Annotated in this window: 54 protein-coding genes (1 of these 54 cut by a window edge); all 54 read right to left on the minus strand. The window is 30.5% G+C overall.

The features are described 5' to 3' along the window. Window positions 1–7, minus strand: the 5' end (the start) of a protein-coding gene (locus ACXGSQ_RS12280) for an RDD family protein (protein ID WP_458626458.1). Its footprint begins 461 nt before the window's first position; the window shows 7 of its 468 coding nt (coding positions 1–7); the start codon lies at window positions 5–7; its stop codon lies off the left edge, out of view. A 713-nt stretch (window positions 8–720) separates the two neighbouring features. Further along, window positions 721–1338 (minus strand): hypothetical protein, encoded by a 618-nt coding sequence (locus ACXGSQ_RS12285; RefSeq protein ID WP_458626459.1) that lies wholly within the window; start codon window positions 1336–1338, stop codon window positions 721–723. A gap of 161 nt (window positions 1339–1499) precedes the next feature. Next, on the minus strand, window positions 1500–2753 hold the full coding sequence (locus ACXGSQ_RS12290; protein WP_458626460.1) for an SIR2 family protein: 1254 nt from the start codon (window positions 2751–2753) through the stop codon (window positions 1500–1502). Between the two features lie 157 nt (window positions 2754–2910). After that, entirely contained in the window at window positions 2911–3525 is a 615-nt protein-coding gene (locus tag ACXGSQ_RS12295; protein ID WP_458626461.1) for a hypothetical protein, read from the minus strand. A gap of 114 nt (window positions 3526–3639) precedes the next feature. Then, a complete protein-coding gene (locus ACXGSQ_RS12300; RefSeq protein ID WP_458626395.1) occupies window positions 3640–4512 on the minus strand; it encodes an IS3 family transposase in 873 nt (290 codons plus the stop codon). Beyond that, window positions 4434–4892 carry a helix-turn-helix domain-containing protein gene (locus ACXGSQ_RS12305; RefSeq protein WP_458626396.1) on the minus strand — a complete coding sequence of 153 codons (459 nt, stop codon included), beginning with the start codon at window positions 4890–4892 and terminating at the stop codon, window positions 4434–4436. The genes ACXGSQ_RS12300 and ACXGSQ_RS12305 overlap by 79 nt, the downstream gene beginning before the upstream one ends. A gap of 206 nt (window positions 4893–5098) precedes the next feature. Further along, window positions 5099–5848: a DUF6794 domain-containing protein gene (locus ACXGSQ_RS12310; protein WP_458626462.1), complete on the minus strand. Its 750-nt coding sequence runs from the start codon at window positions 5846–5848 to the stop codon at window positions 5099–5101. 239 nt (window positions 5849–6087) lie between these two features. Further along, window positions 6088–6702: a hypothetical protein gene (locus ACXGSQ_RS12315; RefSeq protein WP_458626463.1), complete on the minus strand. Its 615-nt coding sequence runs from the start codon at window positions 6700–6702 to the stop codon at window positions 6088–6090. Between the two features lie 147 nt (window positions 6703–6849). Continuing rightward, window positions 6850–7956, minus strand: a complete 1107-nt coding sequence (locus ACXGSQ_RS12320) for a PIN domain-containing protein (RefSeq protein ID WP_458626464.1) — start codon at window positions 7954–7956, stop codon at window positions 6850–6852. Window positions 7957–8119: 163 nt separating this feature from the next. Continuing rightward, on the minus strand, window positions 8120–8725 hold the full coding sequence (locus ACXGSQ_RS12325) for a hypothetical protein (RefSeq protein ID WP_458626465.1): 606 nt from the start codon (window positions 8723–8725) through the stop codon (window positions 8120–8122). A gap of 236 nt (window positions 8726–8961) precedes the next feature. Then, window positions 8962–9465 (minus strand): hypothetical protein, encoded by a 504-nt coding sequence (locus ACXGSQ_RS12330; RefSeq protein WP_458626466.1) that lies wholly within the window; start codon window positions 9463–9465, stop codon window positions 8962–8964. Beyond that, window positions 9449–11341, minus strand: coding sequence for a hypothetical protein (locus ACXGSQ_RS12335; protein WP_458626467.1), 1893 nt, complete (start codon window positions 11339–11341; stop codon window positions 9449–9451). The genes ACXGSQ_RS12330 and ACXGSQ_RS12335 overlap by 17 nt, the downstream gene beginning before the upstream one ends. A 188-nt stretch (window positions 11342–11529) precedes the next feature. Next, window positions 11530–12906: a hypothetical protein gene (locus ACXGSQ_RS12340; protein WP_458626468.1), complete on the minus strand. Its 1377-nt coding sequence runs from the start codon at window positions 12904–12906 to the stop codon at window positions 11530–11532. Between the two features lie 164 nt (window positions 12907–13070). After that, entirely contained in the window at window positions 13071–13619 is a 549-nt protein-coding gene (locus ACXGSQ_RS12345; RefSeq protein WP_458626469.1) for a hypothetical protein, read from the minus strand. 129 nt (window positions 13620–13748) lie between these two features. Continuing rightward, window positions 13749–14744, minus strand: coding sequence for an IS30 family transposase (locus tag ACXGSQ_RS12350; protein ID WP_458626389.1), 996 nt, complete (start codon window positions 14742–14744; stop codon window positions 13749–13751). 193 nt (window positions 14745–14937) lie between these two features. Beyond that, on the minus strand, window positions 14938–15828 hold the full coding sequence (locus tag ACXGSQ_RS12355; protein ID WP_458626470.1) for a hypothetical protein: 891 nt from the start codon (window positions 15826–15828) through the stop codon (window positions 14938–14940). A 166-nt stretch (window positions 15829–15994) separates the two neighbouring features. Further along, window positions 15995–16510 (minus strand): TPM domain-containing protein, encoded by a 516-nt coding sequence (locus tag ACXGSQ_RS12360; RefSeq protein WP_458626471.1) that lies wholly within the window; start codon window positions 16508–16510, stop codon window positions 15995–15997. 154 nt (window positions 16511–16664) lie between these two features. Further along, window positions 16665–17810, minus strand: coding sequence for a hypothetical protein (locus ACXGSQ_RS12365; RefSeq protein WP_458626472.1), 1146 nt, complete (start codon window positions 17808–17810; stop codon window positions 16665–16667). 449 nt (window positions 17811–18259) lie between these two features. After that, window positions 18260–20212, minus strand: coding sequence for a heavy metal translocating P-type ATPase (locus tag ACXGSQ_RS12370; protein WP_458626473.1), 1953 nt, complete (start codon window positions 20210–20212; stop codon window positions 18260–18262). Between the two features lie 55 nt (window positions 20213–20267). Then, a complete protein-coding gene (locus ACXGSQ_RS12375) occupies window positions 20268–20684 on the minus strand; it encodes a Fur family transcriptional regulator (RefSeq protein WP_117881269.1) in 417 nt (138 codons plus the stop codon). Between the two features lie 2 nt (window positions 20685–20686). After that, entirely contained in the window at window positions 20687–21892 is a 1206-nt protein-coding gene (locus ACXGSQ_RS12380; RefSeq protein ID WP_136583792.1) for an efflux RND transporter periplasmic adaptor subunit, read from the minus strand. A 4-nt stretch (window positions 21893–21896) separates the two neighbouring features. Further along, a complete protein-coding gene (locus tag ACXGSQ_RS12385) occupies window positions 21897–26231 on the minus strand; it encodes a CusA/CzcA family heavy metal efflux RND transporter (protein WP_136583793.1) in 4335 nt (1444 codons plus the stop codon). Window positions 26232–26350: 119 nt separating this feature from the next. Further along, on the minus strand, window positions 26351–26662 hold the full coding sequence (locus ACXGSQ_RS12390; protein ID WP_136583794.1) for a DUF6660 family protein: 312 nt from the start codon (window positions 26660–26662) through the stop codon (window positions 26351–26353). Window positions 26663–27000: 338 nt separating this feature from the next. Beyond that, window positions 27001–27501 carry a DUF7738 domain-containing protein gene (locus tag ACXGSQ_RS12395; protein WP_458626474.1) on the minus strand — a complete coding sequence of 167 codons (501 nt, stop codon included), beginning with the start codon at window positions 27499–27501 and terminating at the stop codon, window positions 27001–27003. After that, window positions 27498–27848, minus strand: a complete 351-nt coding sequence (locus tag ACXGSQ_RS12400; RefSeq protein WP_458626475.1) for a hypothetical protein — start codon at window positions 27846–27848, stop codon at window positions 27498–27500. Before ACXGSQ_RS12400 ends, ACXGSQ_RS12395 begins: the two co-directional genes overlap by 4 nt. Window positions 27849–27986: 138 nt before the next feature. Continuing rightward, window positions 27987–28700: a hypothetical protein gene (locus ACXGSQ_RS12405; RefSeq protein WP_458626476.1), complete on the minus strand. Its 714-nt coding sequence runs from the start codon at window positions 28698–28700 to the stop codon at window positions 27987–27989. 174 nt (window positions 28701–28874) lie between these two features. Next, complete coding sequence (locus ACXGSQ_RS12410; protein WP_458626477.1) at window positions 28875–29483, minus strand: hypothetical protein; 609 nt, start codon at window positions 29481–29483, stop codon at window positions 28875–28877. A gap of 196 nt (window positions 29484–29679) precedes the next feature. Beyond that, window positions 29680–30099 carry a hypothetical protein gene (locus ACXGSQ_RS12415; protein ID WP_458626478.1) on the minus strand — a complete coding sequence of 140 codons (420 nt, stop codon included), beginning with the start codon at window positions 30097–30099 and terminating at the stop codon, window positions 29680–29682. Between the two features lie 160 nt (window positions 30100–30259). Next, a complete protein-coding gene (locus tag ACXGSQ_RS12420; protein WP_458626479.1) occupies window positions 30260–30502 on the minus strand; it encodes a hypothetical protein in 243 nt (80 codons plus the stop codon). A gap of 5 nt (window positions 30503–30507) precedes the next feature. After that, window positions 30508–30753 carry a hypothetical protein gene (locus ACXGSQ_RS12425; protein ID WP_458626480.1) on the minus strand — a complete coding sequence of 82 codons (246 nt, stop codon included), beginning with the start codon at window positions 30751–30753 and terminating at the stop codon, window positions 30508–30510. 163 nt (window positions 30754–30916) lie between these two features. Beyond that, the gene (locus tag ACXGSQ_RS12430; RefSeq protein ID WP_458626481.1) at window positions 30917–33013 is read right to left on the minus strand and encodes a hypothetical protein; all 2097 of its coding nucleotides are present in this window, start codon (window positions 33011–33013) and stop codon (window positions 30917–30919) included. A gap of 173 nt (window positions 33014–33186) precedes the next feature. Continuing rightward, complete coding sequence (locus ACXGSQ_RS12435) at window positions 33187–33846, minus strand: hypothetical protein (RefSeq protein ID WP_458626482.1); 660 nt, start codon at window positions 33844–33846, stop codon at window positions 33187–33189. A gap of 341 nt (window positions 33847–34187) precedes the next feature. Then, on the minus strand, window positions 34188–37400 hold the full coding sequence (locus ACXGSQ_RS12440) for an Eco57I restriction-modification methylase domain-containing protein (protein ID WP_458626483.1): 3213 nt from the start codon (window positions 37398–37400) through the stop codon (window positions 34188–34190). An 897-nt stretch (window positions 37401–38297) separates the two neighbouring features. Then, window positions 38298–39584 (minus strand): ApeA N-terminal domain 1-containing protein, encoded by a 1287-nt coding sequence (locus ACXGSQ_RS12445; protein WP_458626484.1) that lies wholly within the window; start codon window positions 39582–39584, stop codon window positions 38298–38300. Between the two features lie 162 nt (window positions 39585–39746). Further along, on the minus strand, window positions 39747–39908 hold the full coding sequence (locus tag ACXGSQ_RS12450) for a hypothetical protein (protein ID WP_458626485.1): 162 nt from the start codon (window positions 39906–39908) through the stop codon (window positions 39747–39749). Between the two features lies 1 nt (window position 39909). Beyond that, the gene (locus tag ACXGSQ_RS12455) at window positions 39910–40422 is read right to left on the minus strand and encodes a hypothetical protein (protein WP_458626486.1); all 513 of its coding nucleotides are present in this window, start codon (window positions 40420–40422) and stop codon (window positions 39910–39912) included. A 162-nt stretch (window positions 40423–40584) separates the two neighbouring features. Next, a complete protein-coding gene (locus ACXGSQ_RS12460) occupies window positions 40585–41346 on the minus strand; it encodes a hypothetical protein (RefSeq protein WP_458626487.1) in 762 nt (253 codons plus the stop codon). A 156-nt stretch (window positions 41347–41502) separates the two neighbouring features. Then, entirely contained in the window at window positions 41503–42216 is a 714-nt protein-coding gene (locus tag ACXGSQ_RS12465) for a hypothetical protein (RefSeq protein ID WP_458626488.1), read from the minus strand. Between the two features lie 218 nt (window positions 42217–42434). After that, window positions 42435–43061: a DUF6624 domain-containing protein gene (locus tag ACXGSQ_RS12470; protein WP_203460981.1), complete on the minus strand. Its 627-nt coding sequence runs from the start codon at window positions 43059–43061 to the stop codon at window positions 42435–42437. 157 nt (window positions 43062–43218) lie between these two features. Further along, window positions 43219–44313 carry a tetratricopeptide repeat protein gene (locus tag ACXGSQ_RS12475; protein WP_458626489.1) on the minus strand — a complete coding sequence of 365 codons (1095 nt, stop codon included), beginning with the start codon at window positions 44311–44313 and terminating at the stop codon, window positions 43219–43221. Then, window positions 44303–44818 carry a hypothetical protein gene (locus ACXGSQ_RS12480; protein WP_458626490.1) on the minus strand — a complete coding sequence of 172 codons (516 nt, stop codon included), beginning with the start codon at window positions 44816–44818 and terminating at the stop codon, window positions 44303–44305. The genes ACXGSQ_RS12475 and ACXGSQ_RS12480 overlap by 11 nt, the downstream gene beginning before the upstream one ends. Then, on the minus strand, window positions 44819–45316 hold the full coding sequence (locus ACXGSQ_RS12485; protein WP_458626491.1) for a hypothetical protein: 498 nt from the start codon (window positions 45314–45316) through the stop codon (window positions 44819–44821). A gap of 132 nt (window positions 45317–45448) precedes the next feature. After that, on the minus strand, window positions 45449–45775 hold the full coding sequence (locus tag ACXGSQ_RS12490) for a hypothetical protein (RefSeq protein WP_458626492.1): 327 nt from the start codon (window positions 45773–45775) through the stop codon (window positions 45449–45451). Between the two features lie 165 nt (window positions 45776–45940). Beyond that, the gene (locus tag ACXGSQ_RS12495; RefSeq protein WP_458626493.1) at window positions 45941–46777 is read right to left on the minus strand and encodes a hypothetical protein; all 837 of its coding nucleotides are present in this window, start codon (window positions 46775–46777) and stop codon (window positions 45941–45943) included. Between the two features lie 150 nt (window positions 46778–46927). Further along, window positions 46928–47515, minus strand: a complete 588-nt coding sequence (locus tag ACXGSQ_RS12500) for a hypothetical protein (protein WP_452227749.1) — start codon at window positions 47513–47515, stop codon at window positions 46928–46930. Between the two features lie 1536 nt (window positions 47516–49051). Continuing rightward, a complete protein-coding gene (locus ACXGSQ_RS12505) occupies window positions 49052–49672 on the minus strand; it encodes a hypothetical protein (protein ID WP_458626405.1) in 621 nt (206 codons plus the stop codon). A gap of 739 nt (window positions 49673–50411) precedes the next feature. Then, on the minus strand, window positions 50412–50798 hold the full coding sequence (locus tag ACXGSQ_RS12510; RefSeq protein ID WP_458626452.1) for a hypothetical protein: 387 nt from the start codon (window positions 50796–50798) through the stop codon (window positions 50412–50414). A 160-nt stretch (window positions 50799–50958) separates the two neighbouring features. Further along, window positions 50959–51795, minus strand: a complete 837-nt coding sequence (locus ACXGSQ_RS12515; RefSeq protein ID WP_458626494.1) for an alpha/beta hydrolase — start codon at window positions 51793–51795, stop codon at window positions 50959–50961. Window positions 51796–51909: 114 nt separating this feature from the next. Then, the gene (gene xerA, locus ACXGSQ_RS12520) at window positions 51910–53115 is read right to left on the minus strand and encodes a site-specific tyrosine recombinase/integron integrase (protein WP_458626495.1); all 1206 of its coding nucleotides are present in this window, start codon (window positions 53113–53115) and stop codon (window positions 51910–51912) included. A 138-nt stretch (window positions 53116–53253) separates the two neighbouring features. Next, on the minus strand, window positions 53254–54000 hold the full coding sequence (locus tag ACXGSQ_RS12525; protein ID WP_334468884.1) for a YebC/PmpR family DNA-binding transcriptional regulator: 747 nt from the start codon (window positions 53998–54000) through the stop codon (window positions 53254–53256). Between the two features lie 321 nt (window positions 54001–54321). Then, window positions 54322–54609, minus strand: a complete 288-nt coding sequence (locus tag ACXGSQ_RS12530; protein WP_458626496.1) for a 4a-hydroxytetrahydrobiopterin dehydratase — start codon at window positions 54607–54609, stop codon at window positions 54322–54324. A gap of 49 nt (window positions 54610–54658) precedes the next feature. Continuing rightward, window positions 54659–55498 (minus strand): sugar nucleotide-binding protein, encoded by an 840-nt coding sequence (locus ACXGSQ_RS12535; RefSeq protein ID WP_458626497.1) that lies wholly within the window; start codon window positions 55496–55498, stop codon window positions 54659–54661. Then, the gene (gene gcvT, locus ACXGSQ_RS12540; RefSeq protein WP_458626498.1) at window positions 55443–56603 is read right to left on the minus strand and encodes a glycine cleavage system aminomethyltransferase GcvT; all 1161 of its coding nucleotides are present in this window, start codon (window positions 56601–56603) and stop codon (window positions 55443–55445) included. The genes ACXGSQ_RS12535 and gcvT overlap by 56 nt, the downstream gene beginning before the upstream one ends. 522 nt (window positions 56604–57125) lie before the next feature. Further along, window positions 57126–57614 carry a hypothetical protein gene (locus ACXGSQ_RS12545; protein WP_458626499.1) on the minus strand — a complete coding sequence of 163 codons (489 nt, stop codon included), beginning with the start codon at window positions 57612–57614 and terminating at the stop codon, window positions 57126–57128. Between the last annotated feature and the right edge of the window lie 57 nt (window positions 57615–57671).

Raw genomic sequence — 57671 nt, forward strand, 5'->3', positions numbered from 1 at the left:
CGTTCATCGGTTTTTCTCAAATGTATGGTAACGGTCTCGTATATGATTTGTAGCGTTATTTGAGCAAGTAAGTTAGTAAATAATAACGAAAATAGAAAAACCGCGAGGTTTTTCGACAGTAGGCAAGCAGTAGCTATGAATTATATACATTGTTAGCTAAGGTTTTTTCTTTTTTTCGAACTATTCCTTTGTGCATTTTCGCATTTTAGGTTATTCGGACGTAATTTTCAATTTTGACTTAATATCATAAATATCTCCGAAATTTTATTGATTTTTTTTCGCAAAGAGAATCAATTCTGGTTTTAATGGATGTTTAGGACATCAAAAACGTATGATTTTAGCAACTAATTTCTGATGAGTTAAATAGCGTACAGATCAGCCGTACGTTTTGCCATTCCGCTTATCAGCCAAAAGTAGAGGATTGCTATAATTTTGAATTAAAGAACAGAAGTTGGGCAAGCCGAAATTCGTGCGTAACGTTCCGTATGAGTATAAATTCCAGCATAATATTTTTTAACGTTCAGCTTTAAATTCCAGCGTAGTTTTTGAAAGCAAATAAGTACAGAATTTAGTGAAAGCCTTGAAATTGCAGGTTATCACCAAAATCTTTGCTAACGTGATTGTGTATGGTTAGTTGCGTGGTTAAGCACGTAATTTAGCAAATAAAACACAGATAGAATATTCCGCAGGAATGTTCGTAAGTCGGCAGTGACCCAGCAATTAATTATACACGGTGTTGCCAGTAGTTTTTTCTTCCGCTATATATTTTTCAAATTCTGATTTTTCTATTTTCTCAATTATAGTTGGCTTTTCAATTTTCAGATTACCAGCTTTTGTTACTGAAACAGTTTTGTCATTCGGTTTCTCAATAAAATATTCGGTAGTGTTATTTCCAAAATCATATTTCGACCACGCAAATGTTCCTTTTCTATTATCGCTTTTATAATAATCAGTTTCAGATTCAGCATTTATAAGTCCGTACTCAATTACTTTTTTAAAGTGTCCATCCGTAGATTCAGTTTTCCACCATCTAGTAGTGAATTGGTCAGACGAATATTTTGGACTTTCCCAATTATCTCCAATTTTTGGGATTCCGAGTTTTTCGCGTTCTGAATTATATTCAATTCCGTGATTTTTATTTATTGGAATAACTAAATGATATAGTGAAACTGAACCCCAAAAAAAACCACCATATATAAGTCCTTTTAATGTCCCTTTTCCAAGACTTTTAATTGAAGTTAAGTACGTGAATTTTTTTTCATTTTTCTTACACTCATTATAATAAGTAACTGAAATTACAGTAATTATTATCGTTAGTAATATGACGTGAATTAGCATTTTTTATGAGTTTTTCAAATTACTGGCAACGTATTTGTATATGGTTTGTTGCGTGTTTTAAGCAACTAATTTAGTAAATAATTACCGACCAAGAAAGTCCGCGAGGACTTTCGTAAGTAGGCAATAAGCCAGCAATAAATTATATACGGTGTTGGGCGTAGTTATTTTAATTCTTTCTTAAACTTTTCACTATTTTCACAAGCCTCTAAAAAACCATTATACCAAACACTTACTGGATACTTTTCATTTCTTGAAGACTCGAATGTACTATTCTTTTTATAGTACAAAATAGTTTCGTCTTTAGGTAAGTATTTACTGATTCCGAAATCATAGAAGTTATATGGTATTGTTTCGAAAAGTCTATGTGACCAATCTCTATTGCTGTGCATTTGTATTGAGTTAGTATCTTCTGTTGCATAATCAATAACAACTGCATTTCTTTTTTTATTAGGTGAAAAACGATGCGAAGGAAATATTTTATTAAGGTGCATATCGTTGAACCCATAGCCAATAAATAAAATTGCATCTGATTCATTGACAAGGCTATCAATTTTCATATAGTATTGTCTAAAAGGTGCTCTTAATAATTGGTTCGCTTTATCTAATCCAGAGATGATTGTTGAATTCAAATGATAATTACCTTCACTTGTATAATTTACATTTCTGTTTGTAGACCTAGTTTGAAAGTTTTTATTTAAATCTTTTTCCCAAGTGATGTTATGTGTTAAAGGTCCATCATTTGTCATATTGAAGTGAATTGAGCCGTGCAAATGATAGCAAAAATTCCATTTATGACTATAAAACTCTGTTTTGTCAAATTTCCCGTCTTCGAGATTAAAACCGGTAGATAAATCTGGTAAAACATTTAGAATTACATTATCATAATTTAGATTAATAAAACCTAAATCATAATCTTCTTTTAAAGCATTGAAGAATTTTTTTGCATTATTTAACTCCTCTCTTTTATCTTCATTTAGAGTTAAACATTTTCTTCTAATGTAAATTAACAATTGGTCAGTTAAGGATGCTTGCATATCCTTAAAATCATTTCCATCTGCTCTTTTTTCTTTTCTGTAACGAGTAATTATCTCTGGGAATTCATTTAATTTTATAAATGCTTTTAAACTTTTATTATAGTCGATATTTTCTTCATTACTAATAGAAGAAATGTTTTGCATTGTAAATAATAAAGTTTCAAAATTCAAATCATACTTTATTCCAGTTTTTCCATTTTCCTTTCTGTGTATTTGTATTTTTTCTTTGAGCCAAGTATATAAATTTTTACTCTCTTCTTTGTTTTTTAAACTGTAATTATTACTTGCCCATCTTTCGAATAATTTATCAATTTCATTTACGCTTGGCATACCAAATTCGATAGAAGCTCCAGCTCCTAGAATTATCAATAATTTTTTCATTTAAATTCAGGATTTTGCTTAATTACGCCCAACGTGTTTGTATATGGTTTGTTGCGTAGTTTAGCACGTAATTTAGCAAATAAAAACCGAATAGAAAATCCGCGAGGGTTTTCGTAAGCAGGCAAGAACTAGCAATAAATTATATACGGTGTTGGCATTAGTTTTTTTTCAATTCGGTTAATAATTTCTTTGTTATTTCCAGCGGATAATAAGTGTTAATTAGTTGAAGATAAACATTTAATTTCCCATCGTTTGTTAAGTCGTAATAATCAGCAATATTTTCCTTGTTATCAATTAGAAATTTCATTGTGAATTTAGTGGATACCATTGCGATATGATTTAAAATATTGGTTTCTAGTCTTCTCACATTTTTATATTCTGTAAATCTCGAATCTATATCTGTATAATCAGAGCGATACCATTCATTAAAATTATTCCAGTTTTGGTGTTTAATTATTATACTTTGAAGTTGTTTTGATACGGGTTCTTTATTAATTAAAAAATCACTTTTTTGTCCGATTAATTTAGACGCATATTTTCCTCTTGTCGGTGGAATTCTGTTAAGTCTAATTGGACCCAACGAAATACCTGATTTCGTTATTTCTATTAAATTATATTCAGGACAAATTTCTTTATCTAACCGATTATAAACATAACAAACTACTCCGTCAAAATCGTGATTATCCGTAAAATCGTAAATTTCAGCAAATCCGTAACCTAAATTATGGTCAAGTTGAAATCTATAAATTTTTCCAGAATTTTCTTTTATCATCGATTTTTGTATTATACTGAAATAGGTTGACTCTTTTTGGTTACTATTTAGACGTTCAAAAGATTTTTTTCAGCCGTTTAGAAGGCAAAAAAATAGTTTGAACTATGTCTGTTCTTAAATCGTTAGTTCAGGTAAATTTACTTTATTTTTTCTATATGACTTGTATTTGATATTAGGATTTAAATGTACTTCTGCAGGTTTTCTTAAATCCAAGCTAAAATGCGTTCTTAAATTGTTATAAATGTAGACTGCTTGCTCAGTCATTTTTTGAGCTAGTTCTGTGTTTTTAATAGTTTGTTTTAATCCATATTCGTATTTCAACGTTCTATTAATTCGTTCTGCCACAGCGTTTTCATATGGGTCGTATTGTTCTGTCATACTCATTATGATATTGTTGTCTTCAGCAAAAGCTGTATACTTAGGATTACAGTATTGAAAACCTCTGTCAGAATGATGAATAAGCTTTTGATCAGGGTATTTTCTGTTTTTAATGGCCATAGCGAGTGCATCGGTGCAAAGTGATGTTCTCATATGGTTATCGAGTTTATAGCCCATAATCTGCTTGGAATAGGCATCTGTAACAATGGCTAAGTAATTATGTCCATATTGTGTTTTAATGTAAGTGATATCACTTACCCAAAGTTGTTCTGGTCGAGTAGGAACGTGGTCTTTAACCAGGTTCTTATATTTTTTGTACATATGGTTTGAGTTTGTTGTAGTGATGTAATTTTTAGTTTTAGGAATCAAAAGGTTATTTAGTCTTAGGAAGCGATAGAACTTGTCTCTACCAATCTTAATATCAGCGTTTACAAAGTCTTGCTTTAGTTCTTTGTGTAGTTTAATTCCACCCGTTTTCGAGCCTACTTTTTTACGGTAGTCTTTGACCATTTCAATCATTTTTTGATGATCTATTTGTTGTTTTTGTTGTGTTTTGAGTCTTTTGTAGAAGGCTTGTTTAGATATCCCAAAACATCCATAGAACCACATTCTTTTAAACGGTTTTTCTTTTTTAGTTCTATCTCTTTTGCTAATGTTTTGGGCAACGACTTTTTTGACATATCGACGCCTGTAATAAGTTCCATATCAGCTATAATATCCTGTTGGAAGTCTTTTTGAAACTCTAGTTCTTCAATCTTTTCCTTAAGTTTTTTAATTTCCTTGTCTTTACTCATACCATTGTTTTGTTGTACTAAGGTACTGTATTTTCTCAACCAATAGGTAATTGTGGTTCTAGGAATATCATACTTTTTAGAGGCAAAGTTTGTAGATATCTGACCGTTTAAGATTTGGTCAACGACAAGAAGTTTTGTTTCTAAGGTTACTTTTTGATAGCTTTTTTTTCGCCAGTGTTCATTTTGTGTTTTCATAAGTGACTATAATTAAATGATTAATTTTTAGTCAACCTATTTCAGGAAAGTTCATTTTTTTAAATTAATGCCAACGTGTTTGTGTATGATTAGTGGCGTGTTTAGGCACCTAATTTAGCAAATAAAAACTGAATAGAAAATCCGCGAGGATTTTCGTAAGTAGGCGAGAACCAGCCATTAATTATACACGGTGTTGCCCACAGTTATTATTCCGCTGTTTCCCACAAATTATATGAAGTCCATCGAGTTTCTCCTTTTTTCATAATCTCAATTTTATCTTCCTCAATCTTTATATGTTCTCCATCTACTTTGTCCCAAACATCATATTCAAGAACAATAATTCCTTTTCTGTCACAACTCTTTATAAGCTTAATTTTTAGTTCAAATTTTTCTTTATTTAACTCAATTACTTTTCCTGTTGCGAAACACTTATCGTTCATATATTTTCTTTCCTGACGCTTTGATATGAAATCATAGTCATATAGAAATTCAACAATGTCGCCAATTTTAAATTCGCTAAACTCTTCTTTTTTTCTTTCGGTTTCTTTGCGTTTAGATTCTGTCCAATAATCCTTGTAATATTTAATTTGCTTATCTAAATCTATTTCAATTCCGTTAAGTTTTCTATGAAGCGAGGTCAAAAGAATTCCTGACATATCATCAGGATGATTAATTCCTAAATCTCTAAAGAATTTTGATAAATCAGATGTTCCAGCCCAAAGTTTCCAGTTATTCCTTAACGACATTCCAGTTCCAAAATGTAGTTCAGAAGTAGCACTTTGTTCCTCTTTATTTTTAAATCCGTTTAGACTGTCTTCTGTCCATTTACATTCGAAAAAAGAAATTGCATCGTTTAAATCAGTCGGAATATATTTATCAACGTATTTTTCGCAGTCATTTTGACTTAATAAAATAGTTGGCAAAATCAGAAATATGACAATAATTATTCTGTTCATAATTTGGTAGTTTATTCAAAACTACTTTCCTTTTTTAGTAGTAAAAAGTCATAATGAGTGAACTGTTCATTTCATTTAGCGAACTGTTCCCTAATTGTGGGCAACGTTTATGTATAAGAATAGTTGCGGGTTTGTATGCGAGGATTTTCCGAAGGAAAATCAGACGTTACAAACACGCAACGACCTTTGATTAAGCACTAAACCGCAATTATTTTTATACGGTGTTGCCCACAGTATTTTTATTCCGCTATCCATTTTTCATTTCTTTTTTCTTGGTCGTTTAGCGATAAATAATGTATTGCTAAAATCAGTTGGATATTTGGGTTATTTAAGTCAAAATGTTTTTTGTCATTTAGCACATTCCAATATTGAATGTCTAACCCGTTAAAATCACCAGAAGCATTAATTCTTTCCGCATATTTGGCAATTCTTGGGTTTTGATTTCCTAAATCAGAAAGGTATTTATAATATTTTCCAGTTGAATTAGCACACAAACTTTTTGTTTCTTTTCCAGTTTTATATTCTGTTGATTTGCAAAACATCCAAATTTCGTTAAATGTTGATTTAGATATTTGTCCATAAAGTTCTTTTTGTTTTTCAAAGTCAATATTTGTCCAAAATCCGCTTCCAGTCGCTTCCAAATATTCGTGAGGAATTCGCTCATAACAATTTTTAAAATCAGAGTCCATATTTAGGCACATTTGATTCTTAAAAAAGGCAGAGATTTTATTCAGGTCAGAAATTTGTTCAGTCGTAAAATTGTCATTTAATTCAGTCGCATAATATTGAGTTTTACAAGAGAAATTCAATTGTAAAATTATAGTTCCAAATATTAATATTATCGCTTTTCTCATATTGTGGGCAACGTTGTTGTATATGATTTGTTGCGTGTTTCAAGCAACTAATTTAGTAAATAATTACTGACCAAGAAAGTCCGCGAGGACTTTCGTAAGTAGGCGAGAAGCCAGCAATAAGTTATATACGGTGTTGGGCGTTCGTTTTTATCCCCAATCCCATTCTTTAAAATCATAATCAACAACTTTCTCTTCTTTTATTGTTATAACGAATTTGGCTTGAAATACTGGATAAATTATTTTATAATCATTTTCTACTTCAAAATCAACTCTAGGTACGAAAACAGGCATATTATGCATCTCGCCTGTTTCTGGGTCAATATGATATTGATATTCATAATCAGAACGGTCTTTTTCAACCTCTCTTTCTATTTCCATTTCATATTCTTTCTCAAATTCAAAGTCAATATTCAATAGAACTCTTCCGTCTGACATTTCGTAGACAAAAAAGTCAAGTACCTTTGATTCAATGTGAGTACTGCTACTTAAATGTCCTGTAGATGTTTCACTGGGTTCTAATTCACTTTCAGATGATTCTCTTACATATTCATCTTCTAATGAAATTATTTGGTTAAAAATATCCTCTATTTGCGTAAAGTCTAAGTTTTTTTCAATCCATTCCATTGTAACGAAACTTAATTTGATTGCGTGCTCCTTTACAAAATCAGAAATTGTTCGGTAATAATTTATTTCAACCCCTTTGTTTTCTGCTTCATTTTTTAGTTCTAAAGCAAGTTTGTTTGCCCCTTTATCTGCAAAATCTGTTGGATTATCTGAAATGAATATAATTCGTTTTTCATCAGTTAAATCAGCTATGTCCAATATAGTTAGCCATAATAATCCATCTCTAAATTGTTGTCCTTTTCCATCAAGAGGTTTGATTCTATTTATTGCACGATTAACTAATTCTTCTAAATATTCATTCTTGTAAGGAATAATAGAATCATTTGTTAGTTTTAATTTCGTTTTTAATAATTCTTTGTAAGCGTCTTTTTCTATCTGGATATCAATTGAATTAGTTTCTGTAATACGAGTACTAACCAAAGTTCCGTTAAGTTTGATTAAGTTTTTCTTATAATCTTCAATCCTTTCCTTTATGAGTCTCTCGTATAAACCGATTGTTTCTTCAAAAACAATTTGAGGAAGAATAACGTTAGAATTTGTTTTTTCTAAATAGTCAAGAAGTATATCGAAATTTTTGTCTTTCAACTTTAAATCTCGTCTTAAAATATTTGTGTCTATTATTATATCCATTATGTTTTTTCAAATGACGCCCAACGGTCTCGTATATGATTTGTAGCGTTATTTCAGCAAGTAAGTTAGTAAATAATAACGAAAACAGAAAAACCGCGAGGTTTTTCGACAGTAGGCAAGCAGTAGCTATGAATTATATACGGTGTTACCTACAGTTTTTATGTCAGAATTTACTTGAAGCTTCTTTTCCTTTTTCTGTTTTAATTCGGTCAATTTGTTCTTCGGAAAGAACTGTCGAGAAATTGCATAAACCAACTCCACCAGAATTCGTACACATCAATCGTGTTTTTTTTCCAGTCCACTTTTCAATTCCGTTTTCTTTTGATGTCGGTTCTCCAAAAGCTTCTCCAAAAAGTTTTCTGTAAAAATCAAATTCAGGACCTTTTTGAGTTAATCTTTCAGCTTCTTTAAGTGCTTTTTGACGCTTTTCCATATTCGCACCTCTGTCACGAGCAATTCTGACTAATTCGTCTATTTTATCCACAAACATTAGTGTGAAATGTTCAATAGTTTCTTTTCCGTCATTGGAAACTAAGATTATTATTTTATTAATTTTGTGATTCTCTATTTCGTATTCCGACACATTTTGTATCAAATACATATTCTGTTCCTTTTCGTCTTTTTTTACTTTTTCGGATAGACTTGAAATCGGATTTCCAATTTTTATATCCATAAACCCAGCTTTTTTATCCAATTCAGCTGTATTTTGGGAAATCGCATTGTTCATTATTGAAACTGTAATAAATAAAGTCAGAAGTAGTTTTTTCATTTGTGTTCGTCTGTTTTTTTAAATTGTAGGTAACGGTCTTGTATATGAAAAGTAGCGCTGAAAATAAGCGATAATTTTCGGATAAAACACAAGCCGAATTTTTAAATTTTACTATTTATTTTATTTTTGGGAATTTGTCAAATTTAAAAATTTGGCGACTTCCTAAAAATGCCCGAACCTTTGTGTTAGCAAAGACTCGCGCTATTTTTTATATACGTTGTTGTAGGCAGTATTAATTATCCAATCCACAAATTAAAAGAGTCATAATATTTCCATTTGCCATCAATCTTATGATATATTTTTATACCACCTTCTAGACTGTTTTTATGGCCATAAGAATATGCAATTAGTGCAATTTCAGCATTCTTAGAAATTATTGGATTTGAAATATTCACACGCTTAACTTCTAATATTTCATCGATACTTATTTCAACATCATTTTTAACATAGAAGTTTTTAGGTATACTATATTTTTTATTTGTTTTATTTTCTAATTGTTCTAAAAAGTATATGGTATCCTCATTTGAAAAGTGATTAGAAATTACCGCTTTATCATTTAAACTATCTATTAAATAATCATTAGATAAATAATGGAAAATCACTTTATCATTTTGTGTAAAATCCTTGTGACTTTCAATTTCTAAATCAAATATTATCTGTTTTTCTTTTTTTATTGATTGTTTTATTGAGGAACAAGCTAATAAAAAACAAATAGTGAAAGTGCTAATTGCAAGGTTCATCTTCGTTTGGTGTATTGCCTTTTGGTGAATATTCATAAGTTTCTCCGTTTATATTAAGTGTTAATGTCTCATTATTTTGTTCTGCTAAAATTGTGCGATTGATATCATACCTATCAAAATTTGCACTATCTAATATTCCATCATTGTTTGTGTCAATTGATTGAGGATATAATATATTATAAGCATCAGTTCCAGTTAAACCTCCCCAACTTAGTTTTTCATAAAAACTGAATGAATTTGTATGATTGTTGCTTTGAGCATAAAAAGATAATGAAGTTGCAATATCTTGAACAAATTCCGCCATTAATTCATGATGAGCTGAACCAAAATTTGAAGGTAATCCACTTTGGTAGTTTATGTAGGCATTGAGTAAATCTTCATAACCTTCTAACGGCGTACCATCTTCAGACTCTAGTAATCCTTGTTCATACATATATACAAATATAGCATGAACCATTTCATGTATGGAAGTTCTAGCTATAGCTAAATCAGTAGCAGTTTCTAAATAAGATTCGCGAAATTTTATGGTAACATTGCAAGTGCCTGTATCTTGGTCATAACTCGAAAAAACATCAGTCGTTCCATTGTCGGTTATAGTACTTGAAGTTTTGAAAATCAAATTTATCGAGTCATTTGATTCAAATAAATTCATAATTACAATTGTTAAAGGGGAACATGAGCCTTGAGCATCTTGTATAATTAATTTTTGACAAGGATAATCGTTAAGACTATTGTCATATATTATATTTTCCTCAAAATCCACTTCACCTTCATCATCTAAAACGTCTAGTACTTCTTCAATAAATGTTAAATTTTCATCACTACAACCATTAGTGTTAATATAGTTTGCAACAGCGTTTTTATTATCTTGACTCAATGACTGCGCTTGATAGTAACTAGGTGTATTATAACCTAAACAATCCGCTAATATTGTATCTACATCTAATATTTCGAAAGGCTTGGTTGCTCCACCAATTTCATCAACCGCTTCATCTGTGTCAGAATCATCATCATCTGGGTTTCCTGTATTACCAGAATTATTTGGATCTCCAATATTGCCATTTCCACCAGAGGAAAAATCACCAGGATCTGTGTCATCACCAGGATTATCACCAATAACTGTAGTTGTTCCGCCACCACCACTACATTTTGTTTTAAGTCCTAAATAATCTACATTAGCTCTTGGTGCAAATTCACAGATGCAAGTACCATCTTGATGTGATGCCTGATGTTCTGGACACGTACAAAATCCAATTATCATTGTAGATGAATAGGTGTAAGCTTCTTTTTCACAATTTACCGAATTTGTTACCAAGGCATTAAAACTTCCATTCACTAACGGAATAAGTGTGGTTCTATCTAACAAGTTAAAGCCAATAGCATGATGCTCTTCCAAACTTTGGTATTCTAAGTCGCTTAATTGATATTGCATTAAATACTCGTTATAAGAACCATCTGATTGAGACTCTAGAACGATGTTTTCAATTAAGCCGTTATCATTATTTCTATTGGTGGCAAATGTGTAGGTATGGCCACCTTCATAAGTAGTATATTCTGCTTGGTTTTGTATAATGTTTAAACCTGTTAAAGGGTTGAAATCGTCATCGGTATTGCTATTTGAGACATGCTCTAAAACTGTAGAAGGTGTGTTTTGATTAATTTGATGCAAATAGGATTTAACTTGTGTTTTATGAGGGAAATCGTTAAAACTTAATTGTTGTGTGGTTATTTCTGGCTCAATATGTTGCAGTTCGGTTTCTGATGCTACATTGACTTGGGTCTCTAACATGTTATCTTTTTCGCACGTCATTACGGATGCAAATAGAGCAACCCAAAGGATTTTAGAAGTGATTGATTTAATTCGTTTTCTATTCATAAGTTCCGCTGTTTAAATTTAGTTAAAATTTTTCAATGTGACGGCAATATTGCCTACAACGGTTTGTGTATGAAGCGTTGGGCGTTTAAAAGCACTTCACTTTCAGTTTATTACTATCTTTATTTACACGCTCTAATTTTGAGTTAATCACATATTGCCCAATGATTTATACACGTTGTTATGCCCTTTTATTTTTTAAAATGTTGTATTATCTTTTCTTTATAAGAAGTTATATTATCATAAACTTTGGTCAAATTATTAATTTGTTCTATTAATGTCTTGTAACTTTTAGTAATTGATTTGTATTCTTTTGTGAAATCTTCATACTCTGGATATTTTGCTATAAACTCTTTATTTAACCTAACTGTATCAATTTGTCTTAAATCAAGTTCGCCATTAGCAATCATTGATTTTTGAATATCAGTCTTTTTTTTGTTATATAAATTGTTTTCTTCTATTACAAAATCATATTTTGGCTTTAACTCATCTTTTTCTACTTTTAAATTTGACAATTTAATTTTGATAATTTTCGCTTCCTCTTTTAATATGGGTTGTATTTTTTTGTTAATGACTTCTATTCGGTTAATGAATGTTTGTATTGAAGTAATTTTTTTAAATTCGAGAATTTTCGAGATAAAATCTAACGCTCCACTAATTTTTTCACCTCTAAACTCAACTAAAACGTGTCCTTTTTTATCTTTTGTATAATTATTTTTTTCTCTGTGTTTAAATGAAAAATGTTCTTTATGAAATATTTCTTCTAAACCTTTGACCATTTCTTCACATTCTTCAATAATATACTTTTCAACAAACTTTACTTCATCAGTAGTTGACATATTACACGCATCTTTCGAAAACACCATTGCTTCAAGCCAATATTCATTTTCCAATAAGTGAGATTGGGTGTAGCGTACAATTTCAGAAAATTCAGCAAACTCGTAATTAATCCATTCAGAAAAAGGTGTTATTTCAATGTCTTTATATTTAAGTTTTGTATAGAAATAACTCGCTCTTCCATATCCGAAATTTGTTTTAATTTCAAGAGAAAAGTTTGGCGTCAATTGATAAAGAGGCTTAGACCAACCGTCTATTCGATGAGAAAAAGCAATAATGCTTTTGTCTTCGTGACATATTCTATATGTTTTATTTATTGAATATGCCTTTACCCATAAATTGTATTTTTTTTTAAGTTCTTGTTTAAAATGTTCAATTTCTTTTTTGGCATCATATTTTTCAGGATTTTCTTTGACGTTAAAAAGAATAAGTTGGTTTCTATTGTTAATTTCAGTAATTGTATCTTGATTATTTGCACTAAATGCTTGATATGAGCTATCCAGATAACTGCAATATCTATAACTAGTTGTCAATAAATTGAAAGCAGTTGTTTTTTTAATAAATTCTATTATATCTTTTAAAGTTGATTTAGGATTGTCGCAAGTCTGTTCAAATGCAAGTATTTCATTTGATAAAGGATTTTCAAAATTCACGTAATCAATTTCTATTTGATTTGTGTTTTTATTTTTTCTTAAAACACTAAGAACAGTTTCATTTATATTTTCCTTCATTTCATCACTTGTGTTTTAATTGGGCATAACGTGTTTGTATATGGTTTGTTGCGTGTTTAAGCACTAAATTTAGCAAATAAAAACCGAATAGAAAATCCGCGAGGGTTTTCGTAAGCAGGCTAGAACTAGCAATAAATTATATACGGTGTTACCTACAGTATTTTTTAATTCAGATTTACGTAAATCAAATCTAAAAACAATTTTCTGTAAGTTAATTTTCTGAATTTTTCGTTTGGAATTTTATTCAGAGCTTCTTTTAAGTATGTATTGTTAATTTCCATGTTTCCATATGCCTCATACTTGTTATAGGCAAGTCCAAAATCATATTGCCAACTGTCTGCGTCTATAATATTTAATCGCTCAAATAAATAACCATAGCAGGATATGAAAGAGTTTATCGGAAATAAAAGGTCTGGTTCAAATCCGATTTCAGCATTAAATCTTTCAAAAAATTCAGATTTTATTTCATTTCTTTTGACTTTGTCCAATAATTCTAAATATCCGTTTTTACTTATTTCGGTGAGATATTTTTCTTGAATTAGAAAATTTTCCAATAAGCTATGAATGTTCTGTTGGTAAATCATTTTTCCCTCAATAGGAATCATTTGGTTTACGAGTTTATTGTATTTAATTTCAGAGCACAATTCAAATTTCTCATCCGCAATTGAGTCAGTTGTGTTTTTTGTTGAACCACAAGCTGTGATTAAAACCAAAATTATTATTTGAAGTAGGGTGCATTCAAGGCCTTAACGCAACAAAAGTTGCTAATTAGTTATGGTACAATTTAATTTTTTCTTTCCAAAAAACCTAGCCTTTTTTGAAGGCTTTTTGGAAAGAAAAAATTAGACAGAGTTTAGTTCTAAGACTTCAAGAGGTGTTTTATAACCTAATACTTTTCTAGGTCTGTTATTGAGTTTACTTTGTATACTTTTTAGTTGCCTATTATCTACAGATCTAAAGTCTGTTTTTTTAGGTAGATATCGTCTAATAAGCCCATTAGTATTTTCGTTAGTTCCACGTTCCCAAGACGCATAAGGATTCGCAAAATAAATGTCCATTTGTGTGTTCTTAGCCAACCATTTATGGTCAGCCATTTCCGTTCCATTATCATAAGTCATAGTTTTTGTAAGCTTGTTATCAAAACGCTTAAGTTCTTTAGCAAAAGCTCTAGTAACTGATTTGGTAGTTCTGTTTTTAAGACCAATAATTAAGGTGTATCTGGACTTACGTTCCACAATAGTTCCGATGGCAGACTTCTGTGCTTTTCCTATGACCAGGTCTCCTTCCCAATGTCCGATTTCCTTTCTGTTTTCAATATGTTCAGGTCTTTGAGATATATTTATTTGGTCTTTGATTTTAGACCCTTTCTTACGTCTTGCTTTGGGTTTTCTACGTCTTGATTTTTGATAGGGAAGTAGCTTTATTAGTTTTTTGTTAAGACGAGCTTGTGGATGCGAATAGATGTGCATATAGATTGCCTCATGGGATATTGTCATCACAGGATCATTAGGATAATCGATTTTAATTCGCCCCGAAATCTGTTCAGGCGACCAGTTTTTCAAAAGTCTTTTATAGACATAAAAACGCAGTAAAGAATGTGTTTCAATCTTGTCTAAATTCCGTTTATTCAGATAGTCTTCTTTAGCACACCAATCGGCAAGAGAAGCATCGTATTTATCGTTAGGATTAGATACCCATTTATTTACTTCTCTGGTTATGGTAGAGCGAGATCGATTGAGCTTTTTGGCAATGAAAGATTTGGATTTATTCTCTTCCAAAAGCGTCTGAATAATGACACGTTCTTTAAGAGATAATCGTTTATGCTTTTTTGTGTTCATACAACAAATCTAAAATTTTGATTTGTTGCGTTAAGTTATTGAATTCGGATAGTTTTTTCAATATTGTAGGTAACGGTTTTGTGTATGATTAGTGGCGTGGTTTAAACAACTAATTTAGCAAATAAAAACCGAATAGAAAATCCGCGATGATTTTCGTAAGTAGGCAAGAACCAGCCATTAATTATACACGTTGTTAGCAAACGTTATTTATTAATTTCAAATGTTTTTTATATGTTCTAGACTTTTTAATTTGTTCTAACATTTTTTCTTCTCCAAATATGATTTTTTTTGATGAGTTCAAAATCGTACGTTTAATAAACTCTTTCTTTTTGAAATAAGGTATTCGAGTTTTAATAAATACAGGATTTACCTTTTTGCATTTTTCTTTCATATCGAGTTCCAACATTATGTTAGGCGAAATAGCGACCATCAAATGTCCATTTTTAGCAAGAATTGGGTTGTCTCCTAATGGGAAAATATTCTTATCTAATTTATATATATTCCAAGTTGGAACGCTGAATGGTGCAGTCAATTCAGCAAGACCAATTGGTGTGCTTATTTTATTTCGTATTGAGACAAATAATTCAAATTTTTCCATTCCATTTGTCTTAAAAATATTTGTCATATCGTCCAACGAATTTGGATTTCTCAATGCTTGAAAAAGTATAAAAAATGTTAAGTGAGCTTTTTCGTGGTCTGTAACGGGTTTGTTTTCTGTTATTAATTCCTCTAGATGAAATTTAAATGATTCCTCCATCATCGTAAAGTAATTTTCAAAATCAATTGTCATTTCCGAATCGTCTTTTTCATATCTTTCTTCAATACTTTTTAACTCTTCTGGGAATGAACGTTTCGTAAAACCTAAAGCACCTTCCTTTGTAATCGTGGCTAGTCCAAGTTTCTTTTTATAGAATACATTTTTAGTTACATCAGTATAAATTTTATCACTCTTTAAGTTCAAAACAAAGAGTTCTTTTTTTCGTACATTTTCTTTTAATTCAGGATTTATTCTTTTTCTTTTCAGATAATCAAAATTCCAATATGCAGTCCAAAAGCAAGGATTATAATGTGTGTTAATTGTCAATTTTGAGGTTTTGGTTTTAATGTTTGCTAACGTTTTTGTATAAGGTTAGTTGCGTGTTTTAAGCGACTAATTTAGTAAATAAAACACAAACCAAGAAAGTCCGTTTGGACTTTCGTAAATAAGCTAAAAGCCAGCAATTAATTTTATACGGTGTTGTAAACAGTATTTATTTCCACACTTTAATTAATTCCTCAACTGCATTTTTCGTTCCGTTAAAAAATTCATTATTCTTTAATTCAGGAATTACTTTATTTTCAACAATTTCATTCAATTTTTCGTTTGAAAGATGTTTTTGAATTTCAGTTCCTTGACTTATTGCAAATTTTCTGTTTTTCTTACTTAACAGAATTACAACTTTACTGTCGTTAGATAATTCACTAATTTTCCACTGTGCAAAAAATTCAGCCATTAGAAAATCATAATCTTTATAACCAAAAGTTTCAGATGTTGTAATTATATAAATATTCCGACTATTATTCAGTTTATAATTTTCAACAATAGTTTTTAATTCAGTTTTTTGTGAATTAGTAAATACCTTTTCAAAGTCATTTAATAAACCAATTTTTTCAGGTAAATTATTCGTGCTTTTATTTGTTTTAGGAATTATAGATTTGTCCTTGTGAACTGTAATATCACAACTAAAAATTGTTCCGATTATTATTAAAAGTAGGATTTTTCTCATATTGTTTACAACGTTGTTGTATATGGTTTGTTGCGTGGTTAAGCAACTAATTTAGTAAATAATTACCGACCAAGAAAGTCCGCGAGGACTTTCGTAAGTAGGCGAGAAGCCAGCAATAAATTATATACGGTGTTGTGTGGCGTTATTTTATTAATCAAAATGGTAAATTTTCATCTTTAATAAACTGTTTCTTAATAGCATTTTTTCCTTTTTCCCATTTAAATTCTGCGATTATTTTATGTTTTTCCTTTATCATTATTTCAGCCCATAAATATTTATATTCATTCTCAAGTATTTCAGTAACTGTCCTGAATAAAATACTTGTATCTCCATATTTTGAATAATAATTATGATTTTTTTCTAAAATTCCATTTTCAATATCTTTGTCAGTGTGATATATGAATATATCATTTTTATAAGGTAAAACATACGGTTTAATAATACTATTTTTAAAGCAAAGTTTAAAAAATTTGAAGTCGGGATTTACAGAAACGTCTCTGTAATAATAATATTTCTCCCTTTCTAATTCCTTAATATTTTTTGCTTCTGTTTCTTGTTCTTTTTTCTTTTGAATTTTTAAAAGATTTAATCTTTCTTTTTCCTTTTCAAGTTTTTCTTTTTCGAGTTCTTTTTTTACTAATATTTCATTGTTTTCAATTTCTTGCAACAAATCATTTTCCAACTTTAAAATATTGTTTAAGAAATATTCTTTTTCAATTTTAATATATCCTTTTTTTATTGTTGGAACTATTCTAAAGATTCCATCTTTAAAATCTATAAATAGATTGTTTGATAAAGAATGTTTAGAATCTAACCATTTTAATAATTTAGTTTTTAGCGTGTTTCTTTTTTTAGATTGAAGAGCAATGTCAAATTCGGATGTAGAAAATTTTGTTAAGTCAATCATTAAATATGGTGTAAAACCAAATTTTAAATGTGCATTAAAACGTAAATTCATTTCTTCTAAATCTACTGACAATGTATGTTGAAATTCAATTCCAATATTTTCGATAACACTATCAATTCTGTGATTTTCTCCATCAATATTAATAGTTATTTCATAAGATTTTACTCCGTACTTTTCAACACCGTAAATTTTCTCAATCTTTTCATATTGCCATATTCTATGCCATTCACTTAATTCATTATCTTTTTTATTGTCAGGCGGAATTGATTTTCGTCTAATATATGGATTGCTTTTTCTCATAACAGAAATAAAGAGCGTATCTGAATGGTCATACCAAATTCCTTTTCTCGGAATACATTCTTTATAAAATTTGACTTTTATTAGCTTTTCCATTTAAGAGAAAATCTCATTTTTAAGATAATTATGATGTAATTCTAGATGTTCGTTTTAATGACACACAACGTCTCCGTATATGAAACGTAGCGTGTAAAAAGACACTTTCGTTTCGGATTATACACGAGCCGATTTTTTATTTTTTCTATTTATCTTTAATTTTCTAAATATACAAAAATAAAAAATTGGCGGACTTAACAAATAAGCAAAAACCTCTCGGAAAGCCTGTAATAGCTATGTTTTATATACATTGTTGTGCATAGTGCTTTTCACGTTCAGCTTGGTTTTCCGATGTTTTTTGTTTAGTTCAGATGTGAGCGTTGACAAGACATACTCTTTTACAGTTTTGGCGAAGCTTGGATGATGCGACTGTAAATGTGTATGGCTTAAGCGTTGGCATTTCGGTTATCGATTTTTCAATTTAGCACCAAATTTTTACGCAATGTTACTCAATCCCAATTCATTTTCTGTAATTTTACTGCATTTAAAATTGCTAAAAGTGCCACACCTACATCTGCAAAGACCGCTTCCCACATTGTAGCTAATCCACCTGCTCCTAAAATCAACACAATCACTTTCACTCCAAATGCCAAGCCTATATTCTGCCAAACAATTTTTCGAGTGGAACGACCTATTTTTATTGCTCTGACCACTTTTGAAGGTTGGTCGGTTTGAATAATAACATCTGCGGTTTCAATTGCAACATCACTTCCTAAACCACCCATTGCAATACCAACATCACTTGCTGCTAAAACTGGTGCATCATTTATTCCATCGCCAATAAATGCAATTTTGTTTTCTGGATTTTTCTTTAATATTTCTACTTCATTCAATTTGTCTTCGGGCAATAATCCACCTTTGGCTTGTTTGATATTTAATTCGGATGCTACTTTTTGGGTAATGGAATCTTTATCGCCCGAAAGCATCATAATAGTTGTTATTCCTATCTTACGTAAATTAATAATTGTTTCTTTTGCATCTTCCTTTAATTCATCTGCAATAACTACATAACCAGCAAATTTATCATTTATAGCAACTAAAACAATGGATTCTACAATCGAGTTGGTTTCTTTTGCGACTTCAATTTTATTGGCAGTCATTAAAGCCTTATTTCCAACTAAAACAGATTTTCCGTTTACGATTCCTTTTAAACCCTTTCCTGCGATTTCTGATACATCGGAAGCTTTAAAATCTGCGCCTTCTGCTTTATATTCCAAAATGGCTTTGGCAATTGGATGTGTGGATTGTTCCTCCATTGCCATTAGGTATTTCATAAATTCGGTTTCTTCCCAACCGATTGCTTTTACCTCTTTAATTTTGAAAACGCCTTTTGTAACTGTTCCAGTTTTATCCATAACCAGCGTGTTTATTTTGGTCATAGCATCAAGGAAAGATGCACCTTTAAATAAAATTCCATTTTTTGAAGCTGCTCCCAATCCACCAAAATAACCCAACGGAATTGAAATTACCAACGCACAAGGACAAGAAATTACAAGAAATATCAAGGCACGATACAGCCAATCTCTAAATACATAATCATCCACAAAAAAGTAAGGTAAAAACGTAACTCCAATTGCCAAGAACACAACGATTGGTGTGTAAATACGTGCAAATTTTCTAATGAACAATTCGGTTTTTGATTTTCTGGCTGTGGCATTTTGTACCATATCGAGAATTCTTGCAATGGAACTATCTTTAAATTCTTTAGTGGTTTCAATTTCAATCACACCATCGAGATTAATACTTCCTGCAAAAACTTTTTCACTTTTGGCAATCGTATTAGGTTTGCTTTCGCCTGTTAAAGCTGCTGTGTTAAACGAACCTTTATCAGAAAGTAAAATACCATCTAATGGCACTTTTTCGCCAACACGAACTTGTACTTTTTCGCCAATTTCTACAGTTTCAGGATTAACCGAAATAAAATCATTATTTCTATACACCAAAGCCTCGTTTGGTCTTACGTCGAGCAACGCTTTTATGTTCGATTTTGCCCTATTGACTGCTGCATTTTGAAACAATTCGCCAACTGCATAAAATAACATAACCGCAACACCTTCGGGATATTCGCCAATAATGAATGCGCCAATTGTGGCAATTGACATTAAAAAGAACTCTGTAAAAACATCGCCTTTTTTTATGCTATTCCAACCTTCTTTTAAAACTGGAAATCCAACTGGTAAATAAGCGATGCTATACCAAATAATGCGAATCCAATCTTTAAAAAATGCAACATCAAAGTAATCTAAAGCAATACCAACAATAAGTATTATGAAGCTTACTATTGCTGGAATATATGCCTTAAAATTATTCGGTTTACTTCCGTGATTATGACCATCATCGTGACTGTGTTCTTTTTCAGAATTTGGATTTAGGTCTTTTAAATTAAGTTTTTTCTTTTTCATTTATATTCAATTATATTGTAAAAATGCTTAAAAAATAAGTGCAATGGAAGTGCATTTATTGACCACTACATTTATCGCAAATACCTTTTACTACCAAATTTATATCTTCGGAAATAAACCCGTTTGGCACTTTAATCTGTGGGATTTTATGTTCTGTTAAACAAACGGTTTCATTGCAATTATTGCAATGGAAATGTAAATGTAAATCGGTTTCAATTTCGCAATTACAACCTTTTTCGCAAAGTGCATATTTGGTAATTCCTGTGCCATCATCTATTTGATGAACGATTGCTTTTTCTTCAAATGTCTTTACCGTTCTGTACAAAGTTGTTCTATCTGCTTTTTCAAAAGCGTTTTCAATATCGCTTAATGTTACCGCTACTTGCTTTTGTGCAAGAAACTTATAAATAAGTAATCGCATTGCCGTAACTCGTATATCTTTTGACTCTAATAATTGTTCTATTGTTTGCATAATTAATGTGCGTGTTCTGCTTCGCCCTTTTTCATTTCTGCAATTAGGTAGTACGCATTGTTATAAGCAAACTTTGTATTTGTTGCTATTTCTTCGGAAAATTGAATTGCTACCCAATCGCCATCTTTATCTCCCAAAATAACCTCAATTGGTTTAAAACTCCAATCCACATTTTCTTTTTCAACTGAAAACACATAAAATTTGTCGCCTTCTTTTACAATAGCACTTTCTGGCAATGCCATTGTTTTAGTGCTTTCTGTCTGTATTCTACCTTGAATGTACATTCCTGGAATTAAATTTCCTTTTTTGTTTTCAATTTCTGCGTGAACGTGAACCGCTTTTGGGTTATCCTCAAAAGTTTTGCTTACTGAATATATTTCTGCACTCAATTCATCATCTTCAATAGATTGTATATTAAAGGTAACTTTTTGACCTTTTTTTACTTTGTAAACGTCTTTTTCAAAAACCATTAAATCTGCGTGAACGTGATGCGTATCTACAATTTCAAAGAGTTCGGTTTGTGGTTCAACATATTGTCCTGTTTTCACTTCCACCTTTTGCACATAACCTTCAATGGGACTGCGTAATGCCACACGTTGCGCTATCGTACCATTTGCGACTGAATTTGAATTAATATTCAACAATTTTAACTGTGCTGCCATTCCATTAACCATAGCTTTTGATGCGTCATATTCTGCTTCTGCTTTTTGAAAATTTGCACCAGAGCCTACACCTGCATTATATAATTTTTGTTGTCGTTCATAGTTTTTCTTTAGAAAAGTGCTGTTGCTATACGCATTCAAATAATCGGTTTGCATTTGTATAATATTGGGATGTGAAAGGTATGCAACAACTTGACCTTTGTTTACTTTGTCGCCTTCAATCACTTCAATAGAAACCACATTTGCACCAACAACCGAAGTTATGGCAGCTTCATTTTGTGGTGGCACTTCCAAAGTTCCGTTTGCTTCTACATAGCCACTCATATTGCGTGAGGTAATGGTGTCAATTTTCATTTTTAAGGCTTCAAATTGTTGTGATGATAACATAACTTCTTCTCCTTCGTGATGTTCTTCTTTAGGATTAGTACTGGTTTCCTCATCGTGTGCGTGTCCATCTTCTTCATTGTGATTTTCTTTGTTGCCACAAGAGGCAGCTGAAAATGACAATATTAAAATTGTCAAGATGATATATAGTGTGTTTTTCATAGTTCTAATTTTTAAAATATTGTAATTCAAAAGTGCTTTCTAAATAATTTGCCAAAGCTGTTTGTGCTTCAATTTCGCTCTGAATAGCTTCTTTTATAAGTTGTGTAAATGCCGAATAATCAATCTCGCCTTCTTTGTAAGCGAATAATGCGCCTGTTTTTTGGTCTTTTGTAAGTGGTAATACTTGTTCTTTATAAAAGAGCCACGATGTTTTCCACTTTAGATAGTTTTCTTTGGCTTGAATAAATTTAGATTCAACTTCGTTTTGTCTGAATTGAATATTAGTTTCGGCAATTTGTTTGTCAATTTTTGCAGTTCTAATATTCGCTTTTGTTGTGCCAGATAGAAATGGAATTGATATACCAGCTTGATAGGTGTAAAAACCAGAATTACCATTTACGTTTTGCAAACCACCTTGAAGATTGAATTTGGGTAGATTTTCGGCTTTTGCAACTTTGTAATTTGCTTCTGCTTCATCTATTTGAATTTGCGCAAGGTTATATAAAGGATGTTCTTTTGCATTGAAATCGTTTATATCAATTTCATTAGTGATATCCAATTCGTCTGGTACGTTATAAAATTCATCCGAAACGAGCCATAGATTCAACTGCTGTAATGCAATTAGATAGTTGCTCTTTGTTTGCAAAAACTTGTTTTGAATTTGTAAAGCTTGGTTTTTAGCTGCGGAATATTCCAGTTTCGAAATGGCTTCCACTTCATAATTTAATTCCACCGCTTTTTCAAAATTGGTGTAAATGGAATCCAATGCTGCATACAGATTATAATTTTGTTTACTCTGAAAGGCATTTGACCACGCTTTTTTAACTTCCAATTCCAATTCTAATTCTGAAAGTTGAAAGGCTTTTTGCGCTAATAAAATACGCTGCTCCTGTAATTTTCGTTTTGGCGCAATACCAAAGACATCAATATTTGATTGTCCAATACCAACTGTGGTATAAATTCCTGTTCCATTATTGATTTCTTCGCCACCTGTAAAAATTTGAGTTGTGCCAAAATCATAAGCGGTACCTTTTAATTGTTGCTGTTTTTCAATTTCCAACTGCCTTTGTTTTAAACTTGGATAGTTTTCTTTTGAAATCTTTACAGCTTCATCCATTGAAACAGTCGGCAACGTATCATTTACTTGTTGTGCATTTCCTGTTATTGGCAATAAGAACAAAAATGCTACCATTGCAGTAACTGTTACCACTTTTTTATTAGGTCTAAACGTGAACGATTTATTTTCCACCCAATGATATAAAATTGGTAAAACGAATAAGGTTAATAATGTAGATGTCAACAATCCACCAATAACTACTGTTGCTAAAGGTCGTTGTACTTCTGCGCCTGCTGATGCTGAAATTGCCATTGGTAAAAATCCCAAAACATCTGTAAAAGCAGTTAGCATAATAGGTCTTATTCTTCGTTTTGTACCTTCAATAATTCTGTCTTTAAGATTGGTAACGCCTTCATCTTTTAGCTCGTTTAATCCGCTAATCATTACCAAGCCATTTAAAACAGCAACACCAAACAAGACAATAAAACCGACACCTGCCGAAATGCTGAAAGGCATATCACGTAACCACAATGCAAAAACACCTCCAATGGTTGCCATTGGGATAGCGATGTAAATCATTAAAGTTTGTGGAAGTGATTTTAGTGCAAAATAGATTAACACAAAAATCAACAGTAGCGCAATTGGTACAACGGTTTGTAAACGGTTGCTTGCACGTTCCAAATTTTCAAAAGCACCACCATACCGAATAAAATATCCTGATGGCAGTTCGAGGTTGGCATCCAGTTTTGATTTAATTTCAGTTACCAACGATTTTACATCACGACCTCTCACGTTAATACCTACGTAGGTTCTTCGGTTGGTATTATCTCTACTTATTTGCATTGGACCAGCTTTGTAGCTGATGTCTGCAACTTCACGTAGCGGAATTTGAGTTCCTGAGGGTAAATTGATATACAAATTCTGAACATCTGAAATATCTGTTCGATTTTGAGAATTTAAACGCACCACCAAATCAAAACGTTTTTCGCCTTCAAAAATAACGCCTGCTGTTCCACCTGCAAATGCAGATTGTACGATTTGGTTTAAAGTATTTATTTGAAGTCCGTATTGTGCTAATTTACTTCGGTTATAGGTAATTGTCATTTGTGGTAAGCCTGTGGTTGCTTCCGCTTTCATATCGCCAATACCTTCAGTTCCTGCGATTATTTTGGTAATTTCTTCTGCTTTTTGTGACAGTATATTTATATCTTCTCCATAAATTTTTATGGCAATATCTTCACGGACACCTTCGAGTAATTCATTAAAACGCATTTCTATGGGTTGGGTAAATTCATAGTTTACTCCAGGAATTATCTCAACTGCTTTCTTTATTTCTTCAATGAGTTCATCTTTTGTCGAAACAGTAGTCCATTCGCTTTTAGGTTTTAGAATTACAAAAACATCTGCTAAATCCATTGGCATTGGGTCGGTTGGAATTTCGGCAACACCAATTTTACTGACTATTTTTTCAACTTCAGGAAATTTTGCTTTTATAATTTGCTCAACTTTAGTTGTTGTTTCAATAGTTTCTGTAAGTGAACTGCCTGGTTTTAGAATAGCGTGAAAAGCAATATCGCCTTCATCAAGTTGTGGTATAAATTCGCCACCCATTTTGCTGAACGTAAACAAAGCAATTCCAAAGAGAACTACCGAAATACTTATTATTAGTTTTCCTTTAGATAAAGATTTTTCTAATAAAGGTTGGTATTTACGTTCTACCCAATGCACAAATTTATCTCCATAAGATTTTTTATCAGATTTTGGTGCTCGCAGAATTAATGCAGACATCATTGGCACATACGTTAAACAAAGTACCATTGCGCCAATCATTGCGAAAATGAACGTTAATGCCATTGGCTTGAACATTTTACCTTCAATCCCTTCCAAAGCTAAAATGGGAAGGAATACAATCAATATGATAAGTTGCCCAAAAAACGCAGCGTTCATCATCTTTTTTGATGCGCTGGAAGCGACGCCATCACGTTCTTTAGATGTCAATTTTTTCTTCTTATAGAGTTGGGAAGCTATTAGGAAAACGGTGCTTTCTACAATAATTACAGCACCATCAACAATAATCCCGAAATCTATTGCGCCCAAACTCATTAGGTTTGCCCAAACATCAAAAACATTCATTAATATAAATGCGAATAATAAGGATAATGGAATCGTTGAAGCTACTATTAAACCACCTCGCCAATTTCCTAAAAGGAAAATAAGAACGAAAATTACTATTAAAGCACCTTCAATAAGATTGGTTGAGACGGTTGATGTGGTTTCTGCAATTAGTTTACTTCGGTCTAATAAGGGTTCGATGGTAACACCTTCTGGTAAGGACTTTTCAATTTGAGCAATTCGGGTTTTTACATTTTTAATTACTTTGTTTGAATTGGCACCATTTAGCATCATAACCATTCCGCCAACCACTTCGCCATCGCCATCTTGCGTCATTGCACCATAACGGATTGCAGCACCATATTGAACTGTCGCAATGTCGCCAACGGTAATGGGAATGTTGTTTAAATTCTTTATAGTAATACTTTTAATATCCTCCAAACTACGCACCAAGCCTTCTCCACGAATAAAATTAGCTTGATGGTTTTTTTCGATATATGCACCACCTGTATTTTGGTTGTTGGCTTCCAAAGCTTCAAAAACATCGGTAATTGTTATTCCAATTGCCTTTAATTCGTTTGGGTCAACAGCAACTTCGTACTGCTTGATTTTACCACCAATGGCGTTAACTTCAACAACACCTTCTACCATTGCCATTTGGCGTTGGATAATCCAATCTTGCATCGTTCGCAAATCTGTAATGGAATATTTGTCTTTATATTCTGGATTTACTTTAAGTGTGTATTGGTAAATTTCTCCCAATCCCGAAGATATTGGACCCATTGTTGGTTTGCCAAAACCATTTGGGATTTCTTCCTTGACTTCGTTTAATTTTTCAGACACTAATTGACGAGGTAAATATGTTCCCATAGCATCATCAAAAACTATGGTTACAACAGATAAGCCAAAGCGCGAAATAGAACGGATTTCCTTGACATCAGGCAAATTACTCATTGCAACTTCTACAGGATAGGTTACAAATTGCTCAATGTCCTCTGTTCCTAAATTTGGTGCTTGTGTAATGACTTGTACTTGATTGTTGGTAATGTCTGGAACAGCATCAATTGGTACTTGGGTCATACTCCAAATACCTGCTGCCACAATGGTTAGCGTTAGCAAACCAATAATGAATTTGTTATTGATTGAAAAATCAATGATTTTATTAATCATATAAAAGGTGTTAATTCAGTTAAACATATCATTTTGCGCGAAGCGCAAAATAAAAGCGAAGCAACGCTTGCATTAAAAAGCGTTACGTTTGGATATAGATATCCTTAAAAAAAACTGAATTATGCCCTTGGTGGCTGTAAAATGGAAGTGGTAAAATCTTTTTCTGTACCGTTTAGGTGTAGAAAATCTTGAGTAGAAATAAGAGTTATATCGAGTGTTAAATCTGCAAAGTGCAAATATGTTGCGCTAATATGGCAACATTGACAAATACAAAAAGGGGAACATAAATCTGAATCTTGGTGCTGATGGTCATTATCCATAGCTTGTGAGATTTCAGTTTTAACATCATTATCAGACACAACGTAATCTGCACAAGGTGTTAGATTAAGTGCGAAAATGTAAATTGACAATATGAATGCTAAATGTTTCATTGATGCAAATATATGAATTTATTAATGCAATGGTGTTGCAAAGATGTTCATTGGTTTGTTCGGATTTGTGCGGTGGGAAGAAACAGCTCTTTTATTTTTTTGTGCGTTGGCTTATGTGGTTGGAAAAAATGAATGTGCTGTTTGAGCGTTGGCTTTTTTAGTTCAAATGTTCGATTTTAGCACGATTTCCGCATTATGCACAACGTGTTTGTATATGGTTTGTTGCGTGGTTTAAGCAACTAATTTAGTAAATAATTACTGACCAAGAAAGTCCGCGAGGACTTTCGTAAGTAGGCGGGAAGCCAGCAATAAATTATATACGGTGTTGTGCATAGTTTTTATATCAGATTAATTTCGCAACCTGATAATTCAGATTTCATTTTCTCATCTTGAAAGAAATGCATAGAATGATTTGATGTTTTTATGGAATAAACTGGTGGTCTATTTCTCTTTATCGCTTCTTTTTCTATACTTTTCAATCCAGCAGAAGTTGTGTATTCGGTTACTGCTGAACCAAATATAATTAGTGTTCCTTTAAATTTCTCTTTTGGGGAAAAATCGTGAGTTTCCTTTTTGAAATTAATAGTAATATTCATAATTTTCAAAGTCTGTGGCTTTATGTAAATCATAAAACCTAACTCGTCGTAAGTCCAAATGATATTATGTTTTAAAGTAATTCTGTCGGGATTTCCAAACACTTCTTTTAGTTCGTCTCTCGTTAAATCTAAAGAAACTTTTTTGTCATTAAAGATTAATGTGTCTGTAGAATCAATTTCTACTTTTTGCCCATAACTTATACAAGTAAATATGAGAAATAATAATAAAATATTTTTGTTCATTCAGTTTTATATTCAGTTCTTAATTCATTGTAATAATCATATTCCGTATCGAGTAGGCTTTCCTCAAACTTGTATTTCAAATAATCTAAATCCAATTCATTCAAAGAAACAATCATTATTCCGTTCATAAAGTTTTCAATCGATTTTTTATGATAACCGCAAAAAATGCCCCAAACCATTAATTTGATAAAATCAGATTCCTTTTCCGTTTTCAATTCTGCTTCATTCCACGATTCCGATAATTTTTTAAATTTTCCGCTATCTTTTTCAACCATTTTCCCATCAGAAATATCAATTTCGGACGGATAATATTTAATTGTCAGATTATAAATTTCCTTAAATGTCAATTTTTATCGTGATTTTGGTAAATTATGCACAACGTGTTTGTGTATGATTAGTTGCGTGGTTAAGCAACTAATTTAGCAAACTTTTACGAACCTGAGAATATTCCGAAGGAATATTCCAGATGAGCACTTACAAAGCAATTAATTATACACGGTGTTAGCTGTAGTTCTTTCTTTTATTATCTCAAAAATCACATCAGTTTTAGTCATTGCAAAAACATTAAGCTTTAATTGATAATTAATAAAGTGTTGCTTGTTGCTTAAGTCTTCATATTTAATTTTAAGGTCGAAATGAGGTAAATCAGAAATTAACTCATAGTTATTTTCTAGGTCATAAACTAGTAGGTATAAAATAGTCATTAAATAACTAGGTAACTCTAACTTAAAGGGTTTGTTTTCTATGTTTATTGGAATTAGAAAGTCTTTTGATTTATTTTTTTGTGCAGCTAAATTATGACCACCATTATATTCTTTATGTTTTATAGATAAAAAACCATTTCCTAATTCAGCTATTTCTACTTCACTGATATTTTCTTTTATAAGCTCAATAAATTTATTGTCATTTATTTCGAATAAAATATTTATGTTTTTGGCTGATGCTAAACCAATGTTATAGATATTCAGAAAACAGTCTTTTGTTTTTATTTTGGTAGTTGCATCCTCAAATTGAATCGAGTTGTGTTTCAGGTCTTTATCAATTTTCATTGTGTAAGAGCTTTCTCCTAAAACAACATTTGGAAGATATGTGGTTTCACGTTGTCTTTTTATTTCCTTTAAAGTTTTTACCGTAACAAATGTATATATTACAGTAGAAATGGCTGCGATTATTGCAAAAATTGAAACTATTGTTGTCATTTATTCTAATTGTTTTTGATTGGTCGAATTACAGCTAACGTGATTGTGTATGGTTAGTTGCGTGGATAAGCAACTAAATTAGTAAACAAATACGAACCAGAGAAAATTCCGAAGGAATTTTCCAAATAAGCACTTGCCAAAGCAATTAATTATACACGGTGTTACCACACGTTTTTATTCAAATTTCGTATAATTTTCATTCCAGTATTTTTCTATAAATTTCCATTTATCTTCAAAGTTCTTTTTCTTAATTGGAATAAGTTTTATCTGTTCTTTATTTTCTCCGTTAACTTTATAAATATAAATTCCGTTATCATTTTCATTATCACATTCTATCGTATGTATGTTTCCAATTTTAACAGCCTTATCTTCTTTTAAATAAAATAAATCGCTATCCCAATTTGAATCAGCACATCCACTTCTGTGATACGAATAATAATAATCTGTGTTTTTAATTTTTGTTGCTGAAGGAAAATTTGAAAAGTTCTTTATTTCCGTGAAATTTTTCAATTCAGGATTGAAAATAAGAATCTCGTTCACGTCAGGAACATTTGTCATAAAATGCAGTTCAATATCTAAAAATCCGTCCTCGTTAAAATCTGTAAAAATAAATTCAGAAGGATTATTGTCATTTCGATACAATGTTTTTCCGTCTAAAGATTTGAGTTCGAAAAAGTCATAATCTTTTAGACAGGTTTTAAATCCAATTCCGTTTTCAGATTGCTCTATGCATATAATTGGATTCTGTTCAGAAATACTTTCTTTTGGTTCGTTCGTTTTCAATTCAGATTCGCTTGTTTTTTGCTTACAAGACAAAATCAGGACGATAATTGTTAATATGTAGAATGTTTTTCTCAAATGTGTGGTAACGTTTATGTATAAGAATAGTTGCGGGTTTGTATGCGAGGATTTTCCGCAGGAAAATCAGACGTTACAAACATGCAACGACCTTTGATTAAGCACTAAACAGCAATTGTTTTTATACGGTGTTGGCAAATGGCGTTTTATCTGATGGTAAATTCAGTTTTCCTAAAATACTATTCAATTCGGTAAGCGAATTTTTATCAATCAATTCCGTATTGATTTTTAATTCCTTCGTTTCTGTTTTCAAAGTGTAATCTCCAGCAAACTTTTTAATCCAATTTATTTCGTCCAGATTTATTTTTTTTCCGAAACCATAAAGTCCGTTTTTCCGAATAGATCCGTTTTCAATTGTCAGATATTGATTTGTTAAATCGTATAAATAATGTCCGACATATAAAATTCCGATAACCAAATATCCATAATCAGACCAACGCAAATTGTCATCTTCCAGAACGTTAAAAGTCCCGAGTCCAATCCAAACTATTCCTAGTATTAGATTAGCAAGTAATCTTTTTTTCTTGAATTTTATTTTCATAAAGATTGGTTTTTTCGCTTTTTGCTAACGTGTTTGTATATGCTTTGTTGCGTGATTAAGCAACTAAGTTAGTAAATAAAAACGGAATAGAAAATCCGCGAGGATTTTCGTAAACAAGCTGGAACTAGCAATAAAATATATACGGTGTTGGCAGTAGTTTTTATTTTTTAAGAGTCGCATTATTCATTATCAAATCATATTCTTCTCCGTTATCTTGAAGTTCGCCTTCTACTCTTAATTGTTCATAGTTTTTCAGCTTTTTTTCGTCTGATTTATCCGCAAAGAGAATAGTCAGTTTCTTTATTTTTCCTTTCAGATTAATTTCAGTCGAAATATATTTATGTCCGCCATCTGCTCCAGTTGATTTTATCACATACTCGTCTATGATTAATTCCGTCAGCATTCGATTTAGGATTTATTCATTTTTTTCATAAAGTATGGTTTTGTCAGATTTCTAAATAATACATAAACAACTATAAAGGCTATTACCGTTATAGTTCCGCTTATACTTGTTTCTTCTTCAGGAATTGCGCCTAAAAGATATAGCAAAGTTCTAATTGTAACTAAAATGGAAAGTATAATCATAATTCCGTAAAAGAAATTGATAGTTTTCCATAGATATTCAAATAGTATTTCTTTGTCGTATTTGTCCAATGTTTCTCGGTTCTCAAATTACTGCCAACGTGCTTGTATATGGTTTGTTGCGTGGTTTAAGCAACTAATTTAGTAAATAATTACTGACCAAGAAAGTCCGCGCGGACTTTCGTAAGTAGGCGAGAAGCCAGCAATAAATTATATACGTTGTTGGCAGTAGGACTTATTTCGGATTTTGTTCGTTCATTTTCGTAGCAATGTCAAATTCTCGATACCAATCTAGAGTATTCAATGTTACGTGTTTAGTTTTTCTAAAGATTTCATAAAAAGAATCGTTATCTGTTGAAATGTTTATTATTTCAAGTAATTGAGGTAAACTTAAAAACCAACAGTTAAAGAATGGAAATCTAGAAAAATGCTCATCCAGTTTAATTAACTTATCATATTGTTCTATCCATATTTTCTGCATTTGATTTAATTTGTCAAATTTCTTTATGATGTATTGTTCTTCTGAATAAGTTCCAAAAGAATGAGTTAATAAGGATTTTAAAAATTGGTTTACAATATTTCTATCTTGAAACCCTCCAAATTCTAGTTGCGTTAATGCAACTCGTTCGATTTGTCTGTTATTTAAATTTATAATTTTCTTTTTTCCATCCCTAGATTTTAACTCAATTTCATCTTTTTCTCTTAAAAATATTTCAGTTCTACCAGCTTGTATTTGAGCAGATAATAGACTTTCAGACAAATCGAGTAGTATATTTATATCTACACCAGATTTAGATTTTCTAGTTAATACTTTCTTTTTAAATTCTATTAAAACTATTGACTTGCTACTTTCTATTAATAAATCACATTCTCCGTCAATTCCATCTATACGATATTCTCCAGTTGAGTATTTAATATTTTTGTTATTCAATTCTTTTTGCAAAAGAACTTCTAATTCAATACCAAGTTTTGAGTCTAGATTTTTGATTTTTTGTCTTAAACTAGATACTAGTGTCTCAAAATAATTTGGTGAACACCAAGAATTATCCATTATCAAAAATTTTGTATTCCCTAACTTTACTAATGGTTTAAGAAAAAAATCAATTTTGGTATAATCTGAAGGAAGAATATATTCTTCATTAACTGTTTTTTGATGCGATAAAAAATTGAGTATCTCAAGAATAACATTTTTTTCAATACTTTTTAATTCTTTATAGACAACAGATAGATAAATTATAGTAGGACCATTGTTATTTTCTGAAATATTATTAATTACTTCTATGACAGAAAATAAAGATTCTTTTGAAAAATTTAAATAGCTTATAAATTCAGTATTATCTATAAATGAAAATAATTCATTTGTAATAAATAGAGCCGTTTTGGGTTTGCTTTGAGGTATAGAAAAAATAGAATCCCAAAGTGAAATTTCGGTGGAAAATTCTATAATAGTTTCGCCCGTTTTAAAATAGTATTCCCAATGACTATAGTGTTGAACTCCATAAACTCCATTAGTGATTGTAATAGATAAATCTATAATTTCGTTTAATTTTTGTTGAGCTTTTTTTGTATTTTTGTTTTCTACAGGATACTTTAAAGAAAGATTTAATAAATAGCCAAATGGAATTTGAGGGCTTTGGTCAAAACTAATTCCACTTGCTTCGCGAGTAATAAAATATCTATTAAATCGAGTAGAATACTTACCATTTACTTTTAGAAAATTAAATAGAGATTTCGAAAGGTTTATTCCTCCATATTGCTTGATTTTGTTGTCTAATTCTTCCACAACTTTTTCAAGACCACTATTAATTCTTATTTGAGAGTTTTCAATGTCAATTTTACATCCTTTTTTTATGAGTTTTTTTATAGATAAAGCAATGTCATAATCTTTTGGATAATCTTTTCTAATGTCATTGAATAAAATTGTGTGTGTATTTGGGGAAAAATGATTGTAGTTTTTAGAATTTATTATTGCTTCTTTCCATTGTTTTTTATTTGAGAAATCTGGAAAATATTCAAAGTTTGGTCTACAGGAATCATTGATTACTTTTAAAATTTTTAAATATTCAATTGGTTCTTCATCATATAATACATATCTATAAACTAATTCTGATTGAAGTTTTAATAATCTTGTTCTCGTGATTTTGTTCTCAGTTTTCTTTGAATCAAAAAGTAACGAGTTTTTTATGTTTTCATAAAGTTTTTTAGTGACAGTTCGTTCCGAATAACCTTGTTTTGTTTCTATACCTAATTGCTTACATACACTCAAGATATTTGTTTTGTCAATATTTTCAGAATATTTATCTACTGTTTCCTTGAATTGATTTATAAGCATTTTTCGAAGTTCTGATTTTGTGTCTTACTGCCAACGTGTTTGTATATGGTTTGTTGCGTGTTTAAGAACGTAATTTAGCAAATAAAAACCGAATAGAAAATCCGCGAGGGTTTTCGTAAGCAAGCTAGAACCAGCAATAAATTATATACGGTGTTGGCAAATCGTATTTATTATTAATATATAAAATCGGTTATTATAATTCTCTTAATGTAATAGTCAGAAAAATTTAAATCAGAATTTAACATCATATTTGAAACTATTTCTGGGTGTAAAAAGCCCATTGGTATTTTGAATTTGTAGTATTCTTTAATGAAATCATTTTGATTTTTTATAGAATCCAATGCTATCCAATATTTTCCTAAATTGTTTAGAGTTCTTGAATCCATTTCTGCAATTATCAAAGAATCTTTATTAAAGTTACTTGGAATATTTCCAGATTGAGTCTGAACACTGTATTGAATTATTCCATTTAGACTTTTATTTACAAATCTTTTTTTTATCAGAAAATCATTTTCTATCCAAACAGAATCTACATAACTATAAATTTCATGTTTTAAATTGCTTTGTTCAAATCGTTTTCTACTCTCTTTTGATACTGATTCCAGTAAATCAGTTCTTCCATTTTTTAAATCAGTCAAGAATTGTTTGTAAGCATTTTTAGTGTCTAAATTCGGATATTGCCTTTTGAGAAAGTCAGATTCAAAGTCGTTTACGAGATAAGTCAGAGTTTCGCTGTTTTCTTTTCCCAAAACCTTTTCAAATTGTGCTATTTTTTTTTCATTTGAACAACTAAAAGTCAAAAGTAAAATTATTGTTAGTTTGATGAATTTCATTATTCGGACATATGTTTGCCAACGGTCTTGTGTATGAAACGTAGCGTATAAATAAACGCTAACTTTTCGGATTTAGCACGAGCCGAATTTTTTATTTTTATGTTTATTTTTTTTTCTAAATATAACCAAATAAAAAATTTGGCGTAGTTTGTAAATAAGCAAAAACCTCTCGGAAAGCCTATAATAGCTATGTTTTATACACGTTGTTGTGTGTAGTGTTTTGCGTTCTGCTTTGTTTTCCTATGTTTGTTATTTAGTTCAAATGTGAGCGTTGGCAAGACATACTCTTTTGCAATTTTTGGATTGTGTGTTGGCTGAAGCGAATTGCAAATGTGTATGGCTTATGAAGTGGCTTCTTCCACAACTTTAATTTCATCTGCTGTCAAACCAAATAATTCATAAACGATTATGTCAATTTCTCTTTCGGTATTGTTTATTTGTCCTATTAAATTAATTGCTTCATTTTTTTTAGCATCAAATATTTCCATCCATTCAATTTCATCCGATTTACTAAGTTTTTCACCGTCAGATTTTTTAATTACTTTATTAAGTTCTTTTATAAATTCTCCAAAATCTAATTCGTTCCAATTTTCCAACTTTTTTGAGAATTTTTCAATTCTATAACTTTGTGCTAAATACTTCAAAAATCTTTCATTGTGATTGGATAGTGTAGAATTTAACTCTAACGCATTTTTAGTTAATGATATTAATTGGCTCTTTTCTTTTGTTATAATAGGTAAATTACTAATGTAATCTGTTTTATAAAGGTAGTAACCACCATTAATCATACTACTTGTGTTTCTGATGTAAAAATCTGAAAGCTTAGAATTTAAAATACCTAAAATCTGAATTAGGGAAATATCTTTTTTTATTTCTATTCCATATACATTTTGATTAAAATAATTTGAACCTGTTGAATATGTGAATGAAGGTGAAATTGAGGTGTGAGAAGTAATAAGTTTATCTGTTTCTAAAAATCTCATTTCCCTTGCTCTGTGAAAACCATACCATTCTAATGGATTTGTTTTGTACTTTTTTCTTAAGTTAATTAAGAACTCTTTATGCTCAGACAAGTAATTAAATGTCAATGGAAAGTTTTGTTCTAACTCTTTTAAGCTAAGAAGTTTCTGCTCATTATTTAAGAATGTATAAGGGTAAATTATTATGTAGTCGCTTGTTGGTGAAGCATAACGTTTAATATTATTTCCCTTAATAATACTTCTTGTTATTTTCTTTTCAATCAAAAACTTATTATCATCAAGTTGGTTTTTAACCAAAACTTTTTCGCCTTGTTCTTCAATTACTTCTAAGTAATAAATTTTATCACTACCTGGAATTACTCCTTGAGAAATGTTCAATGAAATATCGGATAGTTTTTTAAAACCTCTTAACTTTTTAAGTAAGGTTAGTTCAGCTTCATTTTTAAATTCCCAATTGTTTTTTATTGATGAATAGCTAACTTTTATAAAGTCATCATCTTTAAGAAAATCTAAATTTTCTGAAATGTAAATTGGTTTTTTATCTATATATTCTTTGTAAAGAATACTATCTGTTACTTTTTTTTCTAAAAAAAAGATAGCTGTGTATGTTGTTGCACCTTGAAATATATCTATATCTGAAAAAGAAATTATTTTATTTAGGTATTGTGTAGATTCAAAAACATTTTTTAAACCCTTTCCAAAATCAGCATTAATAAATCTATGAGGTTGTATGAAAGACAATAAACCTCTTTCTTTTAAAAGGTCAATACTCAATTCATTGAAGAGAACATAAATATCAAATTTCCCTGTTGCTGATTTATAATGTTCTTCAAAATAAACAACGCTGTTTTTATCTAAATTCTGAACTCTAACATAAGGTGGATTTCCAATAATTACATCAAAACCACCTTTGGCAAAAATCTCTGGAAATTCGTTTTGCCAATTAAAGGCTTTTTCTCCTGCAACAGTTGGGTCATCAATTAAACTGTTGCCACATTTTATGTTCTTGTTTAATGAGGTAAGTTTTCTGCCTTTTTGAGCAGTACGTAACCAAAGTGATAATTTTGCAATTTCAACACTTTCTTCATTAATATCGACACCAAATAAATTATTTTCTAAAATAGAGTTTTCTACTTCGCTTAATATCATTGCATCTCCAAAAAGTTTTGCTTGTAATTCATCTATGTATTGATGTTCGGTAATTAGAAATTCTAACGCTTGGTTTAAAAATGCTCCACTTCCACAAGCTGGGTCGCAAATGGTAATTTGCAGTAACCATTTTCTGTAATCTTCTAATTTTTGAGTTAATTTTTTTAATGTTGCTTTTTGTCTTCCTTTACGTTCTTTCTCGTATTCAGTTTCTTGTATGTCAAGTTCGATTTTCTTTTCCTCGCAAAGTTTGCCAACTGTATTATCTACAATGTATTTGGTAATGTATTTTGGTGTGTAAAAAACACCGTCTTTTTTACGCTTGGTTTTATTTTGCTCAGTTGTAACTCCTTGAATTTCTGCTTGAATTTCGTCAATGTCATTTAATGAATGTTCGAAGATGTGCCCAAGTATATTTACGCTTACTTCGCTCTCAAAATCGTAATTGCTTAAATTAACTGTGTGTTTATGAAGTAACTCGTCATTTATTTTGATGTTGTCCAAAATCTCGTCTGGTGCAAAAAGCCCACCATTGTATGCGAAAATGTCGTGTTGTTGTCCTTTGTGTCCTGTGTTCATATAACCGAAATATTTTTTAAAACGGTCGTACAAAGGAAAATACTCATCGTATTTATCTTTTAAATCTGTCCATTGGTTTACAATTGAACGAATAGAATTTGGTGGAAGTAATAATCTGTCTTCTGCAAAGAAGATGAATAAAAAACGGTCAAGTAGTTTTTGTGTTTTCTTGAATAAAGTAAGCTTATCGTATTCAGGATTTTCATTTTGAATTGCATCAAAAATTTCATTTCTAAATGAAGCGTAATCTTTATATAATTTTTTAGTGATGTTTTCCTCTTGTGTTAAGGATTCGTCTTTAATCTTTTTAGGTATGTCTTTTAGAAGATATTCTGAAGAAAGACAAAGACAAAGGATTTCAAAACGCTCTTTTGTAAGTTGAAACAAATTAAATTCTTCAAAATCTACTGCGTTGTCAATGTAAAAACGCAATTTCTCAAAGTTGGAAGTAATTACATAATTACAACCTGGTTGGTTGTTTTTATATCCAAATGCTTGGGTTTCTACTTTGCTTAAATCGGTTGTATTTGTGCCTTTTAGCTCAATTACTGCAAGTGCTTTTTCGCCTTTTAGAATTGCACCATCTGTCTTTTTTGAGCCTTTTATATTTTTTAATTCCGTTGTGAGATTAAAGTCAGGCGTTGGGTTTTTAACGTATCCGAATACGTTTACAAAAAGGTCAATCAGAAATTCGCCTTGGTATTGTTCCTCTTTGGAATTCCTTATATTTTCTTGAATGGTCGGATTATGGAAATGGCTTGTAAATCTTTCGTAAGCTTCATTAACTTTTTCGGACTCTAATCCTTTTAAATATTTGTTTAGAACAGAGTTCTGAAATAAGCTCATATATGTTTAATGTTTTTTTTCAAATTTAAGATTATTCCGAGCGTTGGCAAAAAACAGCTCTTTTATTTTTTTCAGCGTTGGCATTTCGCGTTGGCAAAAAAATGAATGTGCTGTTTGTGCGTTGGCTTTTTTAGTTCAAATGTTCAATTTTAGCACGATTTTCACATTACACACAACGGTCTCGTATATGATTTGTAGCGTTATTTCAGCAAGTAAGTTAGTAAATAATAACGAAAATAGAAAAACCGTGAGGTTTTTCGACAGTAGGCGAGAAGCAGCTATGAATTATATACATTGTTAGCTAACGTTTTTTAATTTTTACGTACTACTCCTTTGTGCATTTCCGCCCGATTTGTTTTTCATACGTAGTTTCATTTTTTTTACTTAAATGTCAAAAAAAATCTCCAAAATATTATTCCGTTCTTTTCCGTAAAGAGAATCAGTTTTGTTTTTCATCTTAATTTTCGTGACATCAGAAACGATTGATTTAAACCACTAATTTCAAATTTTTAAACTGCGAACAGTTCCGCCGTACGTTTTACCATTCCGCTTATCAGCCAAAAGTTGAGGATTGCAATATTTTCGAATTAATAAACAAAAGTTGGGCAAGCCAAATTTCGTGCGTAAAGTTCCGAAAGAGTAAGAAATTCCAGCGTAATATATTTTAAGTTTCAGTTTTGAATTCCAGTGTAGTTTTTGGGAGCAAATAAGTAAAGACTTTAGTGAAAGCCTTGAAATTGTTGACACGCACAAAATGTTTGCTAACGTGTTTGTATATGGTTTGTTGCGTGGTTTAAGCAACTAATTTAGTAAATAATTACCGACCAAGAAAGTCCGCGAGGACTTTCGTAAGTAAGCGAGAAGCCAGCAATAAATTATATACGGTGTTGTAAGCCGTTATTTTCTTCCTTTATATTTTAATCCGTTATATAAACTCGTGTTTTCAATCATTAATTTTATCTCCTTATTTGTGAAGTTTAAATACTTTAGAATTGCACAAGTCAAAATTATTGTCAATTTTTCTGTGAGATAGTGAGTCTCTAAATATTTTTTGTTGATATTATTTAAAAGTGGATTTGAATGTGTAAAATCATTTCTAAAATCTTTAATTTTTATAGCGAATTTATCTTTATCACGAATCTTTAATAAAAAGTTATAACTAGAATTACAATCGTTCATTATTTTAATAATTCTCTTTTTGTAATGAAATGGTCTTGATGTAGTCGGGTCAATTTCTCCTACAGTATCTCTATGAAAGGCTTCAATTGCTCTGCAAATATTTAAAAACTTGTCAGTAGTGTAGAGTTGTTTGCCATAAAAATTATTAAAATAAGGAATGTAACAAGTGTCTAAAAGGTCTTTTGTAAAAAACCATTTTTTAATAACGTTCTCAAATTTTGGTTCTATATTTCTAAAGTAAACCAAGAAGTCAAAAGGTGATAAATCTTTCTGAATTTTGCTCGGTTTTTTAACTTGATAATAAACCTCAAAAACACTGTTTTGCTTTTCTTTTGGCTTTTTTATTATGACTGAAAATTCTAGTGGATAAGTTGGTTTTTGAGAACAAAGGGTTAAGAAATTTTCAAAATGACTAATATCTTGTAAAATTTTATCAAAGTTTTGTTTTCTTTTATACTCAAGATTACAACCAATGCGTTGTGTTATTTTGACTTCTTTTTGTACAATGTTTTCACTTGGTCCTTTTGCTGTTGGGTTAATAGTTAATGATAAATTATCGTTTAGTTCTATTTTAGAACTTTCTGGTAATTTGTAATTAATAGTAACTTCTTTTTCTTTCCAGTTCTGTTCTATTTTAAAACTCTCTCTTTTATTAACCCATTCATCAAGATTTTTTAAATAGACTGTAGATTTATGAAATTTGAGACTTGATTTTTTTTCTAAATGCTCTTTTCCAATAAACATAAAATTTGAAAAAATCTGACAAGAATCAAAACCTGGACTACTAAAACCTCTTTTAATATCGAAAGAATTATAAAGTGTAATCCATTTACCATTACTTGTAAAACCTAAAATGATTTCATACTCTCTTTTATTCGATTTAAAAGAACCAAATAGGTCAAGTATGGTTCCGTCATCATTTGATGATTTTACCGTTCCATAAATTTGCTCTTCGGGATTTTCTGGTAGCCACCAAATTCCTTTAAATTCATTTTCGTTTTTCAATTCAGTTCGTTTTTTTTAATGGCTTACAACGTTTATGTATAAGAATAGTTGCGGGTTTGTATGCGAGGATTTTCCGCAGGAAAATCAGACGTTACAAACACTCAACGACCTTTGATTAAGCACTAAACCGCAATTATTTTTATACGGTGTTGGCTGTAGTTTTTATTTTTTCGTAATATTATTTCCGTTCTTTCCTTTGTCAATAGTGGACCTTTGAGAAGGACTTGTTGATGGAATTTGTCTAGAGCTATTTCCTGAATTATTATTATTATTATTATTAGAATTATCGCTGCTAGAATTTCCGTTGTTATTGTTTTTAGCCATTTTAGTTACAATTTGTAATTATTAAATTTACAAAAATTATCAAAGTCAAAACTCCAGCACTTAAAAAAATAATACTTAAGCCAGTTTTTAAATTTTTGTTTTGTTCATTTATTGTTTTCTTATTGTCATTAAACGAATCTTTATTTATTCCAATCTCAAAAAGATAAATTTCATCTTCTGACTTTTCGAGTAGAGGTTGAAATTCATTAAAGTTCATTCCGTGATAAATTTTTCGTGGAAATAATGCTTTGACAAGAAAGTATAATCCGATTAGATTCAAAACTATTGGAATGAAAAATATGAGTATCCAAACAATTGATAATTCAAATTTTTCAAATAAGGAAAATGCTAATGGAATAAAAAGAGATGAAATTGAAATAAAAGTCCCAGCTTTACTATTATTTGTGTCAACAGAATTTATTTGGTCGTTAAGTAATTCTCTTGATTTTAAAGCAAGAATTTGACAATTATTGTCTTTTGGAAAATCCTCTTTATGTTTTTTCTTTTTTCCCATTTTCTTGGTTCAAATTACAGCCAACGTTGTTGTATATGGTTTGTTGCGTGTTTCAAGCAACTAATTTAGTAAATAATTACCGACCAAGAAAGTCCGCGAGGACTTTCGTAAGTAGGCGAGAAGCCAGCAATAAATTATATACGGTGTTGGCATTTCGTTTTTTTATTTCCGTAATAAATATCCAGTTTGTAATTTCAATTCTTCATTGTCGGTTTTATTCAGTTCAATAATTCGAGCTTTTATTTCTCTGTCAAACCATTCTTGATTATACCCTTTAATTTCAAACCGAGTAAATCTCATTTGTTGAATTGCATCTAATTGTCTGTTAATATCATTACTAAAAATAGCGTTTTTTAATCCGCTTAAAGGTGTCCAATTATCTTCGTTATTATTCCACCAATCTTTTGCTTTTAAAATTATAGCATCTAATTCTTTGAATTTTTGTCTTTCAAAATCAACATCGTGCTTTCCTGTTTCAATGTATTTATCATAATCCTTTTTGTGTAAATCCATTAATTCCTTTTCGGTTATCACATTTTCTGAAAATCCGAAATTCTGCGATGTCAAATTTTCCATTGCCCAACCTGCACGAATAGCAATCCAATCTAAATCATAGTCAATTACCCAACCGTGTCCCCAAAATTCAGTTGCGCCAGGATAAATTAAATCTGCTGTATTTTGCAATTTTGCGAACGCTTTTGGGTCGTCCATTAGTTTTATCAAATCGGGAATTACTGGTTTTCCGATATTCAGTAAACTGTCTTTTGCTTTAAATACTTTTCCCCATTCTGAAGAAACAAAGTCTGAAATTAATTCGGGATGTTCGAATTCAGCCGTTTCAACAATTCCGATTTTCGATTCGGTTGTTTGAGCTTTGCAACTTAAAAAACAAGCAAAAATTAAAATGTAATATAAATGTTTCATAGGTTCTCCAAAATGAATGCCAACGTGTTTGTATATGGTTTGTTGCGTGGTTAAGAACGTAATTTAGCAAATAAAAACCGAATAGAAAATCCGCGAGGGTTTTCGTAAGCAGGCTAGAACCAGCAATAAATTATATACGGTGTTGGCAAATCGTATTTATAATACTAATTCCAATAAAATTAATTTCCTAACTAGTTCGTCATTCAAATCAGCTTCTGTTAAGACTAACTCACAAAATTGTTCTTTACTTATAATTCCTTTACGGTCAGAAAACTTTTCGTAAAATCCACCTAATTTTCTGATATAATTAGTGGCTATAACATATTTTCCGCCAAATCTATTAGTATATTTTATATTTAAAAACTTGTTAATAAGCGAATCCTTATTCGTGAAAGAATCTATTTTTAGATATTGGTGGCGTTCATATTCATAGACTGTTTTTTCAGGATTAGAGAGTATCAAGTCTTTTTTTCTTAATTTTATATAAGGTCGATTTATTTCTAAAAATATCAAGGAATCTTCTTCTACTTTGTCAAAGGAACTATTTGGTAAAATCCAAACTGAATCTGGATGATAATACATTTCTTTTTCTAATTGACTTGAATTAAATCTTTCTGTTATTTTTTTTGGTAATGGTACCCAATTTTCGAGGCTTCCATTTTTATAATCAATCAAGAATTTTTTATAAGATTCGTTTAGTTCAGAATTAGGATACTGCTTTTTTAGGAAGTCATTTTCAAAGTCGTTCACGAGTAAAGTCAGAGTCTCGTTATTTTCTTTTCCTAAAACTTTTTCAAATTCCGATGTGTTATTGTTTGGGGAACAACCAAAAGTCAGAATTAGTAATAGAATTATGTAGATGAATCTCATTGTTCGGTTATATGTTTGCCAACGGTCTTGTATATGAAAAGTAGCGCTAAAAAAGCGATAACTTTTCGGATGAAACACAAGCCGAATTTTTAAATTTTACTAATTATTTTATTTTTGGGAATTTGTCAAATTTAAAAATTTGGCGACTTCCCAAAAATGCCCGAACCTTTGTGTTACCAACGACTCGCGCTATTTTTTATATACGGTGTTGGCAATAGTTATTTTTCCGTTTGAGTAATTTTCCATTCAATTCCACGTTCTTTTGCGAAATCTTCAATTCCATCTAATCCGATTTCCTTTCTTCGTTTATTTACAAATTCGGGCTTTTCAATTTCGAAGAAAACTGTATCTCCATTTTCATTTTGGGTGGTCTGGGAACCATAGATTTGAGGTTTTTTATCGTTTACGAGAATTCTGTCAATCAATCTCGCATAATGTATTGGTTGTGATTCGTTTCTCAAAACGGATTCTTTCATCAATGGTGCATACTTTTCTTTTGTTTCAATAGAACTATGTTGAATTATACTAAATAAAGCACCATTTGCTAATCTCCCAACCTGATTAATTCCAAGCCATCCGTATTTTTCAAGAATTTTTATAAACTCTATTTCTATTCTTTCATCTTGTTCTTCAACCACTTTCCAAAAGTATTCTAATTCAGCCGAATCCTGTCCGAATTTCTTTTCAACATCTTGATAAAATCCCCTAAAAAGTTGGTCTTCCATTAATAGTGTTTCGAGTTTGGTTTTCAAAGAATCTAATTCTTTTTCATTTTGTTTTTCGATTTGACTATAAACTGTTGATGAGAAGATGCCAATTATGACTAAAAAGATTAATTTTTTCATTTTGTTTTTAATTATTGCCAACGTGTTTGTATATGGTTTGTTGCGTGTTTCAAGCAACTAATTTAGTAAATAATTACCGACCAAGAAAGTCCGCGAGGACTTTCGTAAATAGGCAAGAAGCCAGCAATAAATTATATACGGTGTTAGCACACGTTTTTTATTCGCAATATTCTTTATAAATTGATTCGATTTTATCATTTCCTTCTTCAATTGCTTTTTTCAAATCAACACAACCATCTTGGTTAATATTCAATTTAGCGATTCCACGATTTCCTAACGCCATATTTGTAAATTCAGTTTGATACTTGTCATATTTGATTACAGAAGTGAAATCTTTAATAGCACTTTCGTAGTTTTCTAATAAAAGATTTGCATACCCTCTATTATTAAAAGCTTTATAATAGTCTGGTCGAAATTCTATTGCCTTTGTATAATCGGAAATTGCTCCTTTAAGATTATCAATTTTTCTTTTATTATATCCACGATTATAGTAAGCTTCTGAAATCTGATAACTATCTTCTTGAGGATATAAACCTATTGCTAAAGTATAATATTCAATTGCTTTTTTTCGGTTTCCGTAACCTGAATATTTTAGACCTTCATTATAGTATTTGGTAGCTTGGTCGTGATTTTTTAAATAATCAGACATTTTGGTTTGCATACCATTGTCCGTTATAGAATTTATGATGTCTAAAAATTCTTTTTGGTCATACTTAAATTCGTCTGCATATGTATAACAAAGTATTTGTAATGTTGCACTTTTTCCTATATAAAAACCAACCATTCCAATAAGTTTTCCTTTTATATTTAAGTCTAAATTATAAGTAAAAATTAATAGTTGTTTTTTCTCGTCAAAATAAGTTTTACCAATTTCGAGATTCATTTTTACTTTCTCTGTTTCTAAATTTTTTAAAACTTGATTTACTCCGAATTTGTCTGTGTAGAATTTTTTTAACTTTTCAACTTCTTCTTTATTTGTTGTTGTAGTATAATAATTTTTGAATAAAATATATGGATAATCCATATCTGCATTTCCCGATTTTTGAAAACAAGCATCGTATTGAAGATTACTTTTATATTCCATTAAATCTTTAATCATTGCAGTTTTTTTATATAAAATTTCTTTTGGTAACCTTCTCCAAGTCTTATCAAAATCTATTGTAAAACCAAGAGGGTTTTTATATGTAGTTTGACCAAATGCAAAAAGCATTGAATTAATAACAAATAGAAAAAATAAAATTTTAGTTTTCATCGCTTAAAAAAATTGTTTTAATGTAAATACCATCTGTATCAAAAATGCGAAAATCTCCACGATGATTAACAACCAAAAATAATATTAATTCATTTTTTAAATTGTGAATACCGAAAGTTCTTTTGTCTATTACTTTTAGGTATAACGATTTTTGACCAAATTCATCTTCAACATAAATACGGTCTGAATATGTGTTTTTATTATTTTTCTTTGATTTTGAAGATGTTGTTTTTGGTGTGTAATAGGTTGAATAAAGTGTGTTTATTTTATTGTCGGGTGTAACCCAACCTGCTGTACCAGTATATGGGTTCGTATTTCCTTTAGTAGAAAAATTATCTCTGTTTGTTGAATTTGGTGCAGTTCTATAATATGGTTCGACGTAAGTTCCGTTACTTTTCGTATATCCTTTAACTCTAATATGTTTTGAGTTGACTTGTGCAAATGAGGAAAGACAAACAAAAAATATTAGTAATAAATGAAAGATATATTTTGAAGTAATTTTCATTTATTTGAATATAATTCTATTTATCAAATCGTTAACATTATTTTTTCTATTTAGATTATTAGTTGTCAAGTTAACAATAAAGCTTTTTTGTTTATGAAGAAATACTATGGAAGTATTAACAAACTTATGTCCCGAATAAGTTAGTTCAGATATTATGCTTAATGCTTTTCCTCCATTGATTAATTCTATCGAAGATGTTTTTTCTCCATTTGATTCTGCGTTTTCTTTTGCGGTCTGTAAAAACTGGTCTTTAAACACTTTTAATGTCTTTTCATTTAAACCATTCATATCCTTAAATAAATTTTGAACTGTTACGGAATATTGTAGAATTTTTTCGTTATTATCTTGTGAAACACAGGCGTAATTATTTTGGTCTCCAAGATTTCTTGTATATTCTAATTCACAAGGTGAGTTAATTGTTATTCCTTCAATTTTGGAATTGATTTGAGCATTAACTGACCAAGATGTTAGAAGTAAAAGTAAAATTATTTTATTCATACGGATTTTTTTTTCAAATGTGTGCTAACGGTTTGTGTATGGTTAGTTGCGTGGTTAAGCTACTAAATTAGCAAATAAATCACAGATAGAATATTCCGCAGGAATGTTCGTAAGTCGGCAGTGACCAAGCAATTAATTATACACGGTGTTAGCAAATGTTTTTATTTTTTTTACAAACTCTACGGTTATTATCATTTCAATAATTAAATTTTTAGGTGTTGAGTTTTTTGATTTATTAAAATGTTTTGTCGTTAAGTCGATGTTTTCAAATTTAAGATTAATGTCAACTACTTTTAATAAATTATCATTTAGCTGAATGTGATTTCCAATTTCGATGAATTCCATGTTTTCTCCGTAAGTATCTTTTACACCACTAAGTTTTGCATATAAATCTTCAATTTCGAAGAAACATCCGAAATCTCCACCATCAGTGCTAATAACTCTAATATTTGTTTTCATAGGATTTATTATTTTACTAATATTATATAAAACAAATATAGTTAAAAACTATCATGAAAACAATATCGATAGAAAACGGTTATTATTAGGTTTAAGCAAAACGAATTGGAAACGTCAATAAATCAAGTTGATTAGATAATACTGAATTTATTTTAGAAAAGATGTTTAATCACAATTATCATTTGCTATATCATCTAAAGTTGGATTAATTAAATTATCACTGATATTAGCAATCAAATCAGGGCTATTTAAAATAGCATTCTGTAAACCACAATAATCAGATAAACTCGAATTTTGGATGATTTGTATTGAGTTATTTAATTGCTCAATATTCGAAAAACCGTCTAAATTGTTGAGGGAATTATTGTTTCGAACGCGAAGTATATCTAATTCACTTAGATTGAAACTCTCAATGAAATTTAATGTTTCGTTGTCACGAATGGTGATTGCATTAACTACGGTTGTTAAATTTTCAAATCCCGTGATTGAATTAAGAGATGGATTCAGTTCTATAGACAAAGCCACAACAGATGTTAGGCTTGAGAGTCCACTTAAATCCATAAGGTCATCATTCTCATAAATTTGGAAAGTACTGCCAACTGAATCGATATTGTCAAGTCCATTAACTGAAGTTATACTGTTTTCAAATACCGAAAAATAACCTCCAACAGATTCTAAGTTATTTATACCATTTAGGTTATCTAATCCTCTGTTATCTGCAATAATAAAATCTTCAATTACTGTCTTAATACTACTTAAACTATTAAGATTAGTTATGGTGGTGTTGTCAATAGTTACGTTATTATTTCTAATTTCTAAATTACCATTTATAATTTCATAATTATTGGAACCAAACTCATCAACTTCTTGTTGTGTAGTTAAAAGGATATTCCCATTATATTGATTTCCATTTTGATTATTTCCATTATCAGAATCAGATGAGTCGTCTGAACAGCTAAATGTACAAAAGAAGATTAAAGTCAAAAAAATAATATTTCTCATAAAGTTTGGTTTAAATATTTGCTAACGTGTTTGTGTATGATTAGTGGCGTGTTTAAGCACCTAATTTAGTAAATAAAAACTGAATAGAAAATCCGCGAGGATTTTCGTAAGTAGGCGAGAACAAGCCATTAATTATACACGTTGTTGCCATTAGTTTTTATTCAGTTTTATTGTCAAAAATTCAGTTGAATCCGTTTCAATTCCGTTTGAGTAAATTGGAATCAGATTTTTGTTTTTAATCAGATACTTTTTGGCTCTTTTTCCCCAGATTTTTTCCTTTACTTCCTCGCCTAAAAAAATAACATTGTCATTAATTTTGTAAATTCCTCTGTCAATAGTAGTCCATTCGTAATCTCTTGTCCGCAACATATATTTTCCATTTTCGAATAATCTTAATTCATTTCCAAAAATATCATTTGCGATAAATTCGGATTCTTTGTCAAAAAAATCTTTCGGAAACCAAAAAGAACTGATTGCTATAAAAGTCGAAATTAAGAGTAAAGTCAAAATAATTTTCGCTTCTTTAATTTCAATTTTGTTTTTAATCTTTTTTCCTTGTTTTACAGAAGTGTAAATAAATACTATAATTCCGAAAACTATAAAGAACAAATATTTAAAAAAGTCAACTAATCCTCCAAAAGAACCTTCTGTTCTTAATTCAGATAATAGAATTAAAAAAAGTATAATTCCGATTGGAATAAATGCTTTTAATATTGATTTGTAGTTCGTTTTTTTCAAATTAATGGCAACGTTTAGTATAAGAAACGTAGGGCAGTAAATAAGCACTTTCGTTTCGGTTTATTACTTAGCTAAATATAAATATTTTGCTTTTATTTTTCCCTAAACGCCAAATTTTATATTTGGCGGACTTTGCAAATAAGCACAGACCTTTGGAGTTTGCATAAATGCCCTATGTTTTTTATACGGTGTTGGCATTTCGTTGTTTTTTATTCCGCTATAGTTTTAGTTCTTAATTATTTCAGATATAGTTCTTTAAAATACTCAATGTGTTTTCCTGGAATTATCATTTTCCAGATATCTTTTTTGGGAATTATATTCTTGTCAGACAGTCTTTTTCCATCTATGTAAGTTCTAAAAATTAATAAATAGAAAAATAAAAGTCCTACAAAATATGTGGAATTTATAGATTCGGTTTTATTCAGCCAAATGATAATTGCAAGTGGCGTTAAAATTGTTAGGTAATAAATAAAGATGTTTTTCATATTCTACTTTTTAGTTTTCAATTCCGATTGAGTGAGCAATTCCGAAACTTGCTAAATTCCGCATTCAATTCGGGTTTTATTTTTCAATTCAGTTTCCGATTCAGAAAATGTTTTAAAAATCCGTCATTAATTTTATTCAAATTTCGATTCTATATTTTTCTTAAATTTTGATTCTGTACTATAAATTAATATTATTGATGCTAAAATAATAAATGATGATATAATTAAAGACCAATAATGTTTCGGTTCTGAAATATAAGAAAAATCGATATTCAATATGCTTATGATACTTGAAATTATTATTAAAATTGATGCTAGGTTTCTTTTAATCATTGTTCTATTTTTAATTCAGATTTTGAGTTTTTTGGTCAATGAATGCCAACGTTGTTGTGTTATGGAAAGTTGCGATTTTTATGAACGGCTATTTTCCGTAGGAAAATTGAAGTGAGTAAAAATGCAACTGCCTTCGGTTAAGCTAAAAATAAGCAATTTTTTATACACGGTGTTGCAAAATGTTGCTTTTTTTATTTTCCAATTTTTCTTATTATTTTCTAAATTCAGCGTTTGAGTGAAAATTCCGCCAACATTTTAATTCCGCATTTTGCTCAATTCCGCAATTTTGGTTTTTCAGCGTTTGAGTGTTTTCTCACGTGCTTAATTCCGACAACAATTTTCACTTTATTTAATTTTTAGAAAATTCTCAGCCTTTCTAAATTATGTTTAAAATAAAATTCCGCACAATTTTTTTCTATTTTGCTCAATTCCGCAAAGTTCATTTTTCTTAAACTTTCTAAATTCTATAAAAAACAAACAAAATTTTTTCATAATTTTCCACTCGCGAGAGAGTGTTTAACTTTTAAAATTCAAGAGTTTTATTCGCTAATTTTTTCAGAAGTTTGAGTGAGTGAGCAATTTTTTGCAACGGTTTTGTATATGATGCGTTGCGTGGTTTAGCACGTAATTTAGCAAATAAAAACCGAATAGAAAATCCGCGAGGATTTTCGTAAGTAGGCTCTCACTAGCAATGGATTATATACGTTGTTGCAAGTAGTTATTTTTTGTTTCCAAATATGTTTGTCAATTTATCATAATCCACCGAAAAATCTGTAATTCTTAAATAACAGTATTCCTGCATTCGGTAAGCCATAACTTTTCTGTTTTTTTCAATCCAATAGTATGTAAATGGTCCGTTTTCTTTCGTTTGTGACAGAATAGAGTAAACTTTCAAATGCTCATTTCCATATTTTTGTCTTAAATATTCAGTCAGCTTTTCAAATCCGAGTTCAATGTTGTTTTCGTCAGTCAAAAACACTAATTCCAATTCATATAGTTTGTCTTTGTAAAAATCAGTTCGGATAATCGTTGGAATTTTAAAGTCAGCGTTTAATTCCCAGTTTATTCCATAATTCTCAAACTCATTCGTATCTCCGTTTACAGATTCAAAGTCAGATTTTTGTTTTAGAATTGAGTCAACTGCTTTAGTCGATTGTCCAAATTTTAAATCTAAAATATTCAGTTCAGAAATAGTTCCTTTAGATTTTTCCGACTCCGTTATTTTATTCAACTCCGCTTTGTCACGTTCAATTAGCTGTTCTAAATTCAATTCAGATTTTGATTGACTTTTACAGCTTATTGAAGTCAAAATTATTAATGACAGCAGAATGTTTTTCATAATTACTTGCAACGGTCTCGTATATGATTTGTAGCGTTATTTCAGCAAGTAAGTTAGTAAATAATAACGAAAATAGAAAAACCGCGAGGTTTTTCGACAGTAGGTAAGAAGCAGCTATGAATTATATGCATTGTTGGCTAACGTTTTTTTTTTTTACGAACTACTCCTTTGTGCATTTAGGGCATGTTTTGTCATTCGGGCGTAATTTTAATTATTATTAAATAAAATCTCCGAAATATTATTCCGTTTTTCCACAAATAGAATCATTTTTTAATTAGCCGAAATTTTGTGAAATCACAGAGGATTTGTTTAAACTATTAAATTTGGATTGATAAAATAGCGAACAGTTCGGTCGTATGTTTTACGATTCCGCTTACCAGCCAAAAGTTGAGGATTGCGATAATATTGATGTAATGATCAAAAGTTGGGCAAGCCTAAATTCGTGCGTAACGTTCCGAATGAGTGAAAAATTCTAGCGCAATACTTTTTAAATTTTCCGCTTTGAATTCCAGCGTAGTTTTTGGAAGCAAATAAGTAAAGACTTTAGTGAAAGCCTTGAAATTGTTGACATGCGCAAAATGTTTGCCAACGTTTATGTATAAGAATAGTTGCGGGTTTGTATGCGAGGATTTTCCGAAGGAAAATCAGACGTTACAAACACGAAACGACCTTTGATTAAGCACTAAAACCGCAATTATTTTTATACGGTGTTGTAAAACGTTTTTTATTCAGATTACTATTATTCATTCCAACTAATCAAAATTCGTTTAAGATTTTCAGCTTTTACTAAATAAAATATTGTCCAAAGTAATATCCAAATTATAAATGCTAAAAAGAAGAAAATCAAATTTGTTCCGCCAAATTCCAAATCCAAATAAACAAATAAAAATGTCATAACCATTGCTCCAATAAAATTGAAAAGAGTTGCGTTTTTAATACTCATTTCAATCATTCCTGTCAAAAAGTTCCATCCGACAAGTTTGTCTTTTATTTTAATCTTTTCAGAGTCAGAGAAGTCAATTATCGTTCTTTGAGAAAAATCCATTTTTATTATTAGTTCGTTATTTTTCTTTTGATATTTATAATCAAATTTTTTCAATAATTCTTCCGTTTTGTCTATTTCCATAATGTTTTGTCAAATGTTTTACAACGTTTATGTATAAGATTAGTTGCGTGTTTAAGCACTAAAGTTAGCAAATAAATCACAGATAGAAAGTCCGCGAGGACTTTCGTAAATTGGCTAAAACCAGCAATTAATTTTATACGGTGTTGGCAGTAGTGTTTTATTATTTTCCATATAAGTTTGTTAACGTTCCATTTAAACTAAACGGAATTACAGACGTATGAGATTCATTTCTGTATATTTTCCAATTCATTTCAATATTTTCGTAGTTGCTTTTTTTGAGATATAAACTAAACTTAACCATATTAGACACCATCATTGGGCTTTCATTTTCTCCTGTTGAAATAAATACTTTAGTTGGTTTAATATTCCAAGTTTTATTATTTGCGAATTTCTTGATAGCTGGCTCTAAAAATATTTCTTCGTTAAGTTGAAATGAAGGACTGTTTATTCCAAATCGAGTAAAGTAATTGTCGGAATTCAAAAAGCAGTATGCTGTAAACAAACCTCCAAGAGAATGTCCTGAAATTCCTCTGTCAGAATTAGTTTTATAGTGTTCCTCAATAAATGGGACAATTTCCTTTTTTAAGCATTCTAAAAATTTAACAGCTCCACCAGTTTTGATAGTTCCTTTTTCTACATCAAACTTATTTTCAAATCTTTTGTCAGTTATTGTATCACTATATGCTGTATAGTCCTTAAATCTATTAATTTTTGATTCTATTCCATTTACTTTATGACTGATTCCAACGAGAATTACATCTTCGAGTTTTTCAGAATCAATGTAAGATGATTCGAAATATCCAAATGTACTTTTTCCATCCAAAACATAAAGTACAGGATATGTTATGCTGTCCTGAATAGAATAATTCTTTGGAAAAGACATATGAATTAAATAATCTTTATTTGTAATTTCAGATTTAATGATATGGTCTGGTTTAAAAAAATCTCGTCCTTTTGGGTTTAATTTTTGGCTAAATATAGGGTTGCAAAAAATCAAAAAAGAAAATGTTATAAATAATAGATTTGGTAGTTTCAAAAAGTTCATTTGTTTAATTCAGAGTTCGTTGCTCACATTACTGCCAACGTGTTATATAAAAACAAATATAGTAGTTTATATATTATAATTTCGGGATAACAAAACTTCTGTATTGTTTTTTTGCGATTTTGTTATCGACTTAACTACAGTGTCTAACGGACTACTAATTTGCATTAAATCTCTATGAGCAACATGTGTATAGATCATCGTCGTTTCTGGTTTAGCATGTCCTAGTAACATTTGAATATGACGTAAATCTACACCATTTTCCATTAAATGTGTAGCATAACTATGACGTAATACATGTGGTGTAACTTGCTTTTTTATGCCTGCATAACCACAACTTTTCTTTAAAAATTGACGTATGCTCGTCGCAGAATACGGTCCTCCATCACGACCTTCAATAACAAAAACCTTTGGTTTATAGGTGTTTAAATAATTAAAAATTAATGGCTTTAAAACTTCACTCATTACAACACTTCTGTCTTTTCGGCCTTTACCTTGATTTACACGCAACAAATTCCTGTCAAAATCTAAAGCATTGATTTTTAAAGCCAATAATTCTCCAATTCTTAGTCCACATGAGTATAACAAGCCAATAATCGCTCTGTGTTTTAGGTTTTTGGTGACTTGAATAAGATCTATAATCTCTTCTTTAGATAAAACGACAGGGAGCTTTTTGCTTTTTTTCGGACGATTTAAATCCTCAGCGTCTAATTCTGGTAAATCACAAAAAGAAATAAAATATTTTAAGGCACTAACACATTGCCTGTGACTACTAATACTAAAATTTTCACCAGCCAAAACTATTTCAAAAAAATGATCAATGTCCTTTTTCTGTATAGACTCTATTTCTTTTGGCTTGTAGTAATCCATAAATCGCAATACAAAATAACCGTATGTACGAACTGTGCTTTGACTCAAGCGTTTGCCTTTTAAAAAACCAGTGTAACCCTTTAATAATTCCTTAAAATTCAAAGGTAGGCTAGCAAACATTTCTGCCATACTATGGCTTGGCTTAATTTTTTTTACAGGTTTATAAGTGTTTTCTGTTGGTTTTCTAAACTGACTGTAGTCTACATAATAGCCATGGCTTCTAAAATAATTAAATAATGTATAAATTGTGTTTTTAGAATATAAAACGTAAAACGTCTTATGTGTCTGTGACCATTTTACACCTTCTAAAGCTTTTACAATTGTTTTTGTTTCCTTATTATATTCAAAACCAATAGCAATCTGGTCATCATTGTTATGATACAACTTTGATAATGTAATCTTCATGATATTAAGTGTTTACAGAGGTTTTGAGTCCTTGTAAATTACATTAAAATCATGAATTATTAAAGATATATATTAAGAAACTACAAATTGTAGCGATTTATCTAAAGTAAAAAACAGCAAATTGCTTTAGCTCAAAAGTTAATCAACACTTTCTTCCATAGTATGATACACATTCTGAACATCATCATCTTCTTCTAGCTTTTCTAAAAGTTTCTCAACATCTTCTGCTTGTTCTGGTGTTAGCTTTTTAGTAACTTGTGGAATACGTTCAAAGCCAGAAGAAATAATTTCTATATTGTTCTCTTCGAGGTAAGCCTGAATTTTACCAAAACTTTCAAATGGTGCATAAACCATAACACTAGTGTGTTCAACACCATTTTCATCTTCGTCTGTGTCTTCAAAAATTTCTTCAACTCCAGAATCAATCAATTCTAATTCTAGCTCTTCTAAGTCTAAATCGTCACCTTTAATTTTAAAATTACAGGTATGATCAAACATAAAAACAACAGATCCAGAAGTCCCTAAACTACCATCTGTTTTATTAAAATAAGAACGGACATTAGCGACTGTACGTGTGTTATTATCTGTAGCTGTTTCTATAAGTACTGCAATACCATGTTGTGCGTAACCTTCAAAAAGGACTTCTTTAAAATCTCCTAAACTTTTATCTGAAGCACGCTTTATGGCACGTTCTACATTGTCTTTAGGCATATTTACAGCTTTGGCATTCTGTATTACAGCTCTAAGGCGCGAATTACTATCAGGATCCGGACCACCTTCTTTAACAGCCATTACAATATCTTTACCAATACGCGTAAAGGCTTTGCTCATAGCAGACCAACGTTTCATTTTCCTTGCTTTTCTAAATTCGAAAGCTCTTCCCATCTTAAATATATTTTTAGTTCCTGTAGAACAGGAATCTGTTAACGATTATGTTTTATGTAATGTGTAAAAAATAACACTGAAATTATATGTAGTGACACTTTTACCATAGCAAATCTAAGAAAATATTGAAATTGTTTGAAAAGGAATGAAACTAATTATAAAAAAATATAAGATTCAAGCTGAAAAACTTCTAAAACAAGACATAGGAAGCCTAATCACTCTGAAAATTTTTATTTTTCAACCATCAACCATCAACCATCAACCATCAACCATCAACCATCAACCATCAACCATCAACCATCAACCATCAACCAAGAATAACTAGTCCTCAACCTCTACAATAGCTTCAATGGCTTCTGCTAATTCAAAATCTTTAAGAGTTACTCCATCCGCATCATGCGTAGATAAGGATATTTTTAAAATATTATAAGTATTACTCCAGTCAGGATGATGGTTTAAAGCTTCACACTCAAAAGCGATGCGGCTCATAGCACTAAAACAATCCTTAAAATTGTCGAATTCAAATTCGGCATGAATCGCATTGTCATAATAATCCCAATCTGTTAAATCTAATAACTTCTTTTCTATAGTAGTATCGTCTAATTTCATAATAAGGTTTTAATTTGTTTAAAATTAATATATGGAAGCTACTGTAAGCTTATTTTCTGAGTTCTTCCAATATTTGTTGGCTCGTAATTTGAAGGTGTTTAGGCAATTTGTTAAACTTTGGAAGTACGGCCAAATACCGATCTTCATTTGTAGTATACACCTGTTTTAATAGTACTTTTTTATCGGTTAAAGTGCTGATAATGTCTTTTGTATAATCATCATGATGCACTAAATCCGAACTTCCTAAATGAAATACACCGTATTTATTTCTATTAATTATATAATGAATTTGTTGTGTGAGCTTTTTGTCGAGCATCACATTCATAATTAAATTAGGGAATACTTCAACAGATTCATTTTCTAAAATAGCTTGTTTTAATTCCTCAATTCTTGGTGAACTCGCACCAAATATCATAGGAACTCTAATAATAGCGACTTGTTTTTCAGGAAGACGTAATAATAAATTTTCAATTTTTATTTTGAAATGGCCATAAATGCTATGACTTAGTGTTTTGTCTAATTCATAACTAGGATATTTACTATAAGCATCAAACACATTCGCAGAAGATAGAAAAATAATTTTAGAACCAAAGCTTAATGCATATTCAGCAATGTGTTGGTGCACAATAGTCTGGGCATTAAAATTACCACGAAGTGCAGATATAATAATGGTAGGTTGACAAGCCTCTAAAATTTCATAAACATCATCTTCTTCCAAATTATACTGGAAGAATTGTTTATTTGTTTCAAAGGCTTTTAAAGGAGTTCTATAGGTACCAAAGGTTTTAAAATAAGGTCCCAATTCCTTATATATGGCATTGCCAATATAACCGCTAGCTCCAAGTATTAATATACGGTGCTTTTGAGGATCTAAATGTTTCTTCGTCATTAATCAAGCTACACGCTAGAAATTTAGCCTTTATAAAAGGAGCCTTTACAACGGTTGCTGGAATGGACTTTTTACGTACTTGAATAAATATCTTACTATCTACTTTAGAAAACACAGTAGGAACATAACCCATACCAATACCAATCCCTAAACTAGGACTCATTGTACCAGAAGTAACAACACCAATTGTTTTTCCGCTACCATCTACAATATCGTAACCATGACGCGGAATACCACGTTCATCGAGTTTAAAAGCCACTAATTTACGTTTTGGAGTATGTTCTTTTTCGGCTTTTAAAGCTTCGCTATTAGTAAAGTCTTTGTTGAATTTACAAACCCAACCTAGACCAGCTTCAATTGGAGACGTGGTATCGTCAATATCATTACCGTATAAACAGTAACCCATTTCTAAACGCAACGTATCTCTTGCCGCTAAACCAATTGGCTTAATGCCAAAATCTGCTCCTGCTTCAAATACCTTATCCCAAATTTGTTTGACTTCTGAATTTTTACAGTAAATCTCAAATCCGCCACTACCAGTATAACCTGTAGCTGAAATGATCACATTTTCAATACCTGCAAAATCGCCAACAACAAAATTGTAGAATTTAATAGCAGATAAATCATGACTCGTTAAAGATTGCATCGCTTCAACAGCCTTTGGACCTTGAATCGCTAATAACGAATAATCTTCGCTTAAATCGCGCATCTCAGCACCAACATCATTTTTAGAGGAAATCCAATTCCAATCCTTTTCAATATTACTCGCATTCACTACTAATAAATACGTTTCTTCTTTTAATTTGTAAATGATTAAATCATCTACAACACCACCATCATCATTTGGTAAACAGCTGTATTGTGCTTTTCCTATTTCTAATTTAGACGCATCGTTACTCGATACTTTTTGAATCAATTCTAAAGCATGTGGCCCTTCAATTAAAAACTCACCCATATGAGAAACATCAAACACTCCAACCGATGTCCTAACCGTTTCGTGTTCAATGTTAACACCTTCATATTGAACCGGCATGTTGTAGCCAGCAAAAGGAACCATTTTAGCACCAAGTGCATTGTGAGTAGAGGATAAAGCAGTATCTTTCATTGTGAATTATTTTAATTTTTAGATGTGCAAAACTACATAAATTTTACGAAGAATTTCATAATTTGATGCTAAGGAAATTGCCAATCCTTTAAAGAAATCAGTCTTAAGATTTAAGGTCTAAATTTTATCGCAAATTTTAAATACAGCAACAATCACAAAATCTCTAGGACGATAAAAACATCGTGTGGACGCGTTTGCGTGCTTTCGGATTAGTAATGATGACATTTATTTCACTAGTATAACACCCAGTTTTAATGTGTTACCTTTAATAAGTAACATTTTAACACACGTTATACCAATTAGAAATAGGGGGTTATGGTATGAAACACCTTTTTTGCATCTCAATATTTCTTCAAAGTCAACAATATTGCTTCTCAAAAAAATATCAAATGTTATATTAGATATGTGCCAAAATGGTATTAGAAATATTTAAGAAAAGCAACCTAGTTAAAAGGATTTATAAGAACAAAAAAAAACACCTCGTAAAAGGTGGTTTTTCTTATATGATCTATGTTTTAAGTCTTAAAATTGATATCTCACTCCTAAGGCAATATCAAAATCTAAATCGTTATTGACATCTCCAAAACCAATTTCTGGTCTAAAATCTAAAGATAACAACAACGGGAAATCAAAACTGTATTCAATACCTACATCACCAGCTAAAAAAACAAACGTTTCATTGTAGTCTTTTCCATCGACATAAAACTTATCAAAACTGTAAGAGCCAAGTCCGCCACCTGCACCAGCATACCAATTAAAACCTCCTTCTAAATCCCAAACCCATTGGTATAACCCCGCTAATTTAAAGCCGTCATAATTATTTCCACTTCTCCAGCCTAAATCTACTTCTAATCTATTGTTACCACCAAGTGCTCGTTGGTACGAAACTTCAGTACCAAAGCCATCACTATCGCCTAATCTTAAGCCAATTGCATTGTCTGCAATTTCTTGTGCCTGCGATAATGTTGTAAAACCAATAAATAATACGCTTAATAAAAATAATTTTTTCATAAATTTTCAAGTTTTAAATTTTATATTTAAACGGCTTTTACAGCCACTATTTATATA

It is taken from the genome of Winogradskyella sp. PC D3.3, assembly GCF_054366245.1.

Bases quoted from the DNA above. Each gene is read 5' to 3' on its own strand.
- ACXGSQ_RS12285 (WP_458626459.1), bottom strand. From the start codon at position 1,338: ATGCTAATTCACGTCATATTACTAACGATAATAATTACTGTAATTTCA.
- ACXGSQ_RS12290 (WP_458626460.1), bottom strand. From the start codon at position 2,753: ATGAAAAAATTATTGATAATTCTAGGAGCTGGAGCTTCTATCGAATTT.
- ACXGSQ_RS12295 (WP_458626461.1), bottom strand. From the start codon at position 3,525: ATGATAAAAGAAAATTCTGGAAAAATTTATAGATTTCAACTTGACCAT.
- ACXGSQ_RS12300 (WP_458626395.1), bottom strand. From the start codon at position 4,512: ATGTGGTTCTATGGATGTTTTGGGATATCTAAACAAGCCTTCTACAAA.
- ACXGSQ_RS12305 (WP_458626396.1), bottom strand. From the start codon at position 4,892: ATGAAAACACAAAATGAACACTGGCGAAAAAAAAGCTATCAAAAAGTA.
- ACXGSQ_RS12310 (WP_458626462.1), bottom strand. From the start codon at position 5,848: ATGAACAGAATAATTATTGTCATATTTCTGATTTTGCCAACTATTTTA.
- ACXGSQ_RS12315 (WP_458626463.1), bottom strand. From the start codon at position 6,702: ATGAGAAAAGCGATAATATTAATATTTGGAACTATAATTTTACAATTG.
- ACXGSQ_RS12320 (WP_458626464.1), bottom strand. From the start codon at position 7,956: ATGGATATAATAATAGACACAAATATTTTAAGACGAGATTTAAAGTTG.
- ACXGSQ_RS12325 (WP_458626465.1), bottom strand. From the start codon at position 8,725: ATGAAAAAACTACTTCTGACTTTATTTATTACAGTTTCAATAATGAAC.
- ACXGSQ_RS12330 (WP_458626466.1), bottom strand. From the start codon at position 9,465: ATGAACCTTGCAATTAGCACTTTCACTATTTGTTTTTTATTAGCTTGT.
- ACXGSQ_RS12335 (WP_458626467.1), bottom strand. From the start codon at position 11,341: ATGAATAGAAAACGAATTAAATCAATCACTTCTAAAATCCTTTGGGTT.
- ACXGSQ_RS12340 (WP_458626468.1), bottom strand. From the start codon at position 12,906: ATGAAGGAAAATATAAATGAAACTGTTCTTAGTGTTTTAAGAAAAAAT.
- ACXGSQ_RS12350 (WP_458626389.1), bottom strand. From the start codon at position 14,744: ATGAACACAAAAAAGCATAAACGATTATCTCTTAAAGAACGTGTCATT.
- ACXGSQ_RS12360 (WP_458626471.1), bottom strand. From the start codon at position 16,510: ATGAGAAAAATCCTACTTTTAATAATAATCGGAACAATTTTTAGTTGT.
- ACXGSQ_RS12365 (WP_458626472.1), bottom strand. From the start codon at position 17,810: ATGGAAAAGCTAATAAAAGTCAAATTTTATAAAGAATGTATTCCGAGA.
- ACXGSQ_RS12370 (WP_458626473.1), bottom strand. From the start codon at position 20,212: ATGAAAAAGAAAAAACTTAATTTAAAAGACCTAAATCCAAATTCTGAA.
- ACXGSQ_RS12375 (WP_117881269.1), bottom strand. From the start codon at position 20,684: ATGCAAACAATAGAACAATTATTAGAGTCAAAAGATATACGAGTTACG.
- ACXGSQ_RS12380 (WP_136583792.1), bottom strand. From the start codon at position 21,892: ATGAAAAACACACTATATATCATCTTGACAATTTTAATATTGTCATTT.
- ACXGSQ_RS12385 (WP_136583793.1), bottom strand. From the start codon at position 26,231: ATGATTAATAAAATCATTGATTTTTCAATCAATAACAAATTCATTATT.
- ACXGSQ_RS12390 (WP_136583794.1), bottom strand. From the start codon at position 26,662: ATGAAACATTTAGCATTCATATTGTCAATTTACATTTTCGCACTTAAT.
- ACXGSQ_RS12395 (WP_458626474.1), bottom strand. From the start codon at position 27,501: ATGAACAAAAATATTTTATTATTATTTCTCATATTTACTTGTATAAGT.
- ACXGSQ_RS12405 (WP_458626476.1), bottom strand. From the start codon at position 28,700: ATGACAACAATAGTTTCAATTTTTGCAATAATCGCAGCCATTTCTACT.
- ACXGSQ_RS12415 (WP_458626478.1), bottom strand. From the start codon at position 30,099: ATGAAAATAAAATTCAAGAAAAAAAGATTACTTGCTAATCTAATACTA.
- ACXGSQ_RS12420 (WP_458626479.1), bottom strand. From the start codon at position 30,502: ATGCTGACGGAATTAATCATAGACGAGTATGTGATAAAATCAACTGGA.
- ACXGSQ_RS12430 (WP_458626481.1), bottom strand. From the start codon at position 33,013: ATGCTTATAAATCAATTCAAGGAAACAGTAGATAAATATTCTGAAAAT.
- ACXGSQ_RS12435 (WP_458626482.1), bottom strand. From the start codon at position 33,846: ATGAAATTCATCAAACTAACAATAATTTTACTTTTGACTTTTAGTTGT.
- ACXGSQ_RS12440 (WP_458626483.1), bottom strand. From the start codon at position 37,400: ATGAGCTTATTTCAGAACTCTGTTCTAAACAAATATTTAAAAGGATTA.
- ACXGSQ_RS12450 (WP_458626485.1), bottom strand. From the start codon at position 39,908: ATGGCTAAAAACAATAACAACGGAAATTCTAGCAGCGATAATTCTAAT.
- ACXGSQ_RS12455 (WP_458626486.1), bottom strand. From the start codon at position 40,422: ATGGGAAAAAAGAAAAAACATAAAGAGGATTTTCCAAAAGACAATAAT.
- ACXGSQ_RS12460 (WP_458626487.1), bottom strand. From the start codon at position 41,346: ATGAAACATTTATATTACATTTTAATTTTTGCTTGTTTTTTAAGTTGC.
- ACXGSQ_RS12465 (WP_458626488.1), bottom strand. From the start codon at position 42,216: ATGAGATTCATCTACATAATTCTATTACTAATTCTGACTTTTGGTTGT.
- ACXGSQ_RS12470 (WP_203460981.1), bottom strand. From the start codon at position 43,061: ATGAAAAAATTAATCTTTTTAGTCATAATTGGCATCTTCTCATCAACA.
- ACXGSQ_RS12475 (WP_458626489.1), bottom strand. From the start codon at position 44,313: ATGAAAACTAAAATTTTATTTTTTCTATTTGTTATTAATTCAATGCTT.
- ACXGSQ_RS12480 (WP_458626490.1), bottom strand. From the start codon at position 44,818: ATGAAAATTACTTCAAAATATATCTTTCATTTATTACTAATATTTTTT.
- ACXGSQ_RS12485 (WP_458626491.1), bottom strand. From the start codon at position 45,316: ATGAATAAAATAATTTTACTTTTACTTCTAACATCTTGGTCAGTTAAT.
- ACXGSQ_RS12490 (WP_458626492.1), bottom strand. From the start codon at position 45,775: ATGAAAACAAATATTAGAGTTATTAGCACTGATGGTGGAGATTTCGGA.
- ACXGSQ_RS12495 (WP_458626493.1), bottom strand. From the start codon at position 46,777: ATGAGAAATATTATTTTTTTGACTTTAATCTTCTTTTGTACATTTAGC.
- ACXGSQ_RS12505 (WP_458626405.1), bottom strand. From the start codon at position 49,672: ATGAAAAACATTCTGCTGTCATTAATAATTTTGACTTCAATAAGCTGT.
- ACXGSQ_RS12510 (WP_458626452.1), bottom strand. From the start codon at position 50,798: ATGGAAATAGACAAAACGGAAGAATTATTGAAAAAATTTGATTATAAA.
- xerA (WP_458626495.1), bottom strand. From the start codon at position 53,115: ATGAAGATTACATTATCAAAGTTGTATCATAACAATGATGACCAGATT.
- ACXGSQ_RS12525 (WP_334468884.1), bottom strand. From the start codon at position 54,000: ATGGGAAGAGCTTTCGAATTTAGAAAAGCAAGGAAAATGAAACGTTGG.
- ACXGSQ_RS12530 (WP_458626496.1), bottom strand. From the start codon at position 54,609: ATGAAATTAGACGATACTACTATAGAAAAGAAGTTATTAGATTTAACA.
- ACXGSQ_RS12535 (WP_458626497.1), bottom strand. From the start codon at position 55,498: ATGACGAAGAAACATTTAGATCCTCAAAAGCACCGTATATTAATACTT.
- gcvT (WP_458626498.1), bottom strand. From the start codon at position 56,603: ATGAAAGATACTGCTTTATCCTCTACTCACAATGCACTTGGTGCTAAA.
- ACXGSQ_RS12545 (WP_458626499.1), bottom strand. From the start codon at position 57,614: ATGAAAAAATTATTTTTATTAAGCGTATTATTTATTGGTTTTACAACA.